Source organism: Paenibacillus sp. P4_E11, assembly GCF_056401635.1.
This window is the reverse complement of record NZ_JBFUIX010000057.1, coordinates 1-46,180: the sequence shown is the minus strand read 5'-3', so window position 1 is coordinate 46,180 and position 46,180 is coordinate 1. Positions and strand designations below refer to the sequence as shown.

42 protein-coding genes, 2 pseudogenes and 1 other annotated feature are annotated in these 46,180 nt (G+C 50.4%); of the genes and pseudogenes, 35 read left to right on the top strand and 9 right to left on the bottom strand.

Annotated features, from left to right (window positions below; translation table 11 throughout):
• The 3 genes and pseudogenes from AC1DWB_RS20635 to AC1DWB_RS20625 all read right to left on the bottom strand — a co-directional run.
• Positions 1-137: pseudogene (locus tag AC1DWB_RS20635) on the bottom strand (stage IV sporulation protein A); the annotation flags it as partial.
• Between the two features lie 328 nt (positions 138-465).
• The gene (locus AC1DWB_RS20630) at positions 466-1,200 is read right to left on the bottom strand and encodes a hypothetical protein (protein WP_477542981.1); all 735 of its coding nucleotides are present in this window, start codon (positions 1,198-1,200) and stop codon (positions 466-468) included.
• Positions 1,194-1,535 (bottom strand): 2Fe-2S iron-sulfur cluster-binding protein, encoded by a 342-nt coding sequence (locus AC1DWB_RS20625; RefSeq protein WP_477542980.1) that lies wholly within the window; start codon positions 1,533-1,535, stop codon positions 1,194-1,196. The genes AC1DWB_RS20630 and AC1DWB_RS20625 overlap by 7 nt, the downstream gene beginning before the upstream one ends.
• Positions 1,536-1,579: 44 nt before the next feature.
• Here AC1DWB_RS20625 and AC1DWB_RS20620 point away from each other — a divergent pair, with 44 nt between their 5' ends.
• Positions 1,580-1,714, top strand: a complete 135-nt coding sequence (locus tag AC1DWB_RS20620) for a hypothetical protein (RefSeq protein ID WP_477542979.1) — start codon at positions 1,580-1,582, stop codon at positions 1,712-1,714.
• A pseudogene (locus AC1DWB_RS20615) lies at positions 1,677-1,973 on the top strand (4-hydroxy-3-methylbut-2-en-1-yl diphosphate synthase); the annotation flags it as partial. The gene AC1DWB_RS20620 and the pseudogene AC1DWB_RS20615, both read left to right, overlap by 38 nt.
• On the opposite strand, the gene AC1DWB_RS20610 reads toward AC1DWB_RS20615, so the two are convergent.
• Complete coding sequence (locus tag AC1DWB_RS20610) at positions 1,974-2,723, bottom strand: N-acetylmuramoyl-L-alanine amidase family protein (protein WP_477542978.1); 750 nt, start codon at positions 2,721-2,723, stop codon at positions 1,974-1,976.
• Positions 2,724-2,962: 239 nt separating this feature from the next.
• On the opposite strand from AC1DWB_RS20610, the gene lonB reads away from it, so the two are divergent.
• The 13 genes from lonB to hemB all read left to right on the top strand — a co-directional run bounded on the left by lonB (position 2,963) and on the right by hemB (position 18,420).
• Positions 2,963-4,681 (top strand): ATP-dependent protease LonB, encoded by a 1,719-nt coding sequence (gene lonB, locus AC1DWB_RS20605; RefSeq protein WP_477542977.1) that lies wholly within the window; start codon positions 2,963-2,965, stop codon positions 4,679-4,681.
• Positions 4,682-4,825: 144 nt separating this feature from the next.
• Positions 4,826-7,162, top strand: a complete 2,337-nt coding sequence (gene lon / locus AC1DWB_RS20600) for an endopeptidase La (RefSeq protein WP_477542976.1) — start codon at positions 4,826-4,828, stop codon at positions 7,160-7,162.
• Positions 7,163-7,179: 17 nt separating this feature from the next.
• Positions 7,180-7,794 carry a ribosome biogenesis GTP-binding protein YihA/YsxC gene (yihA, locus tag AC1DWB_RS20595; RefSeq protein WP_477542975.1) on the top strand — a complete coding sequence of 205 codons (615 nt, stop codon included), beginning with the start codon at positions 7,180-7,182 and terminating at the stop codon, positions 7,792-7,794.
• 294 nt (positions 7,795-8,088) lie between these two features.
• Positions 8,089-8,676 carry a non-ribosomal peptide synthetase module gene (locus AC1DWB_RS20590; RefSeq protein ID WP_477542974.1) on the top strand — a complete coding sequence of 196 codons (588 nt, stop codon included), beginning with the start codon at positions 8,089-8,091 and terminating at the stop codon, positions 8,674-8,676.
• Positions 8,677-8,915: 239 nt separating this feature from the next.
• Positions 8,916-9,482 carry a double zinc ribbon domain-containing protein gene (locus AC1DWB_RS20585; protein ID WP_477542973.1) on the top strand — a complete coding sequence of 189 codons (567 nt, stop codon included), beginning with the start codon at positions 8,916-8,918 and terminating at the stop codon, positions 9,480-9,482.
• 339 nt (positions 9,483-9,821) lie between these two features.
• Complete coding sequence (gene speD / locus AC1DWB_RS20580) at positions 9,822-10,223, top strand: adenosylmethionine decarboxylase (protein ID WP_477542972.1); 402 nt, start codon at positions 9,822-9,824, stop codon at positions 10,221-10,223.
• Between the two features lie 189 nt (positions 10,224-10,412).
• A complete protein-coding gene (locus AC1DWB_RS20575) occupies positions 10,413-10,955 on the top strand; it encodes an S-adenosylmethionine decarboxylase (protein WP_477542971.1) in 543 nt (180 codons plus the stop codon).
• A gap of 253 nt (positions 10,956-11,208) precedes the next feature.
• Positions 11,209-12,633 (top strand): glutamyl-tRNA reductase, encoded by a 1,425-nt coding sequence (gene hemA, locus AC1DWB_RS20570; RefSeq protein WP_477542970.1) that lies wholly within the window; start codon positions 11,209-11,211, stop codon positions 12,631-12,633.
• A 31-nt stretch (positions 12,634-12,664) separates the two neighbouring features.
• Positions 12,665-13,495 (top strand): cytochrome C assembly family protein, encoded by an 831-nt coding sequence (locus AC1DWB_RS20565; protein WP_477542969.1) that lies wholly within the window; start codon positions 12,665-12,667, stop codon positions 13,493-13,495.
• A gap of 6 nt (positions 13,496-13,501) precedes the next feature.
• A complete protein-coding gene (locus AC1DWB_RS20560; protein WP_477542968.1) occupies positions 13,502-14,302 on the top strand; it encodes a precorrin-2 dehydrogenase/sirohydrochlorin ferrochelatase family protein in 801 nt (266 codons plus the stop codon).
• A gap of 585 nt (positions 14,303-14,887) precedes the next feature.
• Positions 14,888-15,844 carry a hydroxymethylbilane synthase gene (hemC, locus tag AC1DWB_RS20555; RefSeq protein ID WP_477542967.1) on the top strand — a complete coding sequence of 319 codons (957 nt, stop codon included), beginning with the start codon at positions 14,888-14,890 and terminating at the stop codon, positions 15,842-15,844.
• Positions 15,845-15,852: 8 nt separating this feature from the next.
• Positions 15,853-17,388 carry a uroporphyrinogen-III C-methyltransferase gene (cobA, locus tag AC1DWB_RS20550; protein WP_477542966.1) on the top strand — a complete coding sequence of 512 codons (1,536 nt, stop codon included), beginning with the start codon at positions 15,853-15,855 and terminating at the stop codon, positions 17,386-17,388.
• 27 nt (positions 17,389-17,415) lie between these two features.
• Positions 17,416-18,420, top strand: a complete 1,005-nt coding sequence (hemB, locus tag AC1DWB_RS20545; protein ID WP_477542965.1) for a porphobilinogen synthase — start codon at positions 17,416-17,418, stop codon at positions 18,418-18,420.
• A gap of 97 nt (positions 18,421-18,517) precedes the next feature.
• On the opposite strand, the gene AC1DWB_RS20540 is transcribed toward hemB, so the two are convergent.
• The gene (locus AC1DWB_RS20540; protein ID WP_477542964.1) at positions 18,518-18,676 is read right to left on the bottom strand and encodes a hypothetical protein; all 159 of its coding nucleotides are present in this window, start codon (positions 18,674-18,676) and stop codon (positions 18,518-18,520) included.
• A 248-nt stretch (positions 18,677-18,924) separates the two neighbouring features.
• On the opposite strand from AC1DWB_RS20540, the gene hemE reads away from it, so the two are divergent.
• From hemE to hemG, 3 genes are read left to right on the top strand one after another with little or no spacing between them, the layout of a single operon-like run.
• On the top strand, positions 18,925-20,007 hold the full coding sequence (hemE, locus tag AC1DWB_RS20535) for a uroporphyrinogen decarboxylase (RefSeq protein ID WP_477542963.1): 1,083 nt from the start codon (positions 18,925-18,927) through the stop codon (positions 20,005-20,007).
• 2 nt (positions 20,008-20,009) lie between these two features.
• Positions 20,010-20,936 carry a ferrochelatase gene (gene hemH, locus AC1DWB_RS20530; protein ID WP_477542962.1) on the top strand — a complete coding sequence of 309 codons (927 nt, stop codon included), beginning with the start codon at positions 20,010-20,012 and terminating at the stop codon, positions 20,934-20,936.
• Between the two features lie 28 nt (positions 20,937-20,964).
• Complete coding sequence (gene hemG / locus AC1DWB_RS20525; RefSeq protein WP_477542961.1) at positions 20,965-22,413, top strand: protoporphyrinogen oxidase; 1,449 nt, start codon at positions 20,965-20,967, stop codon at positions 22,411-22,413.
• 171 nt (positions 22,414-22,584) lie between these two features.
• On the opposite strand, the gene AC1DWB_RS20520 is transcribed toward hemG, so the two are convergent.
• Positions 22,585-23,253 (bottom strand): Crp/Fnr family transcriptional regulator, encoded by a 669-nt coding sequence (locus tag AC1DWB_RS20520; RefSeq protein WP_477542960.1) that lies wholly within the window; start codon positions 23,251-23,253, stop codon positions 22,585-22,587.
• Between the two features lie 91 nt (positions 23,254-23,344).
• Between AC1DWB_RS20520 and hemL the strand changes: the two genes are divergently transcribed.
• Positions 23,345-24,646, top strand: coding sequence for a glutamate-1-semialdehyde 2,1-aminomutase (gene hemL, locus AC1DWB_RS20515; protein ID WP_477542959.1), 1,302 nt, complete (start codon positions 23,345-23,347; stop codon positions 24,644-24,646).
• A gap of 69 nt (positions 24,647-24,715) precedes the next feature.
• On the opposite strand, the gene AC1DWB_RS20510 is transcribed toward hemL, so the two are convergent.
• Positions 24,716-26,359, bottom strand: coding sequence for a phosphodiester glycosidase family protein (locus AC1DWB_RS20510; RefSeq protein ID WP_477542958.1), 1,644 nt, complete (start codon positions 26,357-26,359; stop codon positions 24,716-24,718).
• A 270-nt stretch (positions 26,360-26,629) separates the two neighbouring features.
• On the opposite strand from AC1DWB_RS20510, the gene AC1DWB_RS20505 reads away from it, so the two are divergent.
• Entirely contained in the window at positions 26,630-27,505 is an 876-nt protein-coding gene (locus AC1DWB_RS20505) for an RluA family pseudouridine synthase (RefSeq protein WP_477542957.1), read from the top strand.
• 87 nt (positions 27,506-27,592) lie between these two features.
• Entirely contained in the window at positions 27,593-28,957 is a 1,365-nt protein-coding gene (locus AC1DWB_RS20500; protein ID WP_477542956.1) for a LysM peptidoglycan-binding domain-containing protein, read from the top strand.
• Positions 28,958-29,118: 161 nt separating this feature from the next.
• Here AC1DWB_RS20500 and AC1DWB_RS20495 read toward each other — a convergent pair whose 3' ends face one another.
• The gene (locus AC1DWB_RS20495; protein WP_477542955.1) at positions 29,119-29,283 is read right to left on the bottom strand and encodes a hypothetical protein; all 165 of its coding nucleotides are present in this window, start codon (positions 29,281-29,283) and stop codon (positions 29,119-29,121) included.
• A gap of 354 nt (positions 29,284-29,637) precedes the next feature.
• Positions 29,638-29,854: a binding site (T-box leader), on the top strand.
• 73 nt (positions 29,855-29,927) lie between these two features.
• Here AC1DWB_RS20495 and AC1DWB_RS20490 point away from each other — a divergent pair.
• The 4 genes from AC1DWB_RS20490 to AC1DWB_RS20475 all read left to right on the top strand — a co-directional run bounded on the left by AC1DWB_RS20490 (position 29,928) and on the right by AC1DWB_RS20475 (position 36,965).
• On the top strand, positions 29,928-32,597 hold the full coding sequence (locus AC1DWB_RS20490) for a valine--tRNA ligase (protein WP_477542954.1): 2,670 nt from the start codon (positions 29,928-29,930) through the stop codon (positions 32,595-32,597).
• Positions 32,598-32,632: 35 nt separating this feature from the next.
• Positions 32,633-34,009 carry a bifunctional folylpolyglutamate synthase/dihydrofolate synthase gene (locus tag AC1DWB_RS20485; protein ID WP_477542953.1) on the top strand — a complete coding sequence of 459 codons (1,377 nt, stop codon included), beginning with the start codon at positions 32,633-32,635 and terminating at the stop codon, positions 34,007-34,009.
• A gap of 8 nt (positions 34,010-34,017) precedes the next feature.
• Positions 34,018-35,406, top strand: a complete 1,389-nt coding sequence (gene murC, locus AC1DWB_RS20480) for a UDP-N-acetylmuramate--L-alanine ligase (protein WP_477542952.1) — start codon at positions 34,018-34,020, stop codon at positions 35,404-35,406.
• Between the two features lie 134 nt (positions 35,407-35,540).
• Positions 35,541-36,965: an SPOR domain-containing protein gene (locus AC1DWB_RS20475; protein WP_477542951.1), complete on the top strand. Its 1,425-nt coding sequence runs from the start codon at positions 35,541-35,543 to the stop codon at positions 36,963-36,965.
• An 85-nt stretch (positions 36,966-37,050) separates the two neighbouring features.
• Here AC1DWB_RS20475 and AC1DWB_RS20470 read toward each other — a convergent pair whose 3' ends face one another.
• On the bottom strand, positions 37,051-38,493 hold the full coding sequence (locus tag AC1DWB_RS20470; RefSeq protein ID WP_477542950.1) for an N-acetylmuramoyl-L-alanine amidase: 1,443 nt from the start codon (positions 38,491-38,493) through the stop codon (positions 37,051-37,053).
• 252 nt (positions 38,494-38,745) lie between these two features.
• Here AC1DWB_RS20470 and AC1DWB_RS20465 point away from each other — a divergent pair, with 252 nt between their 5' ends.
• The 10 genes from AC1DWB_RS20465 to AC1DWB_RS20420 form a co-directional block, all read left to right on the top strand.
• Entirely contained in the window at positions 38,746-38,988 is a 243-nt protein-coding gene (locus AC1DWB_RS20465; RefSeq protein ID WP_477542949.1) for a DUF4321 domain-containing protein, read from the top strand.
• 31 nt (positions 38,989-39,019) lie between these two features.
• Positions 39,020-39,724 (top strand): Maf family protein, encoded by a 705-nt coding sequence (locus tag AC1DWB_RS20460; protein WP_477542948.1) that lies wholly within the window; start codon positions 39,020-39,022, stop codon positions 39,722-39,724.
• A gap of 13 nt (positions 39,725-39,737) precedes the next feature.
• Positions 39,738-40,472 carry a glycerophosphodiester phosphodiesterase gene (locus tag AC1DWB_RS20455; protein WP_477542947.1) on the top strand — a complete coding sequence of 245 codons (735 nt, stop codon included), beginning with the start codon at positions 39,738-39,740 and terminating at the stop codon, positions 40,470-40,472.
• Between the two features lie 192 nt (positions 40,473-40,664).
• Entirely contained in the window at positions 40,665-41,354 is a 690-nt protein-coding gene (gene radC, locus AC1DWB_RS20450) for a RadC family protein (protein ID WP_477542946.1), read from the top strand.
• A gap of 54 nt (positions 41,355-41,408) precedes the next feature.
• On the top strand, positions 41,409-42,446 hold the full coding sequence (locus AC1DWB_RS20445) for a rod shape-determining protein (protein WP_477542945.1): 1,038 nt from the start codon (positions 41,409-41,411) through the stop codon (positions 42,444-42,446).
• Positions 42,447-42,490: 44 nt separating this feature from the next.
• Positions 42,491-43,354 carry a rod shape-determining protein MreC gene (gene mreC / locus AC1DWB_RS20440; protein ID WP_477542944.1) on the top strand — a complete coding sequence of 288 codons (864 nt, stop codon included), beginning with the start codon at positions 42,491-42,493 and terminating at the stop codon, positions 43,352-43,354.
• Between the two features lie 5 nt (positions 43,355-43,359).
• On the top strand, positions 43,360-43,890 hold the full coding sequence (mreD, locus tag AC1DWB_RS20435; protein WP_477542943.1) for a rod shape-determining protein MreD: 531 nt from the start codon (positions 43,360-43,362) through the stop codon (positions 43,888-43,890).
• A gap of 151 nt (positions 43,891-44,041) precedes the next feature.
• Entirely contained in the window at positions 44,042-44,710 is a 669-nt protein-coding gene (gene minC / locus AC1DWB_RS20430) for a septum site-determining protein MinC (protein ID WP_477542942.1), read from the top strand.
• Between the two features lie 138 nt (positions 44,711-44,848).
• Positions 44,849-45,643 carry a septum site-determining protein MinD gene (gene minD, locus AC1DWB_RS20425; protein WP_477542941.1) on the top strand — a complete coding sequence of 265 codons (795 nt, stop codon included), beginning with the start codon at positions 44,849-44,851 and terminating at the stop codon, positions 45,641-45,643.
• A 7-nt stretch (positions 45,644-45,650) separates the two neighbouring features.
• Positions 45,651-46,180 (top strand): FtsW/RodA/SpoVE family cell cycle protein (locus AC1DWB_RS20420; protein ID WP_477542940.1); only part of this gene is annotated, 530 nt, incomplete at its 3' end.

The window sequence follows — 46,180 nt, the reverse complement described above, 5'->3', positions numbered from 1 at the left end:
ATGTTCGGCAGCACCAGCGTTTCCATGAACCGCTTGATAAACGTCGATTTGCCTGTACGGACCGCGCCCACTACCCCTAGGTAAATATCCCCGCCAGTGCGTTCTGCGATGTCCTTGAAAATATCCACTTTCTCCAATTTGATCCCTCCCAACAGGATGATGAATGAAGCAAGTGTCGCGATACGAGAGACGGATGCTGCGAAAGGGCAGGCCCGGTATGCGACTAACTCGTACATGCTTTCAGACTAGTAAAAAATATATGTACGGGACTGGCAAATATGACTGCATGGCTCTATTTTTTTCTCTATTAATTTCAAATGTGCAGTGTAACCAGTCCCTTCTCTTGCATGCTGTACCGAACAAATATATGTGACAATCCGGGAAGTTATTCGGAAATGACAAAGAAACCCTCTGAACCAGCTTCGTCTGGCGCAGAGGATTATTCAAATTCATATGGACTTTCGTTCATTGCTCGGATAAGACCGGTTGTCCGTTCTTCCAATGGTAAGGGTATGATTTGGCTGGAACAAATGGGGATTCCCGCACTAGAATAGCCCGCAGATCAGAACCCGATTGAAGACCCGCAGCAAGCGATTTCTCGGTGATCATCTTCATCAGATCCGGCGCATAATCAATCGCAACTGTCCCGGATTCATGCAGCACGAAGCTAATAAACTGACGGGAATAGCGGCTCTCCACCTGAACTTGCTTCTCCCCCAGCTTGGCATAATCCAACTGGTAGAAATGCGGCGCAACTTCAGCGCCAGACGGGAGCTGCCCTTGATGTGAGGCCTTGTACTCGTCCACCTTCTTCTGGATATCACCGGTTTGCTGATAGGCCACCAGATCCATCACCCGCACCTCGGGCTTCTCATCTGGATTGACTAGGACGAATATCGCCGACCCGCCATTCTCATAGGAGACTGCAGGGAGTTGTGAGATGTAGTGACCATCTTTCAGCTTGCGCATATCAATTACATATTTTTCATAGATGGGCGTGAGCGAATTAGAGTTCTTGATCGGGAGCACGCCCGTACGCTGCTTGTACGTATCAATCGCATTCTGAACGAGCACGATACTCTCGCGAATGGATGTCATGTTGTCCAGCTTATTGTTCTTGTTATATAAGCAGCCGGATAGCGCCAGAATGACACTCACGGCCGCAATTAGCCGCGCGACTTGACTTAGTACTTTCACCATAAATCTTCCTCCTGCTGTTTAGCCAATTGAGCCCGTACTGCTGCCCGAAGCGGGTCTTCTGGAACGATGACCGTAACATTCCCAGTCACTCGCGCTTGGCAGGCTAGTCGGATATGGGTGTCCACCAGATTACCTAGCTTACGTGCTTCATTAGGTATCATGGGCAGTAGTCCGATTGAATCTTCCACTGTAACCTTGCACATCAAGCAAGAAGCGTTACCGCCGCAACGCGTACGAACATGAACTCGCGCTCGACTCGCCGCATCCAGCAAAGTGGTACCGGGCTTCACCGTTATTTTCTTGTTATCGGGTAAGAACGTAATCTCAACAGACAATGTAGTCACCCTTCCTGAGTGAGTTCCGGCAGGAGCGACCGGATGTGACCAAGATAAGGTTCTCCGATCTGGTTGCGGTCAATAAGCACCCGCCACAATTGCCGATGAGCATTCACATTCAATCGGATAACTTCGGCAATCGGGCGACTCGATATCGACCTGTTCTCCGTCGCCAATGAGGTAGAGCAGTACATCGAGAAGCTGAAAGTGCCGATTAAGGTATCTGTATTGGGTTGTGCGGTGAACGGCCCTGGTGAAGCCAAAGAAGCGGACATCGGCATAGCCGGTGCCCGTGGAGAAGGGATGCTGTTTCGTTACGGTGAGATGATACGCAAGGTGCCGGAAGCTGAGCTGGTTAGTGAGTTGAAGAAAGAAATCGACACCATCGTCGCTGAGTTTGAACGGACCGGGACGATTCCAGGCCGCAAGCAGCATTGATTACTTGTAAGGCTGATTGGAGAAGGCAATCAAATATTCTCGGATGGCGGAGGCGATAGCTTCCGCCATTATTTGTTGTTTGGCTGGCGTTGTCAGAATCGCACGATCATCGGGATTGCTGATAAAACCCATTTCTACAATTACCGCAGGACAGGGGGAGTGGTTCAACAAGTAGAATGGCTTTCCAAGGTAAGGGATTTCTCCGTTCTTCCCGTATAAGTTGTTCAATCGTCGCTGGATCAGATGGGCAGCCGCATGGCTTTGCGGGTTCATCTGAAACAGAACTGTCGCTCCCGTCCTACTTGATCGCTTGGCCCAATTCGTGTGGAGGCTGACGACTAACTTGGGTCGCAGCGCTTCCGCCAGCAGTTTGCGTTGGGACAAGTCCCTCAGGTGGCGTGAACGGCTTCCCAGCCAATAATTATCGTCGCTTAGTGCATAATCAGTCGTCCGATTGATGGCTGTCCGTACCCCGGAACGTGTTAACTGCTCATACACCTTCAAAGCGATATCAAGATTGACGTTCTTCTCAAGCAATTCACCGAATTTCGTTCCGCCGTCTATGCCGCCATGTCCGACATCGATGACAATATCGGTTCCGGGAAAGGCGAGCGGTGCAACCCAAGCCGGGGCGCCCAGCGATTGGTGTGATGAGTAGGGTTTGGCATCAAACGAGGCTGCAGATGTCCTAGTGTTCGTTCCGCTTACGAGCAGCAGGCATCCAGCGAGCAGTATGGATAATAGTCTCATTTAGTCAAAACCGCCTTTTTGGCTAATTGTGCAGATTGAATCCTTACCCTATATCGTGTACAAACTTTTTGTTCTCATTCTCGGTTAACCCGCCCTGCACAGGGGAATACTACCAATATCTACCCCAAATTGATCCCCAAAAAGTGAAGTGAAGCTTTGAGGCTTAATTGGATTACTTTTCGGGGACCCCAGGTGAGACCAATAATGCGATGCGTTGTAACGTATAGGAGGAGTAAAGTATGAGTTTAAGTATCATTTTGATGATTATTCAGGTGTTTTTCGCCATTGTCATCGGTTTATATTTCTGGAATCTGCTGCGCAATCAACAGACGAACCGAACGGCAGTAGACCGGGAATCGAAGAAAGAGATGGATAAGCTGCGCAAGCTCCGTTCTATCTCATTAACCAAGCCTTTGTCGGAGAAAACAAGACCATCCACGTTGGACGATATTGTCGGTCAGAAGGAAGGGCTGCGTGCGCTGAAGGCGGCCCTGTGTGGTCCGAATCCGCAGCATGTGATTATATATGGACCTCCGGGAGTAGGCAAGACAGCGGCTGCCAGAGTGATTCTGGAGGAGGCGAAGAAGAATGCGGCATCTCCGTTCCGCTATGACGCCAAGTTCATAGAGCTGGACGCGACAACCGCCCGATTCGACGAGCGAGGGATTGCCGATCCGTTGATCGGTTCCGTTCACGATCCGATCTATCAAGGTGCGGGTGCAATGGGTGTGGCAGGTATTCCGCAGCCGAAGCTCGGGGCTGTTACGAAAGCGCATGGTGGCATGCTGTTTATTGATGAGATTGGCGAATTGCATTCGATTCAGATGAATAAGTTATTAAAAGTGCTTGAAGACCGCAAAGTGTTTCTCGAGAGTGCTTATTACAACTCCGAGGATACAAACGTGCCGAATTACATTCATGACATATTCCAGAACGGATTACCGGCAGATTTCCGCATGGTAGGTGCGACGACCCGTACACCACAGGAAATTCCACCAGCTATTCGATCACGCTGTATGGAAATTTTTTTCCGACCTCTGTTGCCGGAAGAGATTGAACGCATTGCCACGAACGCAGTACGCAAAATTGGGTTCAAGGAAAACAAGCAGGCCGTCGAGGTTGTGAAGAAGTATGCGACGAACGGCCGGGAAGCCGTCAATATGATCCAACTCGCGGTTGGTATAGCGATCTCGGACAGTCGTAATGATATTACAGCAGGTGACGTGGAATGGGTAGCTAACAGCAGTCAGCTTACGCCGCGTCCCGAGAAGAAGGTGCCGTCAGAACCGCAAATCGGTCTGGTCAATGGACTTGCGGTATATGGTCCGAATCAAGGCATGCTGCTGGAAATCGAAGTTACTGCCACACCATGCGATCAACCTGGTACTGGTAAATACACAATTACCGGGGTTGTGGATGAGGAGGAAATGGGGGGAGGGTCCAAGACACTTCGTCGCAAAAGTATGGCCAGAGGGTCGATTGAGAATGTGTTGACTGTCCTCCGCAGATCCGGTATGCATACATACGACTATGACCTGCACATCAATTTTCCTGGAGGCATTCCGATTGATGGGCCTTCTGCAGGTGTGTCGATGGCTACAGCGATTGCATCTGCAATCCGTGGTATTCCGGTTGATAATAAGCTAGCGATGACAGGGGAGATCAGTATACATGGCAAGGTGAAGCCGATTGGCGGGGCTGTAGCTAAGGTAGAGGCGGCTTTCCAGGCCGGTGCAACCAGGGTGATCATTCCGAAGGAGAACTGGCAGGATATTTTTGGAGGACTAAGCGGGGGATTGGAAGTTATTGCGGTGGAATCGATCGACGAAGTTCTGGCTCATGCACTTGGCAAGAGAGAGTATGAAAGTCCAGCCGTAATGCCGAATTCCGTAGATGTGCTGATTGCTTCGCCGCCGCCACTATTTCACGCGGGTCCTGACATAAGCAGTGAGGGGTAGTCAATTGGTGTTTTGTCGGCAATTTTGATAAAATGGTGACTACATCCAATTAAGGGCCCTGATGACCACGCTTGCAACACGAAAAGGGAATGGGTGACGGGATAACTTATTATGGGAAGTTACAGTCGTAGGGAGGTGCTGGGCATGGGACCGAATAAGCCGAAGGTACGTAAACTGCCTTTGCTGCCGCTGCGCGGATTGCTTGTATACCCAAGCATGGTGCTGCATCTGGACGTAGGACGCGAGAAGTCTGTCAAAGCGCTTGACCAGGCGATGGTGGACGACAGCATGATTCTGTTGTGCTCCCAATCCGAGATCAATATCGAGGATCCGGCTAAGGATGACATCTACCGCGTAGGTACGATCGCCAAAGTAAGGCAGATGCTCAAGCTGCCTAACGGAACGATCCGTGTGCTTGTGGAAGGTATGATGCGTGCTGAGATCGTAGAGTTCCTCTCCAACTCGGAATACTATACAGTGATGGCTAAGGAACTCCCGGAACAAGAGACGTCCGATTCCGAGACCGATGCTTTGATGCGAACCGTTCTGAGTCAATTCGAGCATTACATCAATTTGTCCAAGAAGGTCACACCGGAGACATTGGCTGCCGTGTCCGACATCGATGAGCCAGGAAGACTTGCCGATGTGATCACGAGCCACTTGTCTTTGAAAATAAAAGATAAGCAGGATATCCTCGAGACGGTGGACGTTCGGGAACGGCTTGAGAAGCTGCTCAGCTTCTTGAACAATGAGCGGGAAGTGCTCGAGTTGGAGCGCAAGATCAATCAACGGGTCAAGAAGCAGATGGAGAAGACACAGAAGGAATACTATTTGCGTGAGCAAATGAAGGCTATACAGAAGGAGCTCGGTGAGAAAGAAGGCCGTGCGGGCGAGGTTGAAGAGCTAAGAGCCCAGATGGAAGAAGCWCAGCTTCCAGAGAAGGTGCGTGAGAAAGTCGAGAAAGAAATTGATCGGCTTGAGAAGATGCCGGCTACTTCAGCAGAAGGAGYCGTCATCCGCAACTATCTGGATTGGCTGTTAGCATTGCCATGGTCCAAATGGACGGAAGACGATCTGGATATCCAGAAAGCAGAAAATATTCTGAACGAGGATCATTACGGGTTGGAAAAGCCGAAGGAGCGAGTGCTGGAATATTTGGCTGTTCAGAAGCTCGTTCAGAAGATGAAGGGGCCGATTCTATGCCTCGTGGGACCTCCGGGCGTAGGGAAGACTTCAATAGCACGTTCCATTGCACGTTCGCTTGACCGGAAGTTCATCCGTATCTCACTAGGTGGTGTTCGGGATGAAGCGGAGATTCGCGGGCATCGGAGAACGTATGTAGGGGCGATGCCGGGACGAATCATGCAAGGTTTGAAAAACGCCGGCAGTCACAATCCTGTTATGCTATTGGACGAAATCGACAAGATGTCGATGGATTTCCGCGGAGACCCGTCTTCAGCATTGCTGGAGGTGCTCGATCCAGAGCAAAACAGCACTTTTAGTGATCATTATATCGAGTTGCCATTCGATCTGTCGAATGTGATGTTCGTAACGACGGCGAATGCCGCGCACAATATTCCGCGGCCGCTGTTGGACCGTATGGAGCTATTGTACATTCCGGGGTATACGGAGCTTGAGAAGCTGCAGATTGTTAGCAAATATTTGCTGCCCAAGCAGATCAGAGAGCACGGTTTACAAGAGGACCAGCTTCAGGTGGACGAAGAGACACTCATGAAGGTCATTCGTGAATATACCCGTGAAGCGGGTGTTCGTAATCTTGAGCAGCAAATGGCCAGTTTGTGCCGCAAGTCTGCCAAATTGATCGTTTCCGGCGAGAAAACGAGTATTCATATCGATAATCAGGCGTTAGTCGATTACTTGGGACCTGCGAAGTTCCGGGTTAATCTTGCGGAAGAAGAAGATCAAGTCGGAGCGGTTACAGGGCTGGCCTGGACAGAAGTAGGCGGAGACACCTTGGTCATCGAAGTGACGGTCATGCCTGGCACAGGCAAGCTGACGCTCACAGGTAAGCTGGGAGACGTTATGAAGGAATCCGCGCAAGCGGCCTTCAGCTATACTCGCTCGAGAGCAGAACAGTTGCATATTCCACCGGATTTCCATGAGAAGAACGATATTCACATTCACATTCCGGAAGGTGCAATTCCGAAGGACGGTCCATCTGCGGGGATTACGATGGCGACTGCTCTAATCTCGGCGTTGACCGAAATTCCAGTATCGAAGACCGTAGCCATGACCGGAGAGATTACGCTCCGCGGGCGAGTGCTTCCTATTGGCGGATTGAAGGAGAAATCGCTGGCAGCACACCGAGCGGGTATTCGTACCGTACTTTTACCGAAAGACAATGAGAAGGATATACAAGATATACCGCAAAGCGTACGCAGCGAGATGACCTTCGTTCCCGTACAACATATGGACCAGGTGCTCGAGCATGCGTTAGTCACCCAGGTTCCGATCCACTAAGGGGAGGGGACACCGGAATGAAAGTTAATCTGGCGGAGTTTATTATCAGCGCGGTTGGGCCCGATCAATATCCAGAGGACGGACTGCCAGAGATTGCTCTGGTAGGCCGATCCAATGTGGGCAAATCGTCACTCATTAACAAGATGATCTCGCGCAAAAATCTGGCCCGGACGAGCTCGCAACCGGGTAAGACACAAACGTTGAATTTTTATCGTATCGAATCGAAGCTCTATTTCGTCGACTTGCCAGGTTATGGTTACGCCAAGGTGTCGAAGACGAAGCGGGAAGAATGGGGCCGGTTTATTGAGCGGTATTTGACAGAGAGAGATCGGCTGCAGCTTATTATTCAAATTATTGATTTGCGTCACCCGCCATCATCAGACGATCAGGCCATGTATGAGTGGCTTGTGCATAATGATTTGCCGGTATGTGTAGTAGCGACCAAGGCGGACAAGATCCCGAAGGGGAAATGGCAGAAGCATCTCAAGATCGTGAAAGAAACACTCCAGATGCGCCAACAGGACACGATCGTGATGTTCTCTTCGGAGCTGGGTTTAGGCAAGGACGAATTGTGGCAAGTAATCGAACAAGCAGCTGGTCTGCATCAAGAAAGCTCTTCTAGCGTAGACTAGAGGAGCTGTTTTTTACCCTACAAAGTGAAGGGAAGCTTCGTAGCGTATGCCGATTACTGACTTACAAAGTTAAAGAAAACTGCATGAATATGCAAGGGAAACAGGGAAGATACGTGATTTTCCCGGCACTTCTCGCGAAAGACTGCCGATTTTTCTGAATTTTGATTGTTTTCAGCGAAAAGTTAGCAGGAATATTCCTGAACGATATAGTATAATAAATTAAAGTAAGGAAAAAAATCAGTTCTCTAACAGGGGAATTGATCTGGGTTTTAAAAAAAGAATCGAGGGATTTTTATGGCTCAGCGGTTAGCGACGGAATATGTCAAAACCTGCTTGCATTTAACGGAAGCCGAAATGTCTAGTTTTCTGGATTTGCTTACAATGAATCAAGTCAATCCTCGGGTCAAAGTTACCGAAAATGGCAGTCAGGAGGTCGCGTTCCAAGACGACGCAGGCGAAGAGATTTGTTTGTCCTTCGAGTGGAAAAGCGGATATTACGTATGTGAGGGATCGTGCCGGGTAAGTAATCCGAAGCTGGCTAATCTGATGCGTAAGGCTGTTGCAGAGTTCAAGGGAGATGCGATTGTCAACCGGATTTATCCATCCTATACGATGAATTATATTTACAAGCGTGGCTCAGTTGTGCAAATTATGGAGATCACTCCGGATCGTAAGAAGCTGGTGTTCGAGTACAAAGACACATTAGGGCTATTAGAGCGGATGTTCCATCAGAAGCGAGTCGAATTCGAAATCTCAGACGTCCTGGATCAAATTAACAGGCTGCTGGATGAGCGAATTGCTGCTGAACTATCAGGTGAAGTCCAACTTATTGACGATCAGTTGAAGTCGTTGACGCATAAATTATTCGTACTGGAAGCATAAGGAACAAGGCAGACGTAAGAAGGGTCGAGTGATCGGCCCTTTTTACATGTTGTAAGGATCCGGGGTCCCCGCAAAGGGGCTTCGCCATGGAATAACTTCGAAGCCTCACGTCACTTCGTGGGGTTACTTGAGCATAGATGAAAATATATTCATTTGCCTAACTGCCACAAAAGGCGCACATCATCCGTATTATATACAGGTGATACAGAAGCATATACTTCGACGTGGAGGGTACTCACATGAGCTTCTTTCAGAAAATAAAAGACGGAGCCGCCAAAGCGGCGGACAAAGCGCAGCGGACTGTGGAAACGACCAAGCTATCTGCGCAAATTTCGCGTAAACGGAAAGATATGAAAGATAATTTCACGGAAATCGGCTCGGCGGTATATCAAGCTTACCAGACCGGGAATTTGTCATTAGCGGAACCTGAGATTGCAAGATTGTCGCAGGAAAATGCTGCGATCGAATTGGCGATAGCCGATCTTCATTCGAAGATCAGCCAGTTAAACGACGAGAGAATGTGTCTGTGCGGTCATTCTACGGGGGGCGATGCGATTTATTGTCCATCCTGCGGTCGGAAACTGGAAATCGAGCTGCCAATCACACCAGAGGCCGCGGTGGCGATGGAAGCGGAGTTCATCGATGACGATCTTGACGCTGGRGCTCCTCAGGAGGAAACGCCGGTTTACGAAGGCATTGAAGTAGCTCGTTGTATCAAATGTCGGGAAGAGTTGCACCCAGAGGAGCACATATGCCCGCATTGTGGGGTTATACAAGCCGTTCCAGGGAATGATCAGCATACGTGAGTAACATTTCTTTGGATAGGGTTCTGGGGGCTGGAAGAGGGCTTGGAGCATCTCAGTGGCAATTCAAGATATTGTGGGGATATACGCACCAGTTGATCAGTACCGACATACGTTGTGTACTGGAGTGAGTTTTACCCCGGTATTTCATTCCTTTACAAAAAAAACTATTGCATTTCTGGGCTAGAGATGTTATTTTTATTCTCGTTGAAAACAATATAGGAACCAGGATTCACTCAGGACATGTAATGTTGCGAGAGATTATTCCCTCGGGAAGTGAATGACGTAGGTCCTAGCGGATGAAATCCAACAATTTTATTCCTAGGAAGGGGGAACCGGAAGATGGAATATTCTACTTTCGGAAGACACGTTGCTGTTGATACTTGGGGAGCCGATTTTGACAAGCTTAACAGCGCAGAATGGCTACAAGCTCAAATGGTAGAAGCTGCTGAGGTATGCGGAGCGACGGTATTATCTGTTCAATCCAAGCAGTTCGAGCCGCAAGGCGCAACGGTTTTGGTATTGCTGTCGGAGAGTCACATCTCGATTCACACGTATCCTGAGAAAGGATTCGCGGCATTGGATTGTTATACTTGCGGTGAGACCGTAGACCCGCAGGCTGCAATCGATTATCTCGTTTCCGTCCTGAAGCCTGAACGGACATATGCCAAGAAGTTAATTCGCGGTATTGGCGAAATGACTGTTGAAACTCCTGTGATGCAACAGGCAGTTTTGGTGAAATAACAACGGAACGATAAACGAGCGTGAAAGCTATTAAATAGGTTGTGAGCGAATGGCCATGGAGAAATCCGTGGTCATTTGTTTCGTGTTCGTCCCATACAAATACATGGAAGCCTTGCATTTGTTGCACAAATGCTTGGGCATATGCTTTCGAAGTGCATTTGTTGCACAAATGCTTGAGGAGGACCAAGTATGGGACACTCGATGAAGAGAATTGTTCGTAAGGGGATTGGTTGGCTCGTAGTGGCCGCATTGATCTATTGGCCCGTCTATCAGATTGTACACAGCTGGGGACAATCGGATGAGAAATACGACTCGACCAAGCTGCTATATCAAGTAGCCCAGTTCCAGATAGAGCTCTTGTACAGCTCGATGGCGGAAGTAGGGAAGATGAAGCAGACGGATGAGCTGAATGAGCTTCGGCTAGCGGTGTATTCCGCCAACTTCACACACGAACGGCTTGTTCTTGCTATTGGGGAATCGAAGCTATCCTCCCTTCGGTCGCTGCCAGAGCTGCTGCAGGTGCTGCAGCGGTTCCAGATTAGCGGAGAGCGGGCCTTGAAGCCGGACGAGGCTGATACATTGAACAAAGCAGGAGCCTTGTTCAAGACGATGTATGACAGCTACAGCAAGCTATTAACCTCGAGTGGTAAAGTACTTGGTTCTGCCAACGACAAGCTTCATAAGGCCGATGAGGAGCTGTATGCGATGCTGCATAAGAAGCTGCTGCCCTGAACGATTCCGTATATGTATTTCCAAGTTCGAACATACTATTGGAAGCGCAGAAACGGTTCATAATTTATTCATACTTTCAAGGGACGACCCATGTCGAACTATGTTATACTATACCCCATAAAGCATTCCCCACAAAGGATTCCCCACAAAGTGAAGCGAGGCTCCGTAGCTTAATCCATGGCGAAGCCCCTTTATGGGGGCCCCGGACAAGGCAATAGGATAAGTACTTTTTGGAAAGGCAGGTGAGTAACGAATGCACATGATCGTTGTCGGGTTGAATTATCGGACAGCCCCCGTCGAGATTAGGGAGAAGTTTGCTTTTTCGGAACAAGAGCTTCCGGCTGCCTTGCAGCAGTTGAAGGACACGAAGAGCATCCTTGAATGTGTGATCGTGAGCACTTGCAATCGGACGGAAATATATGCGGTTGTCGACCGTCTCTATATGTGTGGATACTACATTCGCAGCTACTTGGAGCGGTGGTTCGGCATTCCACGTGAATATATGAAAGATTACTTGTACATGTATGAGGATCGGCCTGTTATCGAGCATTTGTTCAAGGTGACTAGCGGGTTGGATTCGATGGTAATCGGCGAAACGCAAATATTAGGACAAGTACGTGATGCCTTTCTCAAAGCTCAAAACGAGAAGGCGACGGGGACCTTGTTCAATATGCTGTTCAAGCAAGCCGTGACACTCGCCAAGCGCGCGCATTCGGAGACGGCCATTGGGGAGAACCCTGTATCGGTCAGTTACGCCGCAGTTGAGCTAGGGAAGCGGATATTCGGAAATTTCAAGAAGAAGACCGTGATGATTATCGGAGCGGGCAAGATGAGTGAATTGACACTCAAGCATTTGGCTGGTCAAGGCGCGGATCGGGTGCTGGTCGTGAACCGGACGATGTCCAAAGCCGAAGAACTAGCCGGCAAGATGAATGGTATTGCTGTGCCGATGGATCGGATGCTTGATGAACTTCGCCACGTGGACGTTGTTATTAGCTCGACCGGCTCATCTGAATATGTGCTGGTCAGCCAGCAAATTCAGCGGGTCATGAGTACACGCAAGTCTCGCCCCTTGTTCATGATTGATATTGCCGTACCACGTGATCTTGACCCGAATATTACAAAAGTATCGAATGTGTACTTGTACGATATCGACGATCTGGAGCTAATCGTGGAGACGAACATGAACGAAAGACGTAAGGAAGCTACGAAGATTGAGTCCATGGTAGCGGAAGAAATCTCTGCGTTCGAGCAATGGTTCAAGCTGCTTGGGGTAGGTCCGGTCATTCAAGCTTTACAGGAAAAGGCCAATGCGATTCACGAGGAAACGATGGACAATTTGCTGCTCAAGCTGACTGATCTGGACGAGAGGGAAGCGAAGCTGATCCGCAAACTGACGAAGAGTATGATGAATCAGATGATGCGTGATCCGATCCTGCGTATTAAAGAGCTTGCTGGGGGACGGAACGGAGAGCAGGCATTGAATGTGTTCACGGATCTGTTCGCACTGGAAACTGAGGTCAAGGAAGTAGCGGCGAAGACTGAAAAGGCGAAGCAGCTCGATCGGAAATCGGCAGAAACAGCCAAAGAAGAAGGACTGTATGCCGTCGGTGGCAAACTGCAAGAACGAGCGCCGATGCTAACTTTAGCCACGGGCGAAATGCTTGCCGGCTCCTAAGGGGCCGGTCATAGGAAGCAGGTAGCTAGCGATGGTTGCGAATACATGGATGTACGATGCCATACTTTATTTATATGCCCTGAGCCTGTTGTTTTTCTTCTCCGCCGCCGTAGGGCCTAAACGGAGTGCGAAACTAATGGGGACAGGGCTGCTTGCTGTAGTATGGCTTATGCAAACGCTCTTTTTGGGATACCGCATGTACGTGTTGAATTACGTGCCTATGCTGACTTTATTCGAAACATTATTTCTCGTTGTATGGTTACTTGTGTCGGTCTCCTTGGTAATGAGTTGGCTGATGCGGGTCGACATGATCATATTCCTAGTGAATGTGGCCGGATTCGCGATACTGGCTGTGAATGTGTTCAGCGATCCGGCCGTCTCAGCAGGCAGCCTACGAGGGGAAGCGCAAGATCATTTGCTATTCATTCATATTACTCTAGCGATTAGCAGTTACGTTGCTTTTTTGTTCAGCGCGATATTTTCCTTGATGTATCTATACATGCATCGGCAGCTTAAAGGGAAGATTTGGTCGAGGTTGTGGACCCAATTCCCGAGTCTGGATACGATAGAGGATTACACATTCCGTTCGGTATTGATCGGGACCCCGCTTTTGATATTATCCTTAGTGCTTGGGATGGTAAAGATAGGGTTGGAAGGCAACAACCACTATTTGATCGATCCGAAAGTGTTCAGCACATTGATTATTATGTTGGCTTATGTGTTCTATCTCGTCCAACGAGCGACGGGCAATCACCCCGGTTATAAGTTGGCTCGTTGGAACTTGACGGCATTCGCGCTTGTCGTCTTGAATTATGTAGGTTTGAATTTTTTATCGCATTTTCATCAATGGATTTGGATGTGATAGAAGATGAGTAAACCTCCGATGCTCCCTATGTTCGTGCGAATGTCTGGTAAAAAGTGCCTTGTAGTAGGAGGCGGTCCCGTGGCGGAACGGAAAATCGCGGTTCTGCTGGAAGCTGGCGCAGTTGTGACAGTCGTCAGTCCGTCATGTACGGAACGAATCCGCGGTTGGCAATCTGCTAGTAAGTTGAAGTTGGAGCAGATCGAAGACGGAAAGTTAAGCACATCCGAAGCTATTAAGGTGAACGATTGGGAGTGTTCGGCTAGGAATAGTGAGAAGGTTCACAGCTTGAACAAGGCCGGAGTCTTGAGCGTGCTGGAGCGGGAATACGAATCAGGGGACGGCGACGGTGCTCTTCTGATCGTGGCCGCGACTAATCGACCCGATGTGAACAAGCGCGTGGTGGACGACGCAAAAGCACGCGGGCAGCTTGTTAATGCGGTGCAATCGCCTGAGCTTGGCACCGTCGCCCTACCCGCCGTATTGCGGCGGGGGAAGCTGGTCGTGGCTGTGTCCACGACAGGGGCAAGCCCTGCGGCAGCCGGTGCGATACGCGACCGTATCGATGCGCTGTTGGGCGATGAGGCGGAACGGCTGCTCGACTTCCTCGAACGCTTCCGCCAGGAAGCCAAGGCACGGGTGTCCGACGCAGCACGGCGCAGCGAGTTGCTGAAGCAGGCGTTACACGGAGATGTGTTCGGGCTCATGCAGGCAGGCAGCTGGGACGCCTATGAGGCGGACATGCTGCGACTGCTGAACGAAGCGGTCGCGGCTAGTGCAGACGCTGATGCTGGGGCGGGAGAATAGGTTGCAAGCTGGAGCGTAGAAGGTACGGCTTGGTAGTTGTTGCTGGAGTAGTTGACTAGCCCAGGTTAGTAGTAGCAGAAGCAGTAGCAGAAGCAGAAGCAGAAGCAGAAGCAGAAGCAGAAGCAGAAGCAGAAGCAGAAGCAGAAGCAGAAGCAGTAGCAGTAGCAGTAGCAGTAGCAGTAGTGAAGGCGAGAGTTGGCAGTAGTGACTAAAGCAGGGGCAAGAGTCGCCAGCAGAAGCAAGAAGCAGGAACAGGAGCAACGATTGCCGAGCTTGCAGATCGGGCAGCCATATTTGTTATAGTGATTTGCCAGTAGTCGGCCGACACTTGGTCTAACTTAGTTAATTAAACGCAAAATAGCGGAACTCAGTTCCTCTATTTCACAATTAAACGAGCAAATAACTCAAATAGCGGAACTCAGTTCCTCTATTTGAGGAAAAGAGCGAAAAATGTAGTTGAAATGTGCGAATAGCGGAACTCAGTTCCTCTATTTCACAATTAGACGAGCAAACAACTCAAATAGCGGAACTCAGTTCCTCTATTTGACGAATAGAGCTGGAGTAGTTGACACTGGAGGGGAACATATGAGGAAGATCATCGTGGGGACGCGCCAGAGTGCGCTCGCGCTTACACAGACGGGGCAAGTGATCGAGCAATTGAAGCAAGCGGCAGAACGGCACGGCATCGCATGCGAGTTCGAGGTGAAGAAAATTGTCACCAAGGGTGATCGCATTCTGGATGTGACGTTATCCAAGGTAGGCGGTAAAGGCTTGTTCGTCAAGGAGATCGAGCAGGCGCTGCTAGACGGCGAGATCGACATGGCCGTTCACAGCATGAAGGACATGCCGTGGGAACGTGCAGAGGGCCTAACCATCGGCGCGACGCCGGAGCGCGTCGACCCTCGGGACTGCCTCGTCACCCGAGGCGGCGTCCCGCTCTCCGAGCTTCCGCTTGGCGCGAAGCTCGGCACGAGCAGTCTGCGCCGGGCGGCGCAGATGAAGGCATATCGACCCGATCTCGTGATCGAGTCGATACGGGGCAACATCGATTCGCGGCTGCGCAAGCTCGAAACCGAAGGCTTCGATGCGATCATGCTGGCCGCCGCCGGTCTTCACCGGATGGGCTGGGCCGAGCGCATCGATGAATACGTGCCGACCGACGTCTGCATCCCGGCCGTCGCCCAAGGCGCCCTCGGCATCGAATGCCGCGAGGGCGACACGTTCATGATCGATCTGCTGCGCACGATCGATCACGGCCCTACGGCGCTCGCTGTGCGAGCCGAGCGCCGATTCTTGGGGCGCCTGAACGGGGGATGCCAGATCCCCCTGGGCGCCTACGCGGTCGTGCGCGAGCCGGAAGGCGACCGCGCGCAGACAGGGTCACCGAGTATCGAGGTGACCGGGATGGTCGGCTCCCCCGATGGGCGGGAGCTGTTGAAAGAGTACGTGCAGGGCAGCGACCCGGACTTGCTGGGTGATCAGTTGGCGGACAAGCTGCTAGCACTCGGAGCGGAACGGATATTGGCTGAACTGAGAGGATGAAGGCTGCCATGCAACGGGGAAAAGTGTATTTGGTCGGAGCCGGTCCCGGAGATCCGAAGCTTATTACAGTAAGAGGCTTGGAAGTGATCGAACGTGCGGACGCGGTCGTATACGACCGATTGGCGAATCCGCGGCTGCTCCGTCACATGAAAGCAGGGGCCGAGAAAATATTCGTAGGGAAGTTACCGGACAAGCACATCCTAAAACAGGGAGAAATCAATCAGTTGCTCGTAGATTTGGCATTACAGGGCAAAGTGGTAGCGCGTCTGAAGGGTGGAGACCCAAGCGTGTTCGGAAGAGTCGGGGAAGAAGCAGAATTGCTTGCCCAGCATGAGGTCCCGTTCGAGATTATTCCGGGTATTACATCGGCTATCGCGGTTCCGGCCTATGCAGGGATTCCGGTCACTCACCGAGATTTCACTTCATCATTCGCCATCATTACGGGTCATGAATACCCGAACAAAACATATTCCAATGTGCATTGGGAGAACCTGGCAACAGGTGTCGGGACGTTGGTCTTCCTGATGGGTGTGGCTAACATCGAGTCGATCTGTGAACGGCTGATCCACTTCGGCAGGAAGCCGGAAACGCCAACCGCTGTCATTCGGATGGGGACGTGGATGGAGCAGACCACTCTAGTGGGTACACTTGAGACGATAGCAGATATGGTGAAGGAAGCTTCGCTGCAATCCCCTGCTATTATTATCGTAGGCGATGTGGTCCAGATGCGGGAGAAGATCGCATGGTTCGAGAAACGGCCGTTGTTCGGCAAGCGGGTGCTAGTAACGCGTGCCCGCGACCAAGCAAGCGAGCTTGTACAAAGCATTGAAGAGCTAGGTGGAGAAGCGATCGAATTCCCGGTTATTCGTTGCCAGCCTACGAGTCGTTCCGAAGCGGTACTTGCCTTGGATAAGGCGTTAGCATCGTTATCGGAGTTTGACTGGGTCGTATTCACAAGCGTGAACGGTGTGGACTTCTTCTTCCGGCGGCTGATGGAGACAGGTAAAGACATCCGCAGTCTCCATAAGGCTACCTTGGCCGCTGTCGGACCCAAGACGCAAGAGGCGCTGCGCCAGCGTGGATTGACGACGATCCCGCTTCCGGCGGATTTTCAAGCAGAAGGACTAAGTGACGCGCTTGAGCCACATGTCAGAGTGGGGCAGAACGTATTGATCCCTTCCGGGGACTTAGCACGGGACGTACTGCCTAAGCGACTGACGGAGATGGGACTGCAGGTCACGAAAGTCGATGTTTACGAAACGGTGCTTTCCACCGAGTTCGGCGAAGAAGCGCTAGAATTACTGAAGGTTGGCGATATCCACGCGGTGACTTTCACTAGTTCGTCTACGGTGACGAATCTCCTAGCTGCCCTTAGACAACTCGGCGAGGAGCAGCCGGAAGCACTCCTTAACAACATAGAAATATACTGTATCGGTCCGGTAACCGCTAAGACCGCTGAGGAGGCAGGGCTGACCGTTCATCGCATAGCCGAGCAAGCTACCGTTGCCTCGATGGTGGAAGCCCTGCAGCAGCCCCAATTATGAACTATAACCGACAAGGAGGGAATACCAATGAGCTTTCCGATTGTACGCAATCGCAGACTGCGCGGCAGTGCGGCAATGCGCAATCTTGTTCGTGAAACCCAACTCACGGTAAATGATTTGATATATCCTATATTCGTAACGGAAGGGTCCGGCGTTCGCGAGCAGATTGCTTCTATGCCCGGCGTATATCACTTATCGATGGATCAGCTGGAAGCGGAGATTCGAGATGTGCAATCATTAGGGATTCAATCCATTCTGCTATTCGGTGTTCCGGATCATAAAGACGAGATCGGATCGGAAGCGTACGGCAATCATTCAATCGTACAAAAAGCGACGCGTGCTATCAAACAGTGGGCGCCAGAGTTGTTAATTGTAGCCGACACCTGCTTGTGTCAGTTCACAAGTCATGGTCATTGTGGAGTTGTGAAGCATGATGAGCGTACGAATCGTTCAGAAGTAGACAATGATCTATCTCTGGAGTTGTTGGTGAAAACAGCGGTATCCCAAGCCGAAGCCGGCGCCGATATTATCGCCCCTTCGAATATGATGGATGGTTACGTGCATGCGATTCGGGCAGGGTTGGACGAGTCGGGGTATGAGAACGTTCCAATCATGGCGTATTCGGTGAAATATGCCTCTGCTTTCTATGGTCCATTTCGGGACGCGGCTCACTCCACACCGCAATTCGGCGACCGCAAGACATATCAGATGGACCCGGCAAATGCCCGCGAAGCGATCCGGGAAGCTGAATCGGATGTACGTGAGGGAGCTGATATGCTCATGGTGAAGCCGGCGCTTGCCTACATGGATATTATTCGACAATTGAAGGAACAGTTCGATCTTCCAGTCGTAGCCTATAATGTCAGTGCCGAGTATTCCATGATCAAGGCAGCTGCAGCGCAGGGCTGGATCAATGAGCGTGCGATTGTGCTGGAGACATTGATCGGATTCAAGCGAGCGGGGGCGGATATCATTATTACGTACCATGCCAAGGACGCTGCGCGGTGGCTGTTAGAGGCTGCGAGAGGCTAATTAATAATAAAGCCGGTACTTTTATTGAGCAGAAGAGCGTCCGCAGACGACTATGCACAAGACAGTACCGGCTTTATATTTGGACCCAGATGCAGGCTTAATGTTGAGTCATCATCCACGCGCATACCCCCACTACCAGCACAATTCCAAAAAACAAGTAACTGAACATTCGTACCGGCTTGGGCAGAATAGACATCTGCGGTTTCATCATATCATCCTCCTCTTTCTCCTCATTTGTGTGCTGGTTGTTGGTCAAGATCATCACCCTCCATGAAGTCATGTATGCGCTTTCTTTATGATTATACGTTACTAGCTATGCATAAGTTGCACTACTTACAATATTTGCCGACGCGTTCGTAGGATACCCGGAACATTGTCATGATTTTGTCGGATGTTGCCCTTTGGTATTGGTTGTTACACTAGTAGATTTCGGGCATAATGAGAGGAGATAAGGTAGTCTGCTATTGAAAAACCCGCACAGGTACAGGAAAGAGGAGAATGTTCATGAGCTTTAATGATACTTTTATCCGCGCCTGCCGCAAGCAGGATGTTGACCATTTGCCAGTATGGTATATGCGTCAAGCAGGGCGCTATGATCCCGATTATAGGAAAATTAAAGAAAAATATACATTGCTGGAGATTTGCCAACAGCCCGAGTTGGCAGCTGAGATTACAATGCAGCCCGTTCACAAACTGGGCGTAGATGCAGCGATCTTGTATTCGGATATAATGAACCCAGTCGCTTCCATCGGGATCGATTTTGACATTGTGAAAAATATTGGCCCCGTCATTCATAACCCGGTCCGATCCGCAGCCGATGTGGAAGCTCTTCGCCCGATTGATGTAGATGGGGATTTGTCGCATGTCATCGAAACGATCCGTATTCTCGACCGGCAACTGACGATCCCGCTCATTACGTTCGCAGGTGCTCCGTTCACGATTGCCAGCTATCTGATCGAGGGCAAGCCATCCAAGAGCTACATACGTACCAAAGAGATGATGTACAGCGCACCGGACGTATGGTTCGCCTTAATGGATAAGCTGGGCGATATGGTCATCACCTATTTGAAGGCACACATTGCGGCTGGTGCAAAAGCCGTGCAAGTATTCGACAGCTGGGTTGGTTCATTGGCTCCACGTGACTTTCATAAGTATGTACTGCCGACAATTCAGCGCATATTCGAAGAGTTGTCCTCCTACGAGCAACCGAAAATTTACTTTCCTGGGGTCAGCTCAGGCGAACTGCTGCCTACGATCACGGACTGCGAGTTGAAGGCGGATGTTATCGGATTGGACTGGAGAGTACCTATTCCGGAAGGACGCAAAAGGTTGAACAATCGGTATGCGGTCCAAGGCAATCTGGACCCTTATGTGCTGACAGCTCCGATGAGCGTCATCGAGGAGCACGCCCGTGCGATTATTGACGAAGGCATTCAACAGCCTGGCTACATTTTCAATCTGGGTCATGGGTTGTTCCCGGAAGCGTCGCTGGACAAGTTGAAGGAATTGACCGCATTCGTCCACCGGTATTCGGCGGAAGCGATTCACAGCCGGAGAGCAGCAGCGCTCGTGAAGGAAGGAAGATAACCATGTCGAATCGAACGATCGGCGTTTTGGTGATGTCATATGGAACGCCGGAGAGCATGGATCAGATTGAAGCTTACTATACACACATTCGACGCGGACATGCTCCTTCTGCTGAGCAGCTCAAGGGGTTAACCGGCCGGTATGAAGCCATTGTGGGCGGATTTTTCCCGCTTCGCGAGAATACGAACAGGCAGGTGGCCGCGCTGGAAGAGACGCTTAACCGCGAATATACAGACGTCACCTTCAAATGCTATCAGGGCTTGAAGCACGCGGCGCCGTATATCGAGGACGGGGTTCGCCGGATGGTCGAAGACGGGATTCAAGAAGCGATTGGTGTCGTCTTGGCCCCCCATTACTCCGTGATGAGCGTTGGCGGCTACATCAAGCGTGCGCAAGAAGCGGCCGAGCCTCTCTCATTAGATATGCAGTTTGTACGTAGCTATCATCTGCATCCGAAGCTGATTCAGGCACTGACCGAGCGGGTTAAGAGTGCCTTGCAGCGATTTGATGCGGACGTTCGGAACCAAGTGAGAGTCATCTTCTCAGCGCACAGTCTTCCCGCCAAGATTCTCGAAATGAACGATCCATATCCTGAGCAGATGCTGGAAACGTCGCGTGCTATTGCCGGAGCTGTGGGCATCGAGAATTGGCAGTTCGCTTGGCAAAGTGCAGGTCAGACGGCGATGCCGTGGCTCGGTCCGGACATTCTGGACGTGCTCGAGACTATTCATAAGGAAGAGAATGTGAAGCATGTCCTGATGTGTCCGATTGGATTCGTATCGGATCATCTGGAAGTGTTGTACGACATTGATATTGAATGTCAGAAGCGAGCACGAGAGCTTGGCATGCAGTTGGAACGAACAGAATCGCTGAATACAGATCCTATGTACATGCAGACGCTGAGCGATGTTATTGGGGCGCTGCTATAGTAATAAAGTGAAAGAAGGGTGGTCACCGATGGACAATCCGCGCCAGAAGATCGTTATCGTCGGGGGCGGTATTACCGGCTTGAGCACGGCTTTTTATGTGAAACGCTATTTGTACGAGGCGGGTCTCACGTGTGACGTGCAACTGTTGGAGAAGAGCGGCCGCCTTGGCGGTAAGATCGAGACGCTTCACCGAGACGGCTTCGTCATCGAGAAAGGTCCAGATTCGTTTCTCGCTCGCAAGCTACCAATCGTCGATCTATCGCGTGAGTTAGGTCTGGAAGACGAGTTGACTGGTACGAATCCGAATCCGAAGATGAAGAAAACCTATATCCTGCATCAAGGCAAGCTTCACCGTATGCCTCAGGGTCTTGTGCTTGGCATTCCGACTGAATGGTCACCCTTCTTGAAGACCGGACTCATCTCACCAGCTGGTAAAGCCAGAGCTGCACTAGACTTGCTTCTGCCGAAACGAACCGATTCATCGGACGAGTCGCTGGGGCATTTCCTGGAACGCAGACTGGGACGAGAAGTGTTGGAGAATATTGCGGAACCATTACTCGCCGGCATCTATGCAGGAGATACGTTCAAGCTGAGCCTTAGTGCGACGTTCCCGCAGTTCCGTGCTGTAGAGCAGAAGAAGCGCAGTCTCATTCTCGGAATGATAGCGAGCCGCAAGGAAGGTCAAGCGCTGCCAGGGCTGCCCGTAGCCGCCAAGAACAGCATGTTCCTGACTTACAAGAATGGGTTATCAACCCTTGTGGAACGGTTGACGGAACAACTTGCTGATCATGTTGTTATGGGGCACGGTGTTCAGTCTATATGGCGCAAGCCGGATGGCGGCAAGGGCTACTTGCTTGAGTTGGATGGTAACGGAGGGATGATGGAAGCAGATTCGGTCGTTCTGACCACCCCTGCGCCTGCTACTGGACGACTTCTGGCGGAACTGGAATTGTCGGAAGCGGAGCATCTGACTAGTCTGAAGTATGTATCGGTTGCGAATGTGATTATGGCATTTAACGCGAAGGACATTACCCGTCCCTTGGATGGAACTGGATTCGTCATTCCGCGCAAGGAAGGTACTACGATTACAGCTTGCACTTGGACATCGTCCAAATGGCTGCATTCGGCACCGGAAGGTAAGATTCTGCTTCGCTGTTATGTAGGACGGGCTGGGGCAGAGGAGTGGGTGAACTGGTCGGATGCCGAGCTCCTCAGTAAGGTGATGGCGGATTTGCGTCGCCTCCATGGTATTGAAGCGGAGCCCCTGTTCAGCGAGATCACGCGACTTCCACATTCCATGCCGCAATATCCAGTCGGTCATCTGGACGCTCTAAGTCGGCTGCGCGAACGAATGGCGATCGAGTTGCCTGGCGTATATGTGGCCGGGGCTGCTTTCGAGGGGGTAGGCTTGCCGGACTGCATCCGTCAAGGGCGAGATGTGGCTAAGCAAGTTGTCGATCAATTACGCAGGCGGTAGAGCTCTCTCAGTTTGCAACAATCCGCGGGCGGCTGCTCGCGGATTGTTGTTAAGTGGCTGTATAGTTAAGTACGAACATCTAAGGTGGGTGTGATGGAACCTGGTAGTGTTGGATGTTGCCGGATGCTGGAATCTTGACTGGAATGTTACGTGGAACTCGACTACAATGTACTAGGACGGCTGTCTTAATCGATCGAGATGCAGGGAGAAATCATTAGTCCCCAAGGTTACAATCTGCATGTCCGTTAGATCCCGCATCACTTGCATAAGCACGTTCTTCTGCACGCCAGCCATCTGTGAGATTTCATCATAGTTCAAGGCGAGCCGTACGACGATCGTGTTGCCGTTGCGCATTCCGTTCTTGTTGGCCAGCATGATCAGATTCTTGATCACCCGGGAGCGAGCATCGAGGAACGTCAGATCATATACATGCTGATTCGTATCCCGGAGACGCTGACCGAGCTCCTGCATGATCCCGAGCGCGATCTCGAAATTGTTGCGCATCAGATCCATGAAGCTATCCGCTGCTAGTGCGATTAGAATCGTATCTTCCATGGTCTGTGCCGTGGCAGAACGCGGTTTGCCGTCGATGAGCGACAACTCACCGAAACTATCGCCTTCCTTGAACAGGCTCAGCATCTTTTCTTCACCGGCGTTATTGGACGTGAATATTTTGACCGATCCCATGAAGACCACGTAGAATATCGACCCTGGTTCTTTTTCTCTGAACAATATCGTTCCCGATCTGACGGGCTTCTTGCTGCATATTGAAGAAATTAACTTCAACTGGGAATCGTTTAATTTGGCGAAAAGTGGAACTTTACGTAGGAAATCAATCATTCCGGCACCCTCGTTAGGTATAATGGACTACCACCATATCTTATCATAAATAATAGCAAACTTAAATAAAAGACAGGGTGTGAACTGAAAAATGGACTTAACCAAAAAACGCGTGGACGTCAAATCAAAAGCCGCTTTCGAACAAGCCAAGCAAGTCATTCCTGGTGGAGTGAACAGCCCAGTACGTGCTTTCAAATCAGTTGGCTTGACTCCGGCTTACATCGAACGTGGTGAAGGCTCACGTATTTATGACATTGACGGTAATTCCTTCATCGACTATGTAGGCTCCTGGGGACCGCTTATTATGGGGCACGCCCATCCTGAAGTAATCGAGGCTATTAAGAAAACGGCGGAGCGCGGTACTAGCTTCGGAGCGCCAACCTTGATCGAAACGGAGATGGCCCAACTCGTATGCAAGCGAGTACCGTCTATCGAAGTGGTGCGGATGGTGAACTCGGGTACGGAAGCGACGATGAGCGCACTCCGGCTTGCTCGAGGTTATACGGGACGGAACAAAATTCTCAAGTTCGAAGGGTGTTATCATGGCCATGCGGATTCCCTGCTTATTAAGGCGGGATCAGGTGTAGCAACACTCGGTTTGCCGGACAGCCCAGGTGTTCCAGACGGGGTTGCAGTCAATACGATCACGGTTCCGTACAATGATCTGGAGTCCGTCAAGCTGGCCTTCAGCAAATTCGGTGAAGAGATCGCCGCGATTATTGTGGAACCGATAGCCGGCAACATGGGTGTCGTTCCACCGCTTCCTGGATTCCTGGAGGGGTTAAGGGAAGTAACGACGCAGTACGGCACCGTCCTCATCTTCGATGAGGTCATGACGGGCTTCCGCGTCGGCTATCACTGCGCCCAGGGACGCTTCGGCATTACGCCCGATCTGACTTGCCTCGGCAAGGTCATCGGTGGCGGATTGCCGGTCGGCGCCTATGGCGGCAAGCGGGAGATCATGGAGCGGATGGCTCCGAGCGGCCCGATTTATCAGGCCGGGACGCTCTCGGGCAATCCGCTTGCCATGATCGCAGGACTTACGACGCTGCAGCTGCTTGCTCAGCCTGGCGTCTATGAAGAGCTCGAGCGCAAGTCTGCGCGGCTCGAGCAAGGCTTCGCGTCGAACGCGAAGGACCTCGGTATCGCCAGCACGATTAATCGCATCGGCTCGATGGTATGTCCGTTCTTCACGGATACGAAAGTTATCAATTACGAGACGGCGAAGACGTCCGATCTTAACCGATTTGGCCGATACTTCGGGCATATGCTCGATCTTGGTGTGAGCATCGCACCGTCGCAATATGAGGGGATGTTCGTATCCGCTGTTCATAGCGATGAAGACATTGAGACAACGATTGAGGCGCAATACGAAGCGTTGAAGCGTTTGTAGAAAATACGTTGAACTGCAAAAAAACGGGCTGCCTGATTCGATCAGGCAGCCCGTTTTTTGTTATGTAGCTTAGTTCGTCTTCACTGGTGTTGGTGTTGCAGCTGGAGTTGCGCTGTTCCCGGTTGTACCTGATTGGCTAGTAGCCCCTCCACCAGTTGGTCCTGGACTACTAGTACTTGTTGGTGTTGACTTTGGTGTTGTTGTCGGTGTAGGTGATTGGCTTGCACCGGTGCCCGGGGTACTTGATGTACCCGGAGTAGGTACAGGCGTTGTAGTACCGCCCGTTCCTCCGGTTCCTGTATTGCCGTTCGATCCTGTTCCGCCGGATGGGGTCGGGGTAGGCTTAGGCGTGGTCGTGCCTGTTGCGCCGCCGCTTCCCGTACCGCCAGTACCAGGAACACTTCCTGTTCCACCAGTGCCTGTCCCTGGACCGTTACCTGTCCCGGTTGATCCTCCTCCGGTTGCTCCGTTATTGCCAGACGTTCCACCGGTCGGCTTATCGGTTGGTTTCGGAGTCGGGTCCGGAGATTTGGTAGGCTCCGGCGTTGGAGTCGCAGTAGGTTTAGGTGGATTTTGCAATCCTTTACGCTTCAACTCTTCTTGTTCCTTCAAGAAATCTGGATGGTCGAACGCGCCGCCAGCATTAATCTTCTTTAATCCGTCCCACACGCGGTCTGCCTTGTAGTCATCCGGGTTATCGTACACGAGCAATCCGGAAGGCAAGCGTCGTTCACCATAGCGGCTCGATGGCTTCGTAACGACTTCGTTATTCACCACAAGTTCGGTAGACGCACCGCCGTCCATCATACCAGCGTTGATGGCGCCTTCCTTCAGCAGGAGATCTTGCACTTCCTTCAGTGTAGCACCTACGCTGCTCGTCGATCTCCCGTCGATGGCGACGAAGATGATCGTTCCGTCCGCCTTTTGTGCGACAGCAGTTCGTGGAGCCCGTCCCCAGCCACCGTCACCTTGTGTAATTTGCGGATTGCCATTTGCGATTAGCCGTGGAGCCAGGAAGGATACAGCTTCCTTCGCATTCATCCTACGTAACTCGTTCAAACTGTATTTGCCTACTAGTAGAGTTCCTTCTTCCGTAAATCCGACAATGTGCTGAGGATCGTCATCGTCAGTATCCGTATATATCGGTTGATAGTCGGACATAATCATTCCGATAGGGGCAAATCCGTTGCCTAATCCATCAGGATCAATAAATCCGCCGCCATTGATTCCTGCAACGGCTCCAGTACGTTGAGTCATCGAGCTGATCCGCTCACCTTCACCTACAGTATGAGGCGTCACGACGCGAATGGACGTAGGATCATAGACATAAATCATTTTGCCTTTCCAGAATTGACCGGAAATATCTTTCACTTCGCTAATTAATTCTTCAGCTGAACGTTTCTTACGACTTTCGTGATCGATCAGTCCCAAGTTTTGTTTCTCATTAGCAGAGGTTTCTGTGAATTCATGAGACTTATTTACCATATAATCCCGTTTCTCTGCACCTACAAATATCCATGCCCAATCCCGATGCTGAGTCGATATAACGGTTTCAGCCAAAAACTCCCGGATCGATAACCCTTTCGGAGTTAGATACAAAAAACTCGATGTGAGAAATATAAGAAAAGAAAATAGCAATAACCCTTTTTTCAACCAACTCCAGGAGCCTACCCATTTTCTAGTGTGAACAATCATTTGCGCGGCCGTACTCAATGATCTTCTCTCCTTTCAGAATCCATTCCTCATCATATCATAGATTGTTTTCTTTTTGGGGACATTTTTTGTTACACTAATGGGGAGATGTTTAGCAAGCATGCTGGCGGAAAGTAGGATAAATGAATACATGAAAAGTTACTACTTCTTCGGATTTTCACTAGAGTTGATCGGGATCATAGGTTTATTCGGGTTACTTCTGCTCATCATAATCTGGCTTGCAGCTAGACGTACCGCTTCTTCGTCCGATCAAGGAAGGAAGCGCCGGCCATGAGAACGTATGAACGCAAACACGAGTGGATGGAAGTTCGACTCCCCTTAGACGACAAGCAAGAGCTAGATGTTTCACACTATGCGGCACATATACTCCATCTGTCTGATAAAGAGATCGCTAAGTTGCTTTCGTCAGGCGGATTGGAGCTCAAGGGTGGTCGTCTCCGGGTTCGTTTGTTCCCTAGTGAGACGGCTTCTTTTGTTGCGGAATGGGCGGATCTGAACGTCTTGTATGAGGACGATTTCTGTATGGTAGTATCCAAACCCGCAGGGATGGCCGTTCATCCGACAGAACCCGGCGGGCGGGGGACGCTGGCGAATGCGGTCGCCTCGTATTACGAAGCCACTGGTCAACAAGTGCTGGTCAGACATATTCATCGGTTAGATATTGACACGACTGGACCGGTCTTATATGCCAAGAATGCATATGCGCAGATCAGACTGGACGAGGCCATGCGCGTGAAAGCGATTCATAGAACGTATGTGGCAGTTGTGAAGGGGCGAGTCGCTGTGGAGCAAGGAACCTTATCACAGCCAATTGGCAAAGACCGCCATCATCCTGCCAGAAGACGAGTGTCCCCTGGAGGAGAACTTGCCGTTACACACTTCGAGGTCATTCACCGGTATGCGCAAGCGACACTGCTTCGAGTTCGATTGGAAACAGGACGCACCCATCAAATTCGCGTTCATATGAGCTATATGGGACACCCCCTGCTGGGAGATTCGTTATATGGAGGACCTGTTGACCAGTTGGACCGACAGGCGCTGCATGGAGAGTCCTTGCAATTTCCTCACCCTTTTTCACGGGAAATGATAGAAGCAGCCTGCCCACTCCCAGTAGATTTTCAAAGTTTACTGGAAAATTTAAAATAGTGTCATTCTCTCCCCCCTTCGTCCATATAATTTTATAGAATCCAAAACCAGAAGGTGGAGGACGGTTTTGAAGGGAGGAAGCGGAAATTGAGCCAACAAACCGGATTGCGATTCGATATTTACGAGCGAATCTTGCTGCCGGATGATGCGGTATCCATTCGTGAGTTAGACGAAGTGGAGCTAATTCCGCATATTCAGGTAGATGTGGAAGGCGAACAGGCGGTTGTACGCGGACATTTGTTATTGGCGGGCACGTATGCGGGCGAGTTAGAGACGCGTTCGATCGTAGCTTTGGAACATTTGATCCCGGTTGAAATTACGTTACCTATGAACCGGGTCAGCAGCGTTGAAGAAATATCTGTTCAGATCGATAACTTCGATGTGGATTTGCTTTCCTCGCGCAGCCTGAACGTTACGGGTGTACTTTCCCTGCACGGTATTGAAGTGCATTCCGGCGCCCCTAACGGTTGGAGGGAAGAGGAAGAAGTCGTGTTCGTGCATACCGCTGAGCAGGATCATCAGTCTGAGGAAGAAGTCGAATCGGAATACGTTGTCCAGCCTGCAACCGCCCCATGGATCCAGGCACCTGCTGCCGTCTTTCAGCAGAGGGATGTTTATGCTCCAATTGCTGCACCTGTCCCGGCCGATTCAGAAGTGGAAGATGTAGAAGATGTGGAAGATGTAGAAGACGCAGATGATGCAGATGATGCGGAAGAGCCAAGATTAGAATACGCAGCAGGCGAAACTTACGAGCAGGAAGATCAGGAAGAGCAGGAAGAAGTCGAGGAGTTGGAGGTGCAGCAGGAGGTGCAGCAGGAGCAAGATGATCGGGATACGTATGAAGAGCTGGTGCATAGTTCGTCATCCGATCAGTCTGCTGTTAACCAGCCTGTCGTGTATTTCACAGAGGACGAGGTAGTAGCAAGTGCTCCGAAACCGCGTGAAGAAATTTTGGTAGATACTTACGAGGATTTGACCCTGCTCGATCACTATGACACAGATGTCGATGATCCACTCACGGACTCTAACACATGGGATACTTCGAGCGGCAACACAATCGAAGACAATGATCGTGACAAAGAGATGAAGGTGGCATTCAACAGCAAGAAGTCAGAAGAAAGTCAATCCGTCGACTTCAAGAACTACATACATAAGAATGAACCATACCGGAAGGCGGACAGCGACAAGGACTATTCAGGTACGTCATCTAATGCCGAGTCAAGAAGTGCCGTCGAGGAGTTGAACCAGGGGGACATCCTGGAGTGGAAGAAGCTGTTCCTGTCCGAATCCGAGGAGCAGAAATTCAAAAAAGTACGAATGGTCATCGTTCAAAAGGAAGAGACACTCGAAGTAATAGCCAGGCGGTACGACCGAAAGCCCCAAGAGATCAAGCTGTACAACAGGTTGCAGGAGCTGGACGTTAGTGCCGGTCAAGTTATCTATATTCCTTAAAGAAGCCCAATAGCAATAGGAAAGCCCCGGAGAGTTTGATTTCAAACGACTCGCGGGGCTTTTCTCAACCTACACTCCACTTTGTGGGGTATCACTTACCGGGGTCCCCGCAAAGTATTTGGACTAAGCTTCGAAGGCTACGCTCCACTTTGTGGGGTGTACTAGATTACATTGAGCAAAAAGCCGACATAGAGCAAAAACAGAGCGAACAAAATAAACACGTCAAGTCCGTTCGGTAAGATGAGCGTTCTTACGAATTGTATACATATTAATGGGAATAAGATTCCCCTCACGGTAAACCTTACTTTCCACCACCACTTATCCATCAAACTCCCCTCCCGTCCTTTGGCCAATATCGCTACTACTCTCGGTTTGCCATAAAAACTTGTTGTAAGTGCTATAGTTAAGTGTATGAACCCGCTTAGGGTGGATATGCTGAAAGATATGGGAATGTAGATTCGCAATAATCTAATTACAAGAAGAGGTGTACGGCCATGTCATCCGCGCAAACGATCTACCAGTCGGTATGGATAACCGCTCTGATCGCCGTCATCATCTATATCGTGAGGCAAGTGTTCAAGCAAGACAATTCGGATTGATGACGAAGGTATACGGTACATAAATCGATGGTGCGGATTGACTCTGTGCCTCATTATCGGTATCATACATATATATGCGCTAGAAAAACGTCGATGGGGAGTAGTAAGCAGCTAACCCTTCAGAGAGCGGGACCGTAATGGTGGGAGGTACCGCAGGATGTAATTGCTGAAGTCGCCCTTGAGTTGCCACTGCTATCCAGTTGGCCGGTTGCAGCCGTTATCTGTTCGAGTGCCGCTTCCTGTTGTCGGGTTGCGGAATGAAGGTGGTACCACGGAAGATCATCCTTTCGTCCTTTGCGGCGAAAGGATTTTTTTGTCGTTTTTTTTCAAAGCCGCAATTGATGTGGGAAATTATTAAGGAGGACAATTCAATGTCAGACACTCAGGAAAACAAACTGGCCGATTCAATGCCAACTACGTACGATCCGAAGGCTGCTGAAACCAAATGGTACAAATACTGGTTGGAAGGCGGGTTCTTCGCCGCAGGTAAACGTCCGGACGCGGAAACCTACACGATTGTTATTCCACCGCCGAACGTTACGGGTTTGCTGCATATCGGGCATGCGCTTGACTGTACGCTTCAGGATATTCTGATTCGAGTGAAACGGATGCAGGGCTATGATGCACTCTGGCTTCCAGGAACAGATCACGCGGGAATCGCCACGCAAACAAAGGTTGAGCAGAAGCTTCGGGAAGAAGGCTTGTCGCGTTACGACCTGGGTCGAGAGAAGTTTCTGGAGAAGGTATGGGAGTGGAAAGATCATTATGCTGACACGATCCATGAACAATGGGGGAAAGTAGGTTTCTCCCTCGACTACTCACGGGAACGATTTACACTCGACGAAGGTCTTTCACATGCTGTTAGGGAAGTATTCGTGCAGTTGTATGAGAAAGGGCTTATTTATCGCGGGAATCGTATTATTAACTGGGATCCAGCTGCCCGCACAGCGCTCTCCGACATCGAAGTAGAGTACAAAGAGGTTCAGGGAGCCTTGTACCATTTGCAATATCCATTGAAGGACGGCAGTGGGCATCTTACCGTTGCGACGACACGTCCGGAGACGATGCTCGGCGATACAGCCGTTGCGGTTCACCCGGAAGATGAGCGATACAAGCATATGATCGGACAAATGCTCATCCTGCCGATCATCGGCCGTGAAATACCGATTATTGCTGATGAGTATGTAGAAAAGGATTTCGGTAGCGGCGCGGTCAAGATAACACCAGCGCACGATCCGAACGACTTCGAAGTCGGTCAACGGCATCAGCTTCCGCAAGTGTTGGTGATGGATGAATCTGGTAAAATGAACGCCAATGCGGGTCCTTATCAAGGTCAGGATCGTTTCGAATGCCGAAAGAAACTAGTAAACGATCTGAAGGAACAAGGCGTACTGCTGAAAATCGAGGAGCATGTCCATCAAGTTGGGCATAGCGAGCGCAGCGGTGCTGTAGTCGAGCCTTACTTGTCGACACAATGGTTCGTAAGCATGAAGCCACTAGCAGGGAAAGCGATTGATGCTCAGACCTCGGGGCAAGGTGCCAATTTCGTACCGGACCGATTCGAGCGAACCTATCTGCAATGGATGGAAAATGTACGCGATTGGTGCATCTCTCGCCAGCTTTGGTGGGGACATCGGATTCCGGCATGGTATTGCGAAGATTGCGGAGAAACGACCGTATCGAAGGAAGATGTGACTGTATGTGCTCACTGCGGCGGTGCCCATCTGAAACAGGATGAGGATGTACTCGACACGTGGTTCAGCTCTGCGTTATGGCCGTTCTCGACACTGGGCTGGCCAGACGATACCGCAGACATGAAACGGTTTTATCCTACGGATGTGCTCGTAACCGGCTACGATATTATTCCGTTCTGGGTGTCGCGGATGCTATTCAGCGGGCTGGAGTTTACAGGACAAGTTCCATTCAAGGATGTGTTAATCCACGGACTAGTCCGTGATTCCGAGGGACGCAAGATGTCCAAATCACTTGGTAACGGCGTCGATCCACAGGAAGTCATAGAGAAGTATGGTGCGGATGCCATGCGCTATATGCTGTCGACGAGCAGCACACCTGGACAGGATTTGAGGTTCCGCTGGGAGCGAGTGGAGCAGGCCCGTAACTTTGCTAACAAAATATGGAACGCCTCGCGATTCGCCCTGATGAATCTGGAAGGTTTCGCGTACGAAGATATTGATCTAAGTGGAGAGCTTGGTACCGCGGATCGCTGGATTCTGCATCGGTTGAACGAGACGGTTCGCGATGTCACCCGTCTGATCGATAGCTACGAGTTCGGTGAGACAGGTCGCCTATTGTACAATTTCATCTGGGACGATCTGTGCGACTGGTACATCGAGTTCGCTAAGCTTTCCTTGTACAGCACAGACTCGGCTGCGAAGAGAACGACCCAGTCGGTTTTGGCTTACGTACTCGATCGCACACAACGGTTAATCCATCCGTTCATGCCGTTCATTAGTGAGGAGATTTGGCAGCATCTGCCGCATCAAGGCGAGACGATCTTGCTGGCCGAATGGCCGGTGTACGATACGGTATGGGAAGCATCCGAGGCAGTTAAGGAAATGGAACTGCTCATGGATATCATTCGTGCGGTGCGCAACATTCGTGCAGAAGTTAATGTTCCGATGAGCAAGAAGATCGAGCTTATGATTCGCCCTGCAGACGCTGGGGTGTTCCATATATTGAGCGGGAATGAAGAGTATTTACGCCGCTTCTGCAATACGTCCGCCTTGGAGATCAGTCTGGATTTACCGAATCCGGAGAAGGCGATGACCGCGGTTGTCACAGGTGCTGAGCTGTATTTGCCGCTTGCTGGTCTGATCGACATTTCCCAGGAAATCGTCCGATTGGAGAAGGAAGTTCAAGCACTCACAGCTGAGGTGGAGCGGGTTGACAAGAAGCTGTCGAATGAAGGATTTGTGGCGAAGGCGCCGGCACGAGTTATTGAAGAAGAAAAAGCGAAGCAACAGGATTATTCGGATAAGCGCGATAAGGTTATGGCCCGGCTTGCCGAGCTGCGCGGTTAATCGATGAAGGAAGACAGAAGGGTGGCAGATAACCGATGAGCGAATCGGTGAATAATCAACAATCTTCGTTCCAGACGGTGGAGGAAGCGATCAGTTGGATTACCCAAAGGATGCCCCAATTCGGCATTCAAGTCGGCTTGAAGCGGATGGAGCGGCTGATGGAGCTGCTCGGGCATCCGCACCGTCGACTGAAGTTTATTCATGTTGCCGGTACGAATGGGAAGGGCTCGACCTGTGCTTATTTGACTCGAGTACTTGTGAATTGCGGGTACGATGTAGGAACTTTCACGTCTCCATTCATTGAACGGTACTCGAACCGCATTCAGTTGAACGGTCAAGATATCGACGACGAGTCGTTATTGAAGCTGGCGAATATAGTGAAACCTTATACCGATCAGATGGCTGCTTCCGAATTAGGGGCCCCGACGATGTTCGAAGTATCGACGGCTCTTGCGATCCTCTACTTCGCTCGGATCGCCTATCCGGACTTCGTTGTATGGGAGACGGGTCTCGGCGGACGATTGGATTCTACGAACATTGTGACGCCAATTGTGTCCGTCATAACGAATGTGGGTCATGACCATATGGAGATTCTCGGCCATTCCTTGGCCGAGATTGCTTCTGAGAAGGCCGGTATTATCAAAGCCGGAGTACCGGTTGTGACTACGGTCGAGCAACCAGAAGCGTTAGAGGTGATTGAACGGGAGGCTGCGGGCAAACGGAGTTCCTTGTATGTCATGGGACGCCAGTTCTCGTTCGAACCCGTCTCTTCGGAGCTGGATCGTCAGGTGTTGAACTTCAACGGTCAGTTCCGCACGATTCCATCCGTTGCAATCTCGTTGAATGGTCCGCATCAATTCAAGAATGCGACTTTAGCCCTTATGACGCTGGAAGTGTTGCGACAATATTATGCTGTTATTGTGGATGACGACGTCTTACTGGAAGGCATGAGCTCTACAGCATGGCCGGGACGACTGGAGATGGTACAGCAAGAGCCGCGTATTTTGCTCGATGGCGCACATAATCCGGAAGGGGCTGCAACGCTCGCTGAGTCACTGCAGACGGTGTATGAATATAAGCGGCTGCACCTGATGATGGGAATGATGCCAACCAAGAGTCATTCTGACTACTTAAGGCATATACTGCCATTAGTGGATACTTTGATTGTGACGGAGCCGAACTTCTTTAAGAAAATGGATGCAGATACGTTAGCCGATCTTGCCCGTCATGTGGCGGAGGAAATTGGCAGACCGGTCTCCATTGAGGTGGAGAAGGATTATAGAGAAGCGCTTCGCAAGCTAACCGACCGGACGAATCCGGACGATTTGGCCGTCGTTTCAGGTACGTTATATTTGATCYCTGACGTGCGTTCCTGGATCTTGTATCGAGCGGATTCTGACAAAGGCTGGTGAAGAGCAGCGTGAATGCGGCAGAACATATTCATTTTATCGGCATCGGCGGGTACGGCATGAGTGCGATCGCCAAGGTGATGCTTGAGATGGGTTATCAAGTGACGGGTTCGGATTTGGCCCGTCAGGAGTTGACTGACAAGCTTTCTGCCAAGGGGGCTCAGGTGTACATCGGCCATCATGCGAGTCAAGTGCAAGGTGCCGATATCGTCGTATATTCCACAGCGCTTACCAAAGACAATGTGGAGATGAAGGCAGCCGAGAAGATGAATATTCCGATTCTGCACCGCTCTCAGATGCTCTCCCGTCTTATGGCGGATCGTAAAGGGATTGCTGTGGCAGGGGCRCATGGGAAAACGACTACGTCCTCCATGATCTCGCTTGTGATGGAACAGTGCGGACTCGATCCTACGTTCATTATTGGTGGAGAGATTATGAATGTCGGCAGCAATGCGAAGGCAGGGAAAGGCGATTATGTCGTTGCTGAGGCAGATGAAAGCGATGGGTCATTCTTGCAGTACCATCCGCTGTATGCCGTGGTCACGAATATTGAAGCCGATCATTTGGAAAATTATGATGGCGATTTCGAGAAGCTGAAGCGGGCTTATGTGCAATTTCTGAGTCAAGTGAGCCCGAATGGGAAAGCGGTCGTCTGCATCGATGATCCCCACTTGCGAGAACTGCTTCCGACACTAAGCGCAGGCAAGATTACGTATGGCTTTCATGTTACTAGTGGTGCGGATTGCTATGCCGAGAACATTGAACCAGGAGACCGGCGGATTGCCTTCGATGTTGTCTACCGAGGCATGAATCAGGGGCGGGTGGTGTTGTCCGTTCCGGGTCGGCATAACGTATACAACGCATTAGCTACGATTATTATTGGCTTGGAGGCGGGTTTGTCGTTCGATCGCATCGCAGAAGCCATTCGAGACTTTCGTGGGGCGAAGCGGCGGTTCCAAGTTCTGGGTGAGACTGATGGTATTCTCGTCATTGATGATTATGCGCATCATCCGACGGAGATCGAGGCCACAGTGAGCGCAGCTAAGTCGACAGGCAAGCGTATTATCGCTGTATTCCAACCGCAGCGCTATACGCGGACGTTCTTCCTATTCGATCAATTTAGCCGGGCGTTTCATGAGGCGGATGAAGTGATCATCGCGGATATATACTCTCCAGCCGGGGAGCAGCAGATCGAGGGGATTAGTTCTGCCAAGCTCGTGGAGCTGATCCGCATGAACAGTAATGCGAATGTCCGTCATTTCCCGACGAAGGACGATGTATTCGCATATTTGAAGGATCACGTTGTGAGTGGAGATCTTGTGCTGACGATGGGCGCGGGGGATATATGGAAAGTAGCTGTAGCTTTGGCAAAAGCACTAAACGCTCGTAACGCGAATTAGCACTTATTCATGATACTAAATCAAGCCGTACCTTCTTTTGAAGGGCGGTTTTTTTTGTTTCTAGCGCCTATCATAAATGTCCGGACTCTATCATATGTTGAGAGTATGGATAAAGGACAAGGAGAGGGCGAACTATGAATAAAGCAAGAATAACGTATCGATTCGAACACCCGGAGCCGAAGAAAACGACGGCCTATCGCAGCGATCAAGAAACTGGCAATGTAATTCCGCTGATGGCAGAAGAATACAACGTTGTGGAGGAACCTATGGTCGAGTCCGTTGTCGTCCGTCCTCCCGTGGATCATGCCAACTCTGAGGACGACGATTATGAAGCTAATCAGGGGCGGGTGGGGCAGCGGCAGCCTCTGAACCATTTCACGACGGATTTCGGATCATGGAGCAGTCCGTTCGATGAAGAGACAGAGCGGGTAGAACGAATGATACGTGAATCGGGCAGAGCTACGGTTCAGCAGCCGCAACCTCGCCCCTCGGTAGTGAACGAACAGACACGCTCAGAGTCAGCCATTGTGAATGGTGAAACCGGTTATTACCGGGAAACAACAGCAAGAGATCCGTATAGGACAGATGCATACAGCTCCGGTCGGGAATCGCTTACGACATCGGGAAGTCGCTTCGAACGGCATTCGCGGACCCCATGGCTGAAGATTGTGGCATCGGTGACGGGAGCGATCACGACCGGTGTGTTGATCGGGTTCTTCGTGCTTAACTTGTTCTCGGATCAGGATGAGAGTAAGACAAATCCTGCGAGCTCGATTCCTGCTTCAGTTGGAGGGGCAGGAACTTCAACAGGAACGAACGTTGGGACGAATGGTGGAACGAATACGACGAATGGAGATTCGGCTGTTAAGCCTAATCCAAGCGCGAATCCATCTACTGCGGCTCCCGCAGCGGCATCATCCGCGACAGTTGCAGTCCGTGTCCCGGCTCGCACTTATACACTTCTGCAATATGGAGCGTTCGCCAATCAGCAGGGGGCCGACGCCGCTCAAGCTGAGCTGCGCAAGCTGGGATTGGCTGCTGTATCCCAGGCATCTGATAAAGTTTATGTGTATGCCGGGATGACACCTGGTCGAGACGAGGCACTCGCGATTAGTACTCGTCTGAAGGCTCAGAAACTAGAGGTTTACATTAAGACGCTATCGACTCCAGTCGTAACTAGCATCAGATGGAACGGTAAGCAACCAACCGTGGTTGATACCTATTTCACGCAAGCTGGTAAATTGACTACATCGCTGACCAATGTAACGGCGTTGCACTTGAAGGAAACGACACCCGGGCCGCTAGAGGACAACACATTGCAGGCGATTCATTCGGTACATCAGGCTTGGAGCGGGACGGCCTCCGCTATGGGTGAAGGCTTAACTGAGGAGCAGAAAGCGCTGCTGCAAAAGATGAACGCAGCCTTGAACACAGCAGTCTTGTCGATGGATGAGTATAAGAAGAACCCATCCGCGTCTTATCTGTGGCAAGCCCAGAACGGGACTCTGCAATATGTGTTGCTGGAGAATGAGTTGCTGCGCCTGATCTCGGCGAGGTAATAGGTAGTGTGCAGTGTGTAGAGATTTGAAAAGAACCGTCCGAAGCGTACGGACGGTTCTTATTCCATGTATAACAGTTTGCTCATTAAGGCTTCGGAGGTTCTGTTGGCTTCGGTGTCTCCGTCGGCCTTGGCGATTCCGTCGGCTTCGACGTCTCGGTAGGCTTCGGCGATTCCGTTGGTTTCGGTGTCACTGTCGGCCGAGGCGTTTCTGTTGGCTTTGGCGTTTCCGTCGGCTTCACGATATCTTGAGGTTTCACACGATCCAACAGCAATGCCATTTCGGCCCGGGTCATGTTCTTGTCGGGAGCGAATTTCTTGTCAGCTACGCCATTAATAAGCTCTTTCTTAGCCAGCTGAACGATGGCAGCGGCTGCCCAGTTGCTGCTCGGCACATCGTTGAATCCGGTATCCGTGATAGGCTTGTCCGGTTTGGCAAGCAGCATAATGCGTTGCAGCAATACTGCGGCTTCGGCACGGGTTACAGCTTGATCAGGTCGAATCGTCTGATCCGGGTAGCCGTCGACATAAGCTAGTCCCAACGCCCGATTCACGACTTCGAATGACCAATGGGTGGATGGTAAATCCCAGAACACCGGGACATTCACGCCTGGCTCCACCTTGCCTGGCAGTCGTTGTCCGAACGCGAATTGACGATTAAGCATTGTGAGCAGTTCGGCTCTAGTTATCGAGCGATCCGGGTAGAACCACTTGGCGCTTTCGACGATACCTTTGTCCTTCAGCCTGACAACAGCTTCCTTGGCCCAGTGCTTCTGCAGATCAGCGAATTCGGCTGGTTCAGGAGGTGCAGGAGCCAGAACAGCTTGAATTCCATCGGCGATGCCGGATGCGAATTTCTGCCGCATCGTATTGTCGGCCAAGAGGGCGGCGTCGCTTGCGTTGCTTAGGAAAGCAGTCTCTACAAGAATGCTAGGGATCTGTCCCATTCGTACGACAAACACCGCGCTGGGGACAAGTCCTTTGTCGGCAGTCTTGGCGGTTGCCAGGACATGGTGCAAAATAGATTGCGCCAGGCTTTTGCTCTGCGGAGATAAGGCGGTCATGGCATCACTCGCTGGATAATCTTTCTGTGGGTAATCTTTATCATAGTATAAGACCTGGGATCCGTTAGGGACCCCTGAAGGATTGGAGTTGGCGTGTACAGATACGAACAAATCCGACTTGGATGCATTGGTGATCTCCACACGGTCGGCCAAGCTTATGTACTGGTCGGTCTCTCGGGTCATCGCTACTTCATAGCCTCTAAGCAGCAGCTCGCCCTTGAGTTTCATAGCAATATCCAGATTGACTTCTTTCTCCTGCAAGCCGTTTACTCCGATAGCGCCAGGGTCTGAACCGCCGTGCCCGGCGTCCACCATTATTTTGGCAGCCGAAGCCGCACCCGGGGCGCTGAATATAAGCATGCCGACGATTGCCACGCATCCTAGCTTGACGCGTAATGAGTTGCTAGATTTCGTTGAACTGCGGATACGGCCTGTCCTTGTGCTATAAGTCTTGTTGTCTATCATGATGCTATCCTCCTAATAGTTACCCCAAAAAGGTCAATTTCCCCCTAAAAGTTAGGAATATCGAACGCCAAAAACATACGTAACTTAATTGTACTAGGGAAAGGAGCATTGTGTAACAGGAAAATGTGCCTAATTTGTTGTATTTCGACAACATTTTCCGCGCGATTCGACTTGTGTTGTCACGATTCAACCTTCCGTTTATAATGAAAAGCATGGAAAATGGTGGACAAACTAGGGAAGGTATGAATACCGATGAAGAAAAACAGTATAACGCTGTTTGTTTTTGTACTGCTGGGTTTGTTGACAGGGGCTATCTTCACACAATTGCTTAGTTCCGTGGAGTGGTTGACCTTCTTAACCCGTTCCGCCCAAATTGCTTGGGAGCCGAGCGCTGATTTCAATGTGGTGAAGTATGATATTTCACTGCACATTAAGCTCAATTTAATTAGCATTGTGAGTGTTGGACTGGCGATCTGGATTTATCGTAAACTATAATAAGATTGACAATAAAGGACGGAGGATAGAAATGGAAGCAGATTCGACCTCGCCACGCACATTAATATTGGCCTCCTCTTCGCCGAGAAGGCATGAATTAATCCAGACTTTCCGGTTGCCTGTCCTGCTTGCTCCGAGCTATGCAGACGAGTCGGTAGAGCCGAGCACTGCGCCCGAGGACATCGTGATGCAGCTTTCTCTGCGCAAGGCGTTCGCATCGAAGACTAACCTCGATCGATCTGTAGATGGAATGATTATCGGCTCCGATACCATTGTGGTACTGAACGGTGAGGTGATGGGTAAGCCTGAGAACGAGCAGGACGCAGCCCGGATGCTGAGCTTGTTACAAGGCCGTACCCATGAAGTTTACACCGGAGTAGCGTGTATAGACTCGCAGTTAACCCAGTCAGCCATAGAGTATATACCGAACCCGGACAACACCCATTCATCTGATGTCGCTAGTCACTATCGGATTGTCTCGGAGAACGCTGACGGGAAGCCTGGAGTAGTTGTCGGCTATACGGTCAGCAAGGTTACATTCAGGCCCATGAGTGTTGAAGAAATTGCGATGTACATAAGTACCGGTGAGCCGAACGATAAGGCGGGAGCCTATGGGGTACAAGGGCGTGGTGCTTTATTTATAGAGAAGATCGAGGGAGATTTTTACAGTGTGATGGGTCTGCCGCTAAGTCTTCTTTATCAGATGTTATTGAAATGTGATATGTTACACACATAAGGGAGAGATCTATATGAGTCAGAAACCATTTCTTGTCATCGGTCATCGTGGAGCAATGGGAGAAGCGCCTGAGAATACGATGGGATCGTTCAGATTGGCATTGGAGCAAGGGGCCGATGCGTTCGAGCTGGATATCCATATGTCAGCGGACGGAGCGTTAATCGTGTGTCACGATGAGACCGTCAATCGTACGACAGATGGCAAGGGCGCTATTCGTAAAATGACTGTTGCTGAACTGAAGCAATTGGATGCTGGGCTGTGGTTCAACCCTAAGTTCAAAGGAGAACGCCTTCCGCTACTTGAAGAAGTATTCGACCTCGTTCCGGCCGATTTCGTGATCAACATTGAAATCAAGGATCATGCTGATCATCAAATCGAACAGAGGTTGATCGATTTGTTGAATCGTAGCGGCAGAATGGAATCAGTCGTCATCTCTTCCTTCGACCACAAATGTTTGTATCTCTTGAAGCAATTGGCGCCAGAGATCAAGGTAGGTTTATTGTACAGCAATAACCCGGTTAGCCATGTACTGCTGGCGGGAGCGGCGAATATGCCGGTGTATTCCTTGCATCCTCACTTCAAGCATATCGACGCAAGAGACGTCCGTCAGATGATTGAGCATGGCTACCAAGTATATCCATGGACCGTCAACTCGGAAGCGGATTTGTCTCAGTTACTGGAGACTGGAGTACAGGGTATCATCACGAATTTCCCAGCACGACTGAACAAGCTGCTTGCTGATCGTTAGAGCGATCTGAGAGATGTCAGGTACACGAAAGGCTACCGTCGCTGTTCCCGGTAGCCTTTTTGCTTCCTCATTTGACGGGTACTTATGATCCGTTATGTCTCATCTGTTTTTTTATCCGCAATCTCATCCAGGAAATGATATAATGGGTAAACGATCCCGCAAATGGATTTGTTCGAAGAAAGAGGGGAATTGATGGAATCGCCAATCGTAACACTGCGCGATATCCCCCATGAGGAAAGACCCAGAGAACGCATGCTTCAGTATGGGGCCCAGTCGCTCAGCAATGCCGAGCTGCTGGCAATCTTAATCCGAACCGGAACCGTTTCCGAGTCGGCGGTGAATTTAGCCCAACGGTTATTAGTACAAGCAGACGGCTTGAGGAATCTGGTCGAGATGAGTACGGAGCAGCTCACAGCGATTCGTGGAATCGGCGATGCCAAGGCTCTGCAGATTCAAGCTGGCATTGAGCTAGGGCGACGTATTGCTCGGACTTCCCAAGGTGAGACGGTTACGATCCGATCGCCGAAGGATGTGTCTGACCTGCTTGCCGAAGACCTCCGATATTTGCAAAAGGAGCATTTCGTCTGTTTGTTCCTCAATACGAAAAATCAAGTTGTCGGTCGGGAGACGCTATCTATGGGTAGCTTGAACGCTTCGATTGTACATCCTCGTGAAGTTTTTCTCGCCGCAGTCAAGCGGAGCAGTGCTTCGATTGTATGCGCGCACAATCACCCAAGTGGTGATCCTACCCCTAGTCCGGAAGATATTCAAATTACACGCAGATTGGCTGAAGCTGGTGAGCTGCTTGGGATTGAGCTTCTTGACCATATTATTATCGGTGATCGAACTAGCGTAAGTTTGAAGGAACTAGGCTATCTGTAATATAATAAAAGACGGACTGCAATTTACAGGCAGCATTAGGAAGGAGATTACAAAATGTTTGGCAGCTTTACAAAAGATTTGGGAATCGACTTGGGAACCGCTAACACGTTAGTTTATGTCAAAGGCAAAGGCATAGTGGTCAGGGAGCCGTCTGTGGTCGCCCTGCGTACCGATACAAAAACAATTGAGGCTGTTGGTGAGGCCGCCAAGAAGATGATTGGCCGTACACCAGGCAACATCCGGGCAGTACGTCCGATGAAGGATGGCGTCATTGCCGACTTCGACACAACGGCTACGATGATTAACTATTTCCTGAGACAGGCGCAGAAGCAGCGAATGTTGTTCCGCAGCCGTCCTAGCGTTATGGTGTGCGTGCCATCCGGGATTACCGCGGTGGAGAAGCGCGCTGTTGAAGATGCAACCAAGCAGGCAGGCGCCAAGGAAGCCTATACGATCGAGGAGCCGTTCGCAGCTGCGATCGGCGCCGATTTGCCAGTATGGGAACCGACCGGCAGCATGGTCGTTGATATCGGCGGAGGTACGACCGAGGTCGCCGTCATCTCGCTAGGCGGTATCGTAACATGCCGTTCGATCCGGATTGCCGGTGATGAGATGGATGAGGCGATTACCCAGTATATCAAGCGGATGTACAACTTGATGATTGGGGAGCGCACATCCGAGCAGATGAAGATGGAGATTGGATCCGCTCTGCCGATGGATAAACCGGAAACGATGGAAATTCGTGGACGGGATCTTGTCAGCGGTCTACCTAAGACGATGAGTGTAACGTCTGATGAGATCACAGATGCGCTTACAGATACGATCAATCACATTATCGATGCGGTGAAGGTGACGCTGGAGAAGTGCCCACCGGAATTATCGGCGGACATTATGGATCGTGGTATCGTGTTGACTGGTGGCGGTGCATTGCTTCGTAACATGGACAAGCTGTTGACCCGTGAGACCGGTATGCCCGTTCTTGTCGCCGAGAATCCGCTCGATTGCGTCGCAATCGGTACAGGCCGTGCTCTGGAAAACATCCATTTGTTCAAATCCAGACCTGGTGCTTCCACTAAATCCAGAAAGTATTGATTGACCGCTTATGTTGGGAGACAATCGATTAGAAGGTGTCCACATTGTTTAAATGGTTTGGTAATAAGAGGCTCATCATCCTCATGTTCGGGTTTATATTTTTCATTGCTCTGATGGGTCTCACATTAGGGAACCGCGAGAAGATGACATGGCCGGAACGGTTTACAAAAGACTCTGTTTCATGGATTCAAGGATTGGTGTACAAGCCCGCTCGTGTGATAGCGGGCTTCTTTGAAGATATGCATAGGCTCACGGTTCTGTATGACGAGAACCGTGCGCTGAAGCTTACATTAACTCGCTATGCGAAGGATACGGCACGATTGAACGATCTGGAATCGCAGAACAAACGGCTGAAGGACGCGTTAGGCTTCACGGAACGTCAACAGCAGGCGAACCAGTACAAATACCGGATTGCAGAAGTAACGGCCTCAAGCCCGGACCAGTATAACAATACGGTCACGATCAACTTGGGCGAGAAGGACGGCATTAAGGAGAATATGGCTGTGATCTCGATTGAAGGGCTGATCGGACGAGTTAATCGGGTCTCTCCTTTCTATTCGAATGTCCAGCTTCTTACGGATATTGATGTTCTCTCTAATAGTTCGAAGTCTATTGCTGTCACAGTTAAGAACAAAGATAACGAATCGTTTGGCATCATCGAGAGCTACGACCGTGAAAAGGAAATGCTGGTCATGAACAAAATTCCGAAAACCGATCAAATGACCAAAGGCGATGTCGTAATTACGTCCGGATTGGGCCAATTATTTCCGCGGGGGATCGAGATCGGGACCATAGTCGAGAAAATCGAAGGCGACTTCGGGATTACTCACACTGCTTACATCAAGCCGTTCGCATCGTTTAGTCATCTTCGCGAAGTATTCGTCGTCGAAGTGCCAGAGCAGAGGTGATGTTCATGAGGCACTATTGGATCACACTCGTACTGTTGGGTTGCTTTGTTCTGGAAGGTACATTGGCTGAGTGGATCATTCCGCAGAGCTGGCAATCGAAGGTGTATGTTACGCCCCATTTAGTACTCATTGCTGTTTTATATATTTCCCTATTCACGAACCGGTATTTGGGACTTACATATGGATTGGCTTTCGGGCTGCTCCAGGACGTAATCTACTACGGGCATTCCATTGGCGTGTATTCGTTTACTCTCGGATTAGTCGGTTATGTCGCCGGATTGTCGTTCCGCCGAGCTCAATTCGGCATTGTGACAAGTCTCATTGTGGCGCTTTGCGGTTTGTTGTTTTACGAGACTCTACTATTCGGCATATATCGCCTCTTCCTGAACGTGATTCGGGTGACGATGGAATGGGCGTTTCTGCATCAAATGTTGCCAAGCACGATGTTCAATCTTCTACTTGCTCTCGCTCTCTACCTCCCGGCTCGCAAATGGCTGGAACCGAAGGAATCGGCGCGAGAAGGCGAAGAGAAATAATAGGATTCGGGATGTAGTTGCAGGAAAAGCCTGGACGACAAACGAATTGTATGCTTACGGAGCTGCGTTATGAAGTGCGTTTCTTCGAAACGCTTGGGTTATTGCTTACGAAGTGCGTTTCTTCGAAACGCTAGGGCTGGGGGGAACGTCAATGGCGGAAACGAAGCAGCAGCACGTCACCATTAAGGGAGTCAAAGACGGTCTGGTGTTTTTGCTGGACGATGCTTGCGATTTCTCGACATTGCTGCAGGAGATTCAGCACAAACTGGAAAAAACACACCGGCGTATCTTAACCGGCCCCATTATCCATGTCCATATCCGAATGGGAAAGCGAACGATTGGAGAAACCGAACGGGAACAGATTAAGCAGATATTCAGCTCGCAGGGGAATTTGCTTGTCCAATCTATTGACTCTGATTCGAAGGAAGGACCGGATGAGGAGCAAGGAAACGGGCCGATTACAGTGATGAAGGGTATTGTTCGGTCCGGTCAGAGTATTCGTCACGAGGGGAACTTATTTTATCTAGGTGATGTGAACCCAGGTGGGACGATATTGTGTACGGGTGATATTATCGTGATGGGGGCGTTGCGCGGGATGGCGCATGCGGGTATCGATGGGGATGAACAGGCGATTATAGYCGCGTCCTATCTGAAGCCGACCCAACTGCGAATTGCAGAGATTATTAGCCGCCCACCTGACGAGTGGGGCTTGGAAGACGCTTATATGGAATTCGCTTATATTCATCAGGGCAAGATGGAAATTGATAAAATCAGTCAGCTTCATCGTTTGAGGCCGGACCATCATTACAACACGTTTTGAAGCAGGAGCATCGCGTCACAGAAATGAAGCATCGCGTCACTTTTGTGGTGAATAATTCGGGGTCCCCGAAAAGTACCCGGAATAATCATCGAAGCATCGCATCACTTTTTGGGGTATATGGAAGGAGAGTGAGCAGTTATGGGAGAGGCAATTGTAATCACATCGGGGAAAGGCGGCGTCGGCAAGACGACGACCTCGGCTAATCTAGGCACAGCTTTGGCATTGCTAGGCAAAAAAGTGTGCATGGTTGACACAGATATCGGTCTACGTAATCTGGACGTGGTGATGGGCTTGGAAAATCGGATTATTTATGATCTGGTAGATGTCGTTGAAGGCCGGTGCCGCTTGCCTCAAGCTCTGATTAAGGATAAACGGTTCGATGAACTGTATATGCTGCCTGCCGCTCAGACGAAAGACAAGCATGCGGTTTCACCTGAGAGTGTCCGGGACATCATATTGGAATTGAAGAAAGATTTCGAATATGTCATTATCGATTGCCCGGCCGGGATTGAACAAGGCTTCAAGAATGCGGTCGCAGGCGCGGACAAAGCGATTGTCGTCACAACGCCGGAGAATGCAGCAGTTCGCGATGCCGACCGGATTATCGGGTTGCTCGAACAGGAGAAGATTCAAGGACCGAAACTTATTATTAACCGGATCCGGGTAAATATGGTCAAGAAGGGCGATATGCTCGATATTGACGAGATTTGTTCCGTGTTGGCCATTGATCTGCTCGGAATTGTGCCGGATGACGAGCATGTCATCAAAGCAGCGAACAGCGGGGAACCCACAGTAATGAATCCGAAGTCGAAGGCAGCTATCGCCTATCGGAACATTGCCCGCCGCATGCTTGGTGATACGGTCCCCTTAATGCCGCTGGAAGAGAAGCCGGGCGTACTCATTCGAATGAAGAAGTTTCTTGGAATAGGATGATACGATTTTGTTAGAGAAACTGAAAAAAACAGATTGGTTCATGGTGTTCATTCTGCTCGTGTTCATGGTGATTGGTACAATTGTCGTGCATAGCGCTACGGCCAATAACCCGGGATATGCAAATACGGACACGAAGAACCTAATTAACTACGGCATCGGTTTTTTTGTTTGCTTCGGCGCGATGTTCCTGGATTACAGGCTACTGATTAAAGGTGCTCTATACTTTTATATATTCGGTATCGCGCTGCTGGTCGCTGTTTATATGTTCGGGGCCGACGTTCACGGCTCGAAGAGTTGGTTCGAGCTGCCATACGGATTCAATTTCCAACCTGCAGAGCTGATGAAATTGATTGTGATCGTAGCACTGGCTGCTTATATCGGCCGAAGGCAGGGTGAGGCACTGCGCCTGTGGAGGGATGTTATTCCGATTGGGTTCATGGTGTTCCTTCCGTTCGTGCTGGTCATCATTCAACCGGACTTGGGAAATGCGATTATTTTCCTTGTCATCCTCTTGTTCATGTATTGGATCGGGAACAT

Excerpts from the sequence above, each read along its gene's own strand:
- AC1DWB_RS20630 (WP_477542981.1), bottom strand. The coding sequence starts at position 1,200 with ATGGTGAAAGTACTAAGTCAAGTCGCGCGGCTAATTGCGGCCGTGAGT.
- AC1DWB_RS20610 (WP_477542978.1), bottom strand. The coding sequence starts at position 2,723 with ATGAGACTATTATCCATACTGCTCGCTGGATGCCTGCTGCTCGTAAGC.
- lonB (WP_477542977.1), top strand. The coding sequence starts at position 2,963 with ATGAGTTTAAGTATCATTTTGATGATTATTCAGGTGTTTTTCGCCATT.
- yihA (WP_477542975.1), top strand. The coding sequence starts at position 7,180 with ATGAAAGTTAATCTGGCGGAGTTTATTATCAGCGCGGTTGGGCCCGAT.
- AC1DWB_RS20590 (WP_477542974.1), top strand. The coding sequence starts at position 8,089 with ATGGCTCAGCGGTTAGCGACGGAATATGTCAAAACCTGCTTGCATTTA.
- speD (WP_477542972.1), top strand. The coding sequence starts at position 9,822 with ATGGAATATTCTACTTTCGGAAGACACGTTGCTGTTGATACTTGGGGA.
- AC1DWB_RS20575 (WP_477542971.1), top strand. The coding sequence starts at position 10,413 with ATGGGACACTCGATGAAGAGAATTGTTCGTAAGGGGATTGGTTGGCTC.
- hemA (WP_477542970.1), top strand. The coding sequence starts at position 11,209 with ATGCACATGATCGTTGTCGGGTTGAATTATCGGACAGCCCCCGTCGAG.
- AC1DWB_RS20565 (WP_477542969.1), top strand. The coding sequence starts at position 12,665 with ATGGTTGCGAATACATGGATGTACGATGCCATACTTTATTTATATGCC.
- AC1DWB_RS20560 (WP_477542968.1), top strand. The coding sequence starts at position 13,502 with ATGAGTAAACCTCCGATGCTCCCTATGTTCGTGCGAATGTCTGGTAAA.
- hemC (WP_477542967.1), top strand. The coding sequence starts at position 14,888 with ATGAGGAAGATCATCGTGGGGACGCGCCAGAGTGCGCTCGCGCTTACA.
- cobA (WP_477542966.1), top strand. The coding sequence starts at position 15,853 with ATGCAACGGGGAAAAGTGTATTTGGTCGGAGCCGGTCCCGGAGATCCG.
- hemB (WP_477542965.1), top strand. The coding sequence starts at position 17,416 with ATGAGCTTTCCGATTGTACGCAATCGCAGACTGCGCGGCAGTGCGGCA.
- hemE (WP_477542963.1), top strand. The coding sequence starts at position 18,925 with ATGAGCTTTAATGATACTTTTATCCGCGCCTGCCGCAAGCAGGATGTT.
- hemH (WP_477542962.1), top strand. The coding sequence starts at position 20,010 with ATGTCGAATCGAACGATCGGCGTTTTGGTGATGTCATATGGAACGCCG.
- hemG (WP_477542961.1), top strand. The coding sequence starts at position 20,965 with ATGGACAATCCGCGCCAGAAGATCGTTATCGTCGGGGGCGGTATTACC.
- AC1DWB_RS20520 (WP_477542960.1), bottom strand. The coding sequence starts at position 23,253 with ATGATTGATTTCCTACGTAAAGTTCCACTTTTCGCCAAATTAAACGAT.
- hemL (WP_477542959.1), top strand. The coding sequence starts at position 23,345 with ATGGACTTAACCAAAAAACGCGTGGACGTCAAATCAAAAGCCGCTTTC.
- AC1DWB_RS20505 (WP_477542957.1), top strand. The coding sequence starts at position 26,630 with ATGAGAACGTATGAACGCAAACACGAGTGGATGGAAGTTCGACTCCCC.
- AC1DWB_RS20495 (WP_477542955.1), bottom strand. The coding sequence starts at position 29,283 with ATGGATAAGTGGTGGTGGAAAGTAAGGTTTACCGTGAGGGGAATCTTA.
- AC1DWB_RS20490 (WP_477542954.1), top strand. The coding sequence starts at position 29,928 with ATGTCAGACACTCAGGAAAACAAACTGGCCGATTCAATGCCAACTACG.
- AC1DWB_RS20475 (WP_477542951.1), top strand. The coding sequence starts at position 35,541 with ATGAATAAAGCAAGAATAACGTATCGATTCGAACACCCGGAGCCGAAG.
- AC1DWB_RS20470 (WP_477542950.1), bottom strand. The coding sequence starts at position 38,493 with ATGATAGACAACAAGACTTATAGCACAAGGACAGGCCGTATCCGCAGT.
- AC1DWB_RS20465 (WP_477542949.1), top strand. The coding sequence starts at position 38,746 with ATGAAGAAAAACAGTATAACGCTGTTTGTTTTTGTACTGCTGGGTTTG.
- AC1DWB_RS20460 (WP_477542948.1), top strand. The coding sequence starts at position 39,020 with ATGGAAGCAGATTCGACCTCGCCACGCACATTAATATTGGCCTCCTCT.
- AC1DWB_RS20455 (WP_477542947.1), top strand. The coding sequence starts at position 39,738 with ATGAGTCAGAAACCATTTCTTGTCATCGGTCATCGTGGAGCAATGGGA.
- radC (WP_477542946.1), top strand. The coding sequence starts at position 40,665 with ATGGAATCGCCAATCGTAACACTGCGCGATATCCCCCATGAGGAAAGA.
- AC1DWB_RS20445 (WP_477542945.1), top strand. The coding sequence starts at position 41,409 with ATGTTTGGCAGCTTTACAAAAGATTTGGGAATCGACTTGGGAACCGCT.
- mreD (WP_477542943.1), top strand. The coding sequence starts at position 43,360 with ATGAGGCACTATTGGATCACACTCGTACTGTTGGGTTGCTTTGTTCTG.
- minD (WP_477542941.1), top strand. The coding sequence starts at position 44,849 with ATGGGAGAGGCAATTGTAATCACATCGGGGAAAGGCGGCGTCGGCAAG.